Annotated in this window: 46 protein-coding genes (2 of these 46 cut by a window edge); 19 read left to right on the top strand and 27 right to left on the bottom strand. The window is 42.5% G+C overall.

The window, feature by feature from the left end:
* On the top strand, positions 1-434 hold the 3' portion of the coding sequence (locus ACLI08_RS15940) for a pyridoxamine 5'-phosphate oxidase family protein (protein ID WP_411429503.1). Its footprint begins 76 nt before the window's first position; the window shows 434 of its 510 coding nt (coding positions 77-510); its start codon lies off the left edge, out of view; it ends in the stop codon at positions 432-434.
* Positions 435-625: 191 nt separating this feature from the next.
* Here ACLI08_RS15940 and ACLI08_RS15935 read toward each other — a convergent pair whose 3' ends face one another.
* Positions 626-1,588, bottom strand: coding sequence for a YihY/virulence factor BrkB family protein (locus ACLI08_RS15935; protein WP_411429502.1), 963 nt, complete (start codon positions 1,586-1,588; stop codon positions 626-628).
* A 259-nt stretch (positions 1,589-1,847) separates the two neighbouring features.
* Between ACLI08_RS15935 and ACLI08_RS15930 the strand changes: the two genes are divergently transcribed.
* Positions 1,848-3,143, top strand: a complete 1,296-nt coding sequence (locus tag ACLI08_RS15930; protein ID WP_411429501.1) for an NAD(P)/FAD-dependent oxidoreductase — start codon at positions 1,848-1,850, stop codon at positions 3,141-3,143.
* Positions 3,144-3,180: 37 nt separating this feature from the next.
* Here the strand turns inward: ACLI08_RS15930 and ACLI08_RS15925 are convergent, their stop codons facing one another.
* From ACLI08_RS15925 to ACLI08_RS15905, 5 genes are all read right to left on the bottom strand, one after another.
* On the bottom strand, positions 3,181-4,752 hold the full coding sequence (locus ACLI08_RS15925) for a T9SS type A sorting domain-containing protein (RefSeq protein ID WP_411429500.1): 1,572 nt from the start codon (positions 4,750-4,752) through the stop codon (positions 3,181-3,183).
* A gap of 75 nt (positions 4,753-4,827) precedes the next feature.
* Positions 4,828-6,612 (bottom strand): ABC transporter ATP-binding protein, encoded by a 1,785-nt coding sequence (locus ACLI08_RS15920; protein ID WP_411429499.1) that lies wholly within the window; start codon positions 6,610-6,612, stop codon positions 4,828-4,830.
* Between the two features lie 8 nt (positions 6,613-6,620).
* Positions 6,621-7,355: a tRNA pseudouridine(38-40) synthase TruA gene (gene truA, locus ACLI08_RS15915; RefSeq protein WP_411429498.1), complete on the bottom strand. Its 735-nt coding sequence runs from the start codon at positions 7,353-7,355 to the stop codon at positions 6,621-6,623.
* 18 nt (positions 7,356-7,373) lie between these two features.
* Positions 7,374-7,784: a thiol-disulfide oxidoreductase DCC family protein gene (locus ACLI08_RS15910; RefSeq protein WP_411429497.1), complete on the bottom strand. Its 411-nt coding sequence runs from the start codon at positions 7,782-7,784 to the stop codon at positions 7,374-7,376.
* A 72-nt stretch (positions 7,785-7,856) separates the two neighbouring features.
* Positions 7,857-10,025 carry an endonuclease MutS2 gene (locus ACLI08_RS15905; RefSeq protein ID WP_411429496.1) on the bottom strand — a complete coding sequence of 723 codons (2,169 nt, stop codon included), beginning with the start codon at positions 10,023-10,025 and terminating at the stop codon, positions 7,857-7,859.
* A gap of 125 nt (positions 10,026-10,150) precedes the next feature.
* Here ACLI08_RS15905 and ACLI08_RS15900 point away from each other — a divergent pair, with 125 nt between their 5' ends.
* Positions 10,151-10,816, top strand: a complete 666-nt coding sequence (locus tag ACLI08_RS15900; protein ID WP_411429495.1) for a uracil-DNA glycosylase — start codon at positions 10,151-10,153, stop codon at positions 10,814-10,816.
* A 152-nt stretch (positions 10,817-10,968) separates the two neighbouring features.
* Here the strand turns inward: ACLI08_RS15900 and ACLI08_RS15895 are convergent, their stop codons facing one another.
* From ACLI08_RS15895 to ACLI08_RS15885, 3 genes are all read right to left on the bottom strand, one after another.
* Positions 10,969-11,901, bottom strand: coding sequence for a transglutaminase (locus tag ACLI08_RS15895; RefSeq protein WP_411429494.1), 933 nt, complete (start codon positions 11,899-11,901; stop codon positions 10,969-10,971).
* Between the two features lie 18 nt (positions 11,902-11,919).
* Positions 11,920-12,765 carry a substrate-binding domain-containing protein gene (locus tag ACLI08_RS15890; RefSeq protein ID WP_411429493.1) on the bottom strand — a complete coding sequence of 282 codons (846 nt, stop codon included), beginning with the start codon at positions 12,763-12,765 and terminating at the stop codon, positions 11,920-11,922.
* Between the two features lie 136 nt (positions 12,766-12,901).
* Positions 12,902-14,407, bottom strand: coding sequence for a succinate CoA transferase (locus ACLI08_RS15885; RefSeq protein ID WP_411429492.1), 1,506 nt, complete (start codon positions 14,405-14,407; stop codon positions 12,902-12,904).
* Positions 14,408-14,562: 155 nt separating this feature from the next.
* Here ACLI08_RS15885 and ACLI08_RS15880 point away from each other — a divergent pair, with 155 nt between their 5' ends.
* Entirely contained in the window at positions 14,563-15,363 is an 801-nt protein-coding gene (locus tag ACLI08_RS15880) for a helix-turn-helix domain-containing protein (RefSeq protein WP_411429491.1), read from the top strand.
* Between the two features lie 83 nt (positions 15,364-15,446).
* Here ACLI08_RS15880 and ACLI08_RS15875 read toward each other — a convergent pair whose 3' ends face one another.
* From ACLI08_RS15875 to ACLI08_RS15850, 6 genes are all read right to left on the bottom strand, one after another.
* Positions 15,447-16,316, bottom strand: a complete 870-nt coding sequence (locus ACLI08_RS15875) for a nucleoside phosphorylase (RefSeq protein WP_411429490.1) — start codon at positions 16,314-16,316, stop codon at positions 15,447-15,449.
* Positions 16,306-16,677, bottom strand: a complete 372-nt coding sequence (locus ACLI08_RS15870; protein WP_411429489.1) for a hypothetical protein — start codon at positions 16,675-16,677, stop codon at positions 16,306-16,308. Before ACLI08_RS15870 ends, ACLI08_RS15875 begins: the two co-directional genes overlap by 11 nt.
* A gap of 5 nt (positions 16,678-16,682) precedes the next feature.
* A complete protein-coding gene (locus ACLI08_RS15865; protein ID WP_411429488.1) occupies positions 16,683-17,033 on the bottom strand; it encodes a translation initiation factor in 351 nt (116 codons plus the stop codon).
* Between the two features lie 147 nt (positions 17,034-17,180).
* Positions 17,181-18,131: an isopenicillin N synthase family dioxygenase gene (locus ACLI08_RS15860; RefSeq protein WP_411429487.1), complete on the bottom strand. Its 951-nt coding sequence runs from the start codon at positions 18,129-18,131 to the stop codon at positions 17,181-17,183.
* 131 nt (positions 18,132-18,262) lie between these two features.
* On the bottom strand, positions 18,263-19,294 hold the full coding sequence (locus tag ACLI08_RS15855; protein WP_411429486.1) for an arabinogalactan endo-beta-1,4-galactanase: 1,032 nt from the start codon (positions 19,292-19,294) through the stop codon (positions 18,263-18,265).
* Between the two features lie 79 nt (positions 19,295-19,373).
* A complete protein-coding gene (locus tag ACLI08_RS15850; protein ID WP_411429485.1) occupies positions 19,374-20,204 on the bottom strand; it encodes a BRO family protein in 831 nt (276 codons plus the stop codon).
* A gap of 132 nt (positions 20,205-20,336) precedes the next feature.
* Here ACLI08_RS15850 and ACLI08_RS15845 point away from each other — a divergent pair, with 132 nt between their 5' ends.
* Positions 20,337-22,313 (top strand): thiamine pyrophosphate-dependent enzyme, encoded by a 1,977-nt coding sequence (locus tag ACLI08_RS15845; RefSeq protein ID WP_411429484.1) that lies wholly within the window; start codon positions 20,337-20,339, stop codon positions 22,311-22,313.
* A 413-nt stretch (positions 22,314-22,726) separates the two neighbouring features.
* Here ACLI08_RS15845 and ACLI08_RS15840 read toward each other — a convergent pair whose 3' ends face one another.
* Positions 22,727-23,137, bottom strand: a complete 411-nt coding sequence (locus ACLI08_RS15840; RefSeq protein ID WP_411429483.1) for a DUF4293 domain-containing protein — start codon at positions 23,135-23,137, stop codon at positions 22,727-22,729.
* Positions 23,138-23,326: 189 nt separating this feature from the next.
* On the opposite strand from ACLI08_RS15840, the gene rho reads away from it, so the two are divergent.
* From rho to ACLI08_RS15825, 3 genes are all read left to right on the top strand, one after another.
* Positions 23,327-25,261 carry a transcription termination factor Rho gene (gene rho, locus ACLI08_RS15835; RefSeq protein WP_411429482.1) on the top strand — a complete coding sequence of 645 codons (1,935 nt, stop codon included), beginning with the start codon at positions 23,327-23,329 and terminating at the stop codon, positions 25,259-25,261.
* 155 nt (positions 25,262-25,416) lie between these two features.
* The gene (gene bshA / locus ACLI08_RS15830; RefSeq protein ID WP_411429481.1) at positions 25,417-26,550 is read left to right on the top strand and encodes an N-acetyl-alpha-D-glucosaminyl L-malate synthase BshA; all 1,134 of its coding nucleotides are present in this window, start codon (positions 25,417-25,419) and stop codon (positions 26,548-26,550) included.
* A complete protein-coding gene (locus ACLI08_RS15825; RefSeq protein WP_411429480.1) occupies positions 26,547-26,963 on the top strand; it encodes a protease complex subunit PrcB family protein in 417 nt (138 codons plus the stop codon). Before bshA ends, ACLI08_RS15825 begins: the two co-directional genes overlap by 4 nt.
* Before the next feature lie 43 nt (positions 26,964-27,006).
* Here the strand turns inward: ACLI08_RS15825 and ACLI08_RS15820 are convergent, their stop codons facing one another.
* The 3 genes from ACLI08_RS15820 to ACLI08_RS15810 form a co-directional block, all read right to left on the bottom strand.
* Complete coding sequence (locus tag ACLI08_RS15820; protein ID WP_411429479.1) at positions 27,007-28,056, bottom strand: response regulator; 1,050 nt, start codon at positions 28,054-28,056, stop codon at positions 27,007-27,009.
* Complete coding sequence (locus tag ACLI08_RS15815; protein WP_411429478.1) at positions 28,053-29,240, bottom strand: PAS domain S-box protein; 1,188 nt, start codon at positions 29,238-29,240, stop codon at positions 28,053-28,055. Before ACLI08_RS15815 ends, ACLI08_RS15820 begins: the two co-directional genes overlap by 4 nt.
* 100 nt (positions 29,241-29,340) lie before the next feature.
* Complete coding sequence (locus ACLI08_RS15810) at positions 29,341-30,273, bottom strand: PEP/pyruvate-binding domain-containing protein (protein ID WP_411429477.1); 933 nt, start codon at positions 30,271-30,273, stop codon at positions 29,341-29,343.
* A gap of 212 nt (positions 30,274-30,485) precedes the next feature.
* On the opposite strand from ACLI08_RS15810, the gene ACLI08_RS15805 reads away from it, so the two are divergent.
* The 3 genes from ACLI08_RS15805 (at position 30,486) to ACLI08_RS15795 (ending at position 36,416) form a co-directional block, all read left to right on the top strand.
* Positions 30,486-30,875, top strand: coding sequence for a hypothetical protein (locus ACLI08_RS15805; RefSeq protein WP_411429476.1), 390 nt, complete (start codon positions 30,486-30,488; stop codon positions 30,873-30,875).
* A gap of 68 nt (positions 30,876-30,943) precedes the next feature.
* Positions 30,944-35,284, top strand: coding sequence for a CusA/CzcA family heavy metal efflux RND transporter (locus ACLI08_RS15800; protein WP_411429475.1), 4,341 nt, complete (start codon positions 30,944-30,946; stop codon positions 35,282-35,284).
* 1 nt (position 35,285) lies between these two features.
* Entirely contained in the window at positions 35,286-36,416 is a 1,131-nt protein-coding gene (locus ACLI08_RS15795; RefSeq protein ID WP_411429474.1) for an efflux RND transporter periplasmic adaptor subunit, read from the top strand.
* A gap of 66 nt (positions 36,417-36,482) precedes the next feature.
* On the opposite strand, the gene ACLI08_RS15790 is transcribed toward ACLI08_RS15795, so the two are convergent.
* Positions 36,483-37,064, bottom strand: coding sequence for a PhnA domain-containing protein (locus ACLI08_RS15790; RefSeq protein ID WP_411429473.1), 582 nt, complete (start codon positions 37,062-37,064; stop codon positions 36,483-36,485).
* 198 nt (positions 37,065-37,262) lie between these two features.
* On the opposite strand from ACLI08_RS15790, the gene folE reads away from it, so the two are divergent.
* Positions 37,263-37,961, top strand: coding sequence for a GTP cyclohydrolase I FolE (gene folE / locus ACLI08_RS15785; protein WP_411429472.1), 699 nt, complete (start codon positions 37,263-37,265; stop codon positions 37,959-37,961).
* A 168-nt stretch (positions 37,962-38,129) separates the two neighbouring features.
* On the opposite strand, the gene ACLI08_RS15780 is transcribed toward folE, so the two are convergent.
* The 7 genes from ACLI08_RS15780 to ACLI08_RS15750 form a co-directional block, all read right to left on the bottom strand.
* Positions 38,130-39,092 carry a glycoside hydrolase family 5 protein gene (locus tag ACLI08_RS15780; RefSeq protein WP_411429471.1) on the bottom strand — a complete coding sequence of 321 codons (963 nt, stop codon included), beginning with the start codon at positions 39,090-39,092 and terminating at the stop codon, positions 38,130-38,132.
* A gap of 4 nt (positions 39,093-39,096) precedes the next feature.
* Complete coding sequence (locus tag ACLI08_RS15775; protein WP_411429470.1) at positions 39,097-40,338, bottom strand: glycoside hydrolase family 27 protein; 1,242 nt, start codon at positions 40,336-40,338, stop codon at positions 39,097-39,099.
* 19 nt (positions 40,339-40,357) lie between these two features.
* Positions 40,358-41,353, bottom strand: a complete 996-nt coding sequence (gene mgrA, locus ACLI08_RS15770) for an L-glyceraldehyde 3-phosphate reductase (RefSeq protein ID WP_411429469.1) — start codon at positions 41,351-41,353, stop codon at positions 40,358-40,360.
* Positions 41,354-41,479: 126 nt separating this feature from the next.
* Positions 41,480-42,490, bottom strand: coding sequence for an IPT/TIG domain-containing protein (locus ACLI08_RS15765; protein ID WP_411429468.1), 1,011 nt, complete (start codon positions 42,488-42,490; stop codon positions 41,480-41,482).
* Between the two features lie 19 nt (positions 42,491-42,509).
* The gene (locus ACLI08_RS15760) at positions 42,510-44,105 is read right to left on the bottom strand and encodes a RagB/SusD family nutrient uptake outer membrane protein (RefSeq protein WP_411429467.1); all 1,596 of its coding nucleotides are present in this window, start codon (positions 44,103-44,105) and stop codon (positions 42,510-42,512) included.
* Between the two features lie 10 nt (positions 44,106-44,115).
* Positions 44,116-47,286, bottom strand: a complete 3,171-nt coding sequence (locus tag ACLI08_RS15755) for a SusC/RagA family TonB-linked outer membrane protein (RefSeq protein WP_411429466.1) — start codon at positions 47,284-47,286, stop codon at positions 44,116-44,118.
* 301 nt (positions 47,287-47,587) lie between these two features.
* On the bottom strand, positions 47,588-48,463 hold the full coding sequence (locus ACLI08_RS15750) for a helix-turn-helix domain-containing protein (RefSeq protein WP_411429465.1): 876 nt from the start codon (positions 48,461-48,463) through the stop codon (positions 47,588-47,590).
* Positions 48,464-48,653: 190 nt separating this feature from the next.
* Here ACLI08_RS15750 and ACLI08_RS15745 point away from each other — a divergent pair, with 190 nt between their 5' ends.
* The 7 genes from ACLI08_RS15745 to ACLI08_RS15715 form a co-directional block, all read left to right on the top strand.
* Positions 48,654-49,811, top strand: a complete 1,158-nt coding sequence (locus ACLI08_RS15745) for a glycoside hydrolase family 26 protein (RefSeq protein ID WP_411429464.1) — start codon at positions 48,654-48,656, stop codon at positions 49,809-49,811.
* Between the two features lie 30 nt (positions 49,812-49,841).
* Positions 49,842-51,767: a sodium:solute symporter family protein gene (locus ACLI08_RS15740; RefSeq protein ID WP_411429463.1), complete on the top strand. Its 1,926-nt coding sequence runs from the start codon at positions 49,842-49,844 to the stop codon at positions 51,765-51,767.
* 43 nt (positions 51,768-51,810) lie between these two features.
* A complete protein-coding gene (locus ACLI08_RS15735; RefSeq protein WP_411429462.1) occupies positions 51,811-52,998 on the top strand; it encodes a glycosidase in 1,188 nt (395 codons plus the stop codon).
* Positions 52,998-54,170, top strand: coding sequence for an AGE family epimerase/isomerase (locus ACLI08_RS15730; protein ID WP_411429461.1), 1,173 nt, complete (start codon positions 52,998-53,000; stop codon positions 54,168-54,170). Before ACLI08_RS15735 ends, ACLI08_RS15730 begins: the two co-directional genes overlap by 1 nt.
* A 232-nt stretch (positions 54,171-54,402) precedes the next feature.
* On the top strand, positions 54,403-55,614 hold the full coding sequence (locus ACLI08_RS15725; protein WP_411429460.1) for a glycoside hydrolase family 26 protein: 1,212 nt from the start codon (positions 54,403-54,405) through the stop codon (positions 55,612-55,614).
* Between the two features lie 87 nt (positions 55,615-55,701).
* Complete coding sequence (locus tag ACLI08_RS15720) at positions 55,702-57,006, top strand: glycoside hydrolase 5 family protein (RefSeq protein WP_411429459.1); 1,305 nt, start codon at positions 55,702-55,704, stop codon at positions 57,004-57,006.
* 174 nt (positions 57,007-57,180) lie between these two features.
* Positions 57,181-57,671: the 5' portion of an alpha/beta fold hydrolase gene (locus ACLI08_RS15715; RefSeq protein WP_411429458.1), read on the top strand. It continues 358 nt past the right edge of the window; 491 of the gene's 849 nt are visible here — the first part of the coding sequence; it begins with the start codon at positions 57,181-57,183; the stop codon falls past the right edge of the window.

Raw genomic sequence — 57,671 nt, 5'->3', positions numbered from 1 at the left:
GTATGTTTTGTACAGATCTTTCTTCAAAGCCGGTGTCTGTAAGGCCAATGAGTGTGCTTGATGTGGACGATGCGGGTAACCTTTGGTTCCTGAGTTCTGCACGCAGTAACAAAAATATAGAAATTAAACAGGCTGCCGAAGTACAGTTGCTTTTTGCAAACAACGGCAGTTCTGAATATCTTTCTGTGTATGGGAAAGCCGAAATATTTACAGATAGGGCTCATATCGACCGGGTTTGGACACCTATAGCAAAAACATGGTTTGAGGAAGGTAAAGAAGACCCCGATGCCAGCGTGATTAAAGTAGCTCCGGCTGACGCTTACTACTGGGATACCAAACACGGAAAAATGGTTTCTATGCTAAGTTACGCCCTGGGTGCCATTGCCGGCACTAAGGTAGACGATAACAGTATAGAAGGCAGGTTAAAAGTGTAACTTATATACTTGCGCTTATAAGAACAAAAAGCTCCCCAAATGGGGAGTTTTTTATTGCATTTCAGTTAGTTTAAATACATACTAATATATTTTTAAGCTAACTAAATAATATCTGTACTTACTGTTGTGTAACTAGTTATCGTGCGCAGTTGGTTAAATGAGAGAATGCTAAACGTATAGGTAATGCAAGCTTACTGGTGCTTTTCAGGAGATACACTCACGTTTACGGGTGTTTTTTCGCGCTCTACTTCACGTTGCTCCACATAAACGGCATATTCTGCCGGCTGAATGTTTCGGCCTTTAAACAGTGCATATGCACGGGTAAACTCTGCACCAAAATATAGTATTGCTGCAGTGTAGTATACCCATAATAATATAACGATTATAGATCCTGCTGCACCGTAAGGAGATCCTGCGCCCGTAGTGGTTATGTAAAGCCCAATAAGGTAGCGCCCCAGCAGGAACAAACACGCAGTGAAAAATGCACCTGCGCGAACGTCTCTCCACCGTATTTTGGCATCAGGTAGTACCTTAAATATAACCCCGAACAAAATGGTAATAACTAAAAAGCTTACCGCAATATTGGCTACGTTAAACAGTATTACCGTAAACCATGGAAAGTAGCCTTCCAGTATATCGTTAAGCGCTACAATGGCACCATTTACAATTAGTGATACAATAAGCAAAAATCCTAAACCAATTATTATAGAGCCACTCCTGAGCCTGTCTTTAACTAGTTTAAGCCAGCCTTTTTTTGGCTTTGCCTTTACTTTCCATATCATGTTAATGGAGTCCTGAATTTCGCCAAAAACGGTAGTGGCACCCAGTATAAGGGTAAAAACTCCTATAATTAGAGACAAATTAGTTTTCCCCGAAAGCTCCAGGTTTTTTATAACCTGCTGTATTTGCACTGCTGCCTGTGGGCCTATTAAATCCCTGATCTGGTAAAAAACCCTGCCTTCTATGGCATCTCGCCCAAAGAAAGTACTGGCAAGCGAAATAATAAGCAATAAAAGCGGTGCTAAAGAAAACATGGTGTAATAGGATAAGGATGCACTAAGCTTTAGCCCCTTATCGGCCATAAAACTGGTAAAGGTATCTTTTAATATGCACCAGCTGTCTTTAAAGGTTTTCTTTATCTTGGCAGTATCCATTGTATTGATTGATGTTTATAATTAGCCAAAAGTACTTTTTTTGGCACCGTGTTGCTACAATATTAACAAATCTATATAAGGGTAGTGTAATTTACACCTGCCTTTTTTTTCTCATTGGTAATCGGAGGGGTAGTACGCTAATTATTTCATAAAACTTGGTATTAGCTTTGGGGTTACATTGCACATTAACAGGCAAAATCTTAACTTTATACTGTTTTTACAACTATACAACGCTTTTAAATATAACACCCACAATTCCATGAAGATAGTAATAATAGGCGGTGGATTTGCCGGATTAAACCTGGTAAGTGAACTGGCCAATAACCCCGAATTTGATATTACGCTGGTGGATAAAAACAACTACAATTTTTTTCCACCCCTTATATATCAGGTAGCTACGGCTTACCTGGAACCCGCAAGTATCAGTTACCCATTTCGTAAATACCTTCGCGATATAAAAAACGTACATTTCCGTATGGGAGAAATGGTTGCGGTTAAACCAGACCAGAATATTGCGGTGCTACATAACGGCGAACTAGAATATGACGTACTTATTTTTGCTACCGGTGCCGAGACGAATTACTTCGGTATGGAGAATGTAAAGAAGAATGCCATACCTATGAAGACGCTTAATGATGCGCTTGAAATGCGTAACAAACTGCTACAACGTATGGAAAAGGCCACGCTGAATAAAAACAGCCGTGAACGCCGTAAGTACATGAATATTGTAGTAGCGGGCGGTGGGCCTACAGGGGTAGAAGTATCTGGTATGTTTGCCGAAATGCGCAGGGGTATTTTAAGGCGCGAATATCCTGAGCTTTCTACAAGTGTAAGTAATGTATACCTTGTAGATGGAGCCGATGCACTTTTGGCTCCTATGAGTAAAGAAAGCCAGCAAGACACTTACGATGCCCTTACTAAACTGGGGGTAGTGGTAAAACTAAACACCCGCGTTACTGATTATAAAGATGATGTGGTATATTTAAGCAACGGCGAAACCATACAAAGCAAAAACCTTATTTGGGCTGCCGGGGTAGGTTGCCGTGCTTTTGACGGAATACCCGCTGAGAGCTTTGGCCGTGCCAAACGTATGATTGTAGACGGTAATAACAAAGTAGTAAATACAAATAATATATATGCTATTGGCGATACGTGCTACATGGAAGCCGATGCGGCGTTTCCGCAGGGGCACCCGCAGGTAGCACAGGTAGCCATACAGCAGGGTAAACATCTTGCCAAGAACTTAAAAAGACAACTTAAAGGAGAAGCGTTAACGCCATTTAAGTATAAAGACAAAGGTTCTATGGCCATTATAGGTAAGAACAAGGCAGTAGTAGATTTACCAAGCCCTAAGCTGCACTTTAAAGGGTTCTTTGCATGGCTTATGTGGCTGTTTATCCACCTTATGTCGTTACTTACTTACAGGAACAGGTTAACTACGTTCTGGAACTGGATGGTTTCTTATTTCTCTTGGGACCAGCCACTGCGTATGATAATACGCCCTGAGAAAAAACAACGCGTGGCACCGGGTGCAACCGAGCCACCGAAGGTATAAAAACAAAGAGCGATGAAATTTCATCGCTCTTTGTTTTTTAATCCAGTTTTATAAACTTTATGGGGTTTGAGTTGTTTAATTTTAAAACATAGCTGCCTGTTTGCAGCGCGGAAATATTAAGGGGTTGACCCGGACTTATTGCTGCAACCACTACTTGTTGCCCCAGCATATTGTAAATTTCGGCAGATGTATTTTGCGTAATTCCTTTTAAATATAAAATATTGGTAGCAGGGTTAGGGTAGAGCACAGGCATCTTTGCCTTTGGATTGGTATTTCCGGCAATAGTCTGCTCCAGTTTGGTTACAAAAGGATATGCTGCACTTATCTGCCCTGGATCATACGAAATTGTATCGATAGACATAAACCCGAATCCCATCCCGGAACAATATACGTCATTACTGTTGGCTATAGCCACGCTGTCAAAACGGCTCATTATTTGAGACGGTGCTGTTTTTACCATTTGTGTATTTCCTTCCGGATCATATTTTACAAGAGTAGCATCGTAGGTGTAGGCGCCCGTACCCGATGTAAAACCGTTACCCCAGTTTATATCGAATCGGCTACGCCCGGACACATACACGTTACCAATGGGATCGACTGCTAAAAAGTTACGGTTTCCAAGTATAAAAGCCCCACCGCCATTTACTTCCCGTACCCATTGGTATTCGCCGTTATGGTTTAGTTTGGCAAGGAAAAAGTCGTCCATGCCATACAGCGGACCCTCTGTAGTAATGTTGTCAAAGCTTGTGGCGGCAAACTGTGTCCCGGCAAAGTAAATCTCGTCCTCTGACTTCGCAGCTACTTCGGGAGTAGAGCAGGTAATGTCTTCTATGTATTTAACCCACTGAAAAGAAAAGTCCGGTGCGTATTTAACGATGTAGTCATTGTATTGAAGTGATGTGCCGGCAGGTGTATTGTTATACCTTGCCGAATTACCCGCGCAAGATCCGGTTGCATAAAGGTTACCCTGGTTATCTGTTGCCAGTGAGGTTACTCTGCGTACATCACCCTGATTTATGGATCTGATTGTGGTACCATTTTCCGGATTAATTTCTTCTATAATGGACTGCATAAAGTCAGCATAGCCTAAATATAGTTTTCCGGTATTATCAATAGTCATGGCGCGGAGTTCTGTAATTTCATTGTAAAAACCATCTCCGTAGTCAAAAGGAGTAAAGTGTTTGTACCAAAGCGGGTTACCATTTTGGTCAAATTTTAGTAACAGGTATACTTCGGACTGAAAGTTGTTTTCAAAAACCAATTCTCCTACAGATAGTGTGTTTAAATAGCTAATTGCGGCGTACACATTTCCGTTTCCATCTGCACAGAGGCGGTGTACCTGAACTTTACCAATAAGGGTTTGGTTGTAGAATTCAAAGCCATCGGGTGCATATTTCGTTAAGGAAACATTTCCCATAATGGAATTATAAATATAGTGGTTGTCTTTATAACCCGATACGTAAACGTTTCCCTGTGGGTCTACCGTATTAGGATAGCCTACCAAATCTGAGTTGTAAGGCATACTGACTGCAGGTGTTTTAAGCCACTGAAACTGCTGTGCAAACCCTGCAAAAGGCACTAATAAAAGAGTGAGTAGTATTTTTTTCATAATTACCTTTTATGTTAAGATAAGGAAATTACAAAAAGGTTGCGTTAAAATTTTAAATTAATAATTTGTAAAATACTAATTCTGAGTATTATCCTCTGTTTCTGTGGCAAACTGGGAGTAGTAAAGATTTTTGTAATAACCTTCGTTTTTGTTTATTAACTGGTAATGCGATCCTTCTTCTACAATTTTCCCTTTGTCCATTACAATAATGGTATCGGCATTTACAATCGTAGCCAGCCTGTGTGCAATTACAATAGAAGTGCGTCCTTTTGTTATAGCTTCTGTAGCTACGCGAATCATTTCTTCAGAATGGGTGTCGATGCTCGATGTAGCCTCGTCCAATATCAATATAGACGGGTCGCTTACATACGCCCTAAGAAAAGCAATCAATTGCCTTTGCCCCGACGAAAGCATTACACCACGCTCCTTAACGTTATAATCATAGCCGCCCGGCAGGCTGCTGATAAAGTGGTGTACACCTATAGCTTTTGCCGCTGATATAACTTGTTCCCTGCTAATATCAGGATTGTTAAGGGTTATGTTATTTAATATTGTATCGGCAAACAAAAATACATCCTGTAGCACAATGGCTATTTGCCTGCGCAGGCTGGGTAGTGTAAACTCGTCTATATTGGTTCCATCTATGGTAATGGTACCGCTGTCTATTTCGTAAAAACGGTTCAGCAGGTTTATAATGGTACTTTTTCCCGCACCTGTAGCACCTACAATAGCTATTGTTTGGCCTGCTTTAGCGGTAAGGTTAATACCACGGATTACTTCTTCTCCTTCTATGTAGCTAAAACGTACATCTTTAAAGTCCAGTTCGCCTTTAAAATGCCAGGCTTCTGTAGTGCCTTCTTTCTGTGTTAATTCTTCTATTTCTAAAAGTTCAAAAACACGGTCTGAAGCTACAATACCCATTTGCATTTCGTTAAATTTATCAGCTATTTGCCTTAGCGGGTTAAACAGCATGGGTATATACATAATGTATGCAAAAAGGTCGCCCGGTGTGGTAAGATCTCCACCACCAATAATATCTATACCTCCATACCAAATTACAAATCCCAGGGTAAGCGACGAAATAATATCGGCAATAGGAAAGAAGATGGAGTTGTACAAAATATTCTTTTGCCAGGCATCATTATGTTTTTTGTTTATTACCTTAAATTTTTCGTACTCAATTTCTTCGCGGTTAAACAGCTGTACTATTTTCATACCGGTAACGCGCTCCTGCACAAAAGTGTTGAGGTTAGCCACCTGTGCACGTACCTCTTCAAACGCGCCCTTCATTTTCTTTTGAAAAATTCGTGTAGCAATTACCAGCACCGGCATGGCTATAAGTACTATGGTGGTAAGTTTCCAGTTTATCCAGTACATAAAGCCCAGTATTACAATCATTTTTAGCATATCGCTTATGATCATAAAAAGTCCCTGGCTAAATATTTTTGCAATAGATTCTATATCAAACACCGTACGTGTTACCAGTCGGCCTACCGCTTCGTTGTCAAAAAACTTCATACGGAAGTGCGTAATATGGTTATACAACCTTTCGCGTATGTCTTTTACAATATCTTGCCCAAGCCAGTTTGCCCAGTATACAAAGTAAAATTGCGACGCTACTTCTACCAGCAGCGTAACCCCCATTATAGATACAAACAGCATAAGTCCATCCATGTTTTTACCCATGAGGTAGCTGTTTACGGTATGCTTAAGCAAATAGGGGCGAAGCGCCGCAAATATAGACAGCGCTACAGAGAACACTATAACCCATACAAAGCGGCTGCGGTAAGGTTTGGCAAAGCGCATTACCTTTAGTAACGACGCGGTATTTTTATTTTTGGTATTTTTATTCTGATTCATAGGATGGTTCAAAGATACGGATAAATTACCTTAGTAAGGTACAGCCCGTGTGCGGGTACCGAAAAACCGGCCTTGTTCCTGTCCCGGCTTTCTATAATATTTCTTACGTCCTGCACGGTTGATTTACCCAGGCCTACTTCTACCAGTGTACCTACAATGGCGCGTACCATGTTACGCAAAAAGCGGTCGGCAGATATGTGGAACACCAGTTTATTACCGTGCTGTTCCCACCGCGCTTCGGTAATTTTACAATTAAACGTTTTTACGTCGGTATGTGTTTTACTAAAACATTTAAAATCAATATAGTCAAACAGCACCTGGGCGGCCTCGTTCATTTTATCTACATCTAACGGGTGGAAATTAAACCAGCTGCCCTCATTTATAAAGGCATCTTTAAACGTATGTATGTGGTATTCGTAGCTGCGGCTTGTGGCATCAAAACGGGCGTGCGCCTCATCATGGAGCGGTATAAAGCGGTATACTACAATGTCTTTTGGCAAAAAAGCATTCACGCGCTTAATTAACGCATCTGAGTCTATTTGCCCATCATAGTCAAAGTGGGCATACATTTGTGTAGCATGCACCCCGGTATCTGTACGCCCGGCACCTGTAGCATCTATGGGTGTGCGAAGGAGCGTAGAGAGTGCCTTATTAAGCGTTTCCTGTACCGACGGGCTGTGGGGCTGGTATTGCCAGCCGCAGTAGTTTTTTCCGTTATAGGCAAATGCTACAAAATATCTCAAAATTAACTTTGTTTAGTATTATAAAAATTTTGCTTTAATCTCCGGCGTTGGCAGCATACAGGCTTCTTTTTTGCCGTACCATTTGTAGCGGTTACGCGCTATGTAATCGTAAACAGCGTTACTAATGCTTTTTGGCACAGCTTTAAATACTGCTAAAAGTCCGTAAATGCCTCCAATAGCTGAAGCTATTTCCAGTGCTGCCTCAGCTTTGTAAAAATACGCTTTGCCGGGTTCATACACTATAATGGAATCTACTTTAGATGTATCTATACCAATGTAAGCCGTAATCTTTTGACCTAAATCAGATTGCAGTGCCACAAACCTGAACTCATCTTTTTTATCGTGCTTAATAAGGAATTGTACCGTGCTGTTGCATAGGTTACAAACCCCATCAAACAATATGATTTTTTTATCTCGCGGTAGTTCCATTTCAGGTTTGATATTTAAAGTTCTTAACGGTTCCCTTAAATTGATATATTAAAAAATTAATCTACTGCTTTATTATTTTTTCATAGCCTCTACAAGTTCCAGCATTTCAAAATCTACCTTACTCGTAAAGATGCCATAATTTACAGTAGCCTTATTTTTTTCTAAAGACTCCAGTGTACCCACGGCTTTACCATCAATCATACGCACGCGGTCGCCTATTTTAATAGGTAGTTTTGGCTTTGGCGCTTCGGCTTCCTTGCGTTTTTTCTCTTTTTTCTCTTCGCGTATTTCTTCTACTTTTACCTGAACCTCTGCAATGATTTTTTTCTGCTCTACTTCTTTTTTCTTTTTCTCCTTTGGTTCAAGTTTTCTGCGCTTGGAGTTTTCTATTTCTACCGTTTTCAGGAATTCGCCTATCATGTCCTTTTTGTTCCTGTTATTAAAGTACTTTTCGGCCATGTCATCTAGCTTTTGCCCCAGGTAAATAAGCCTTTGGTTTGCGTCGTACAATTCCTGGTAACTTTCCAGTTTTTGCTGGATACGAACATTAATAGTCTCCATTTTTTTACCTTCCTCACGGGCGCGCTCTTCTTCCTCTTTTAATATTTGAGAGGTCTTTTCCAGCTTAGAGCGTTCTTTTTGCAGGGTAGCAATGGTTTTGTCAAAACGCACCTTGCTTTTCTCAATCTTCTTTTTTGCCCGGTTTATAAGTCCGTACGGAATACCGTTTTTCTGTGCCACCTCAAATGTAAACGAACTGCCCGCCTGGCCAAGTATCAGCTTGTACATAGGCTCAAGTGATTTTTCGTCAAAAAGCATATTGGCGTTTGTAGCAAACGGAAGCTCATTAGCCAGTATTTTTAGGTTGGTGTAATGGGTGGTTATAATGCCAAATGCTTCACGGTGGTAAAACTCTTCCAGGAACGTTTCGGCAAGCGCACCGCCCAGTTCAGGGTCGGACCCGGTACCAAACTCATCTATCAGAAACAACGTTTTATCGTTACACTTACGTAAAAAGTAGTTCATGTTTTTAAGGCGGTAACTGTACGTACTAAGATGGTTTTCTATACTTTGGTTATCGCCAATGTCTGTAAGTATACGGTCAAACAAAAACGTTTCACTACGCTCATGTACCGGTATAAGCAGGCCGCATTGCAGCATAAGCTGTAGCAGTCCAATGGTTTTAAGCGTAATACTTTTACCCCCGGCATTAGGCCCAGATATTACAATAATACGGTTAGTATCTGTAAGCTCTATGGTTTGCGGGTATGTAGTTTCGTTTTTCGCTTTGTTGTTCAGGTACAAAATAGGGTGGTAGGCTTCCCTGAAGTACAGCCTTTTTTCCTCAACAATGGTAGGCAACAATCCGTTTATTTTACGGGCGTATTTTGCTTTTGCAGCTACCACGTCTATATCTGTAAGCAATTCCTGGAAACTCATTAGCATAGGCACAAAAGGCCTTACAATGTTGCTGAGTAGTTTTAATATGCGTTTAATTTCTTCGGCTGCTTCGTACTCGTAATTGTTAAGCTCGCGTGAATAGCGCATGGTAGTATCGGGCTCTATGTATGCAATGCTGCCCGTTTTAGAGCTGCCCAGTATAGATCCTTTTACCTTACGGCGATACATGGCCAGTACAGCCAGCACACGCCTGTTTTCTACTACGGTTTCCCTGATATCATCAAGATAGCCTAAACTGTTATAATGGGTTAAAGCCGAACCGAAACTCTGGTTTATACGTCCTTTTACTTCGTTAATAGACCGGCGTATGTTTCGCAAATCTGGTGATGCATCATCTTTAACTTCACCGTACTTGTCTACCACATCGTCTATGTACTTTACCAGTTCTTTGCTAAACTCCACTTCCTGTGCGCGTTTGTTTAGCGCCGGGTAATAGTCGTCAAACTTTGCAAGGAATTTTATCATAGTACCTACCGTATCGGTAAGTGTGGCTATTTTTCTAAACGCTGCTGCATCCAGGTAGCTGTCTTCAATAGCTAAAAACTTCAGTTCATTAGTTATGGGCTCAAAGCCGTGGTTAGGCAATGCATTGTTATTATCAAAGGAAGACCGGTATTCTGATGTTTGTTTCAGCGCGTCCATTAACTGCTCCCGGCTGGTAAACGGAGCTATGGTAAGCGCTTTATCGTGCCCGGGTTCGGTTACGCATCGTGCAGCTACTTCTTCCAGTACTGTACCGAACTCAAGGTCTTTTAATGTTTTTTCTGTGATGGATTTCATGTGTTTTGCTACGGCAAATTTTATGCAAAAATACTCATAAAACCGCTTATCTGCATTATTGTCAGTTAAGTTTAAGAACTGTTTGCTCCTTAATATCGCTATCTTTGCCTTAGAAACCTATTGTAATGAATGTAAACATACACCCGTCATGGAAAGCAGTACTGGCAGATGAGTTTGAAAAACCTTATTTCAGCCAGTTGACCGACTTTGTAAAACAGGAATATACCACCCATACCTGCTATCCTCCGGGCAAACATATTTTTTCGGCATTTGATCATTGCCCTTTTGATAAAGTAAAAGTTGTAATTATAGGGCAGGATCCTTACCATGGGCCGGGTCAGGCAAACGGGCTTTGTTTTTCAGTGTCCGACGGTATACCGCTGCCTCCGTCGTTAATCAATATTTTCAAAGAAATACAAGCCGATCTTAATAAACCGTTTCCACCAACCGGAAACCTGGAGCGCTGGGCAGACCAGGGAGTATTGTTGCTAAACGCCGTGCTAACGGTGCGTAAAGGCGAAGCTAACAGCCACCAGGGTAAAGGTTGGGAACAGTTCACTGATGCCGTAATACAAAAAGTTTCTGACGAAAAGCAGGATGTGGTGTTTTTGCTTTGGGGCGGCCCTGCCAAAAAGAAAGGTGCTCGTGTAAACCGTAACAAGCATTTTGTTTTAGAGAGCGGACACCCTTCTCCGCTTAGTGCTAACAGGGGATTGTGGTTTGGCAACAGGCATTTCAGCCGGGCTAATGCTTTTTTAGCTGAGAAAGGCAAACCGACTATTGAATGGTAAATCAGTCGTTAAGTCATAAAGTCGAAAGTCATAAGGTCGTAAAGTCTAAAGTTTTTAAAGTCATAAAGGCATGCTGACGGTTAAATATACCCTTATTTTAACGATTACAGCGCTTTACGACTTTCGACTTTATGACTTTAGAACTAATGAAGCTAATTAAAAGTAAGCTGGCCCAATATTTCTTCGCTCATAAACGGGCCTCCAGGGTAGGTAGCGGTATAGTCAAGGTTAAGCCACATCTGGCCGTATTCATCTTCGTGGTAGTGTACTTCGCGCCCGCGGCTTTCTTCCACAAACAGGAATTGTTTTATCAGATAATTGGCCAATTCCAGGTCGGCCTTTTTACCAATCAGCATTTCAGGGTACAAGTGCCCCCCGGTGTGTATAATCCGTGGTGTTCCTCCCACAGCCCTTATGCAGGCCGCCATAAGTATGGCATGGTCATCACAATCTCCCGCAAAGTGTAGTATAGACTCATCTGCGCTGGCTATATACTCCGCGTTTCTAGGATCGCTAACATACGTCCATCGGTTTCTGATATCTTTAAAAACCGAAAAACACTGTACCATAAGCCGCTGGTTATGAAATCCCTTTAAGTCTTTAAAATATTTTGTTGCGGCGCCTACGGCGTAGTTACGCACCTTTGGGTTATTATAATCTACGGCGTCTATAATCTGGCTTTTATTAGGGAAAGGCAGTAATCGAGATACAATAACATCTTGGGGGTTAGGATCATACGCCATAGTATACACCATAGCCTCGTAATCTTCATACACAGACCGGAAACCGTAATTGCCAAGAAATGAGCCGTACAGCAGCGCCATGAGGTATAAAAAAATGCACACAAAGAGTACTTTTTTCATGTAATGCAGCACAAACTGTATGGCGGCAACCATAAGTATAAATAATAAAACCCGGTCTATATGTAGCGGCCATTCCGGGTCTATAAGGTTTTGGTGCAGTATTATAAACAGCGGTACTGCTATAAGCACATTCAGTACAAAAATGATAATGGAATCCCAGGGCTTCTTAATGGTGAGCCTTTCTCTAAGTTGTTTTATTTTAGAAAAATCGGGTAGTTTCATTAACCATGGTGGCGCCTTTTACGGCGCCAGGTTTTCAAATGGTATTTTTTTATCGGTAATGCCAAGTTCAAGTAACTGATCCTGTATGTTGTCAAACGTAATTTTATCGGGTTTCGTTTGCGACCAGCGGGTTAATTTTAACCATTCGTTTATATCGTCTATTTTTTGCCCGTATCGTTCTGCAAGCGTTTGGTCTATGTTAGGTATTTGTTTAAAATTCAGTGTTTTGTTGTTTATAACTTCAAGTACTTTAGCAATAGCTTCACCTTTGTTTTGCAGCACCTCATTACGTACGGCAATTACAAAGCTGGGCCAGGGAGTAGGGCAGTCGCCCACGCGACGAAATATGCCTTTATCTACAATAGGTTTTGTCATAAAGCGCTCCCACATAAAATAATCTGCGCGGCCTTCGGTTAAGGCCGCTATAGCGCCATCAAGAGTATTAACTACTTCAAAACGTAAGTTTGCCGTATTCCATTTCTCATCCTGGGCGTGTACATACGCCATAAGGTGCGAACCCGAACCATAACGGCTTATGGCTACTATTTTGTTTTCAAGGTCGTCTGTTTTTTGGTACGGTGAATTGGCCGCTACGTGAATGCCCCATATAAGCGGAGATTGTACATAAATCTGTACTATTTTACTGGGATTGCCCGCAGTAATGTCTTTTACTATGCCTTCTGTAAGTATCACTGCAATGTCTGTTTCACCATCGCGCAGCATTTGGCATAGTTTTCCGGTGCCTTCGGGTACATCTGTCCATGTAAGATTTATACCCTGTGCGTTAAATTCGCCGTTATCTATACTCAGGTGCCAGGGCAGGTTAAAGTGTTCCGGTACCCCTGCTATCGAAATATTATCCATCAGATTTATCTGCTAAAAAAAGGTTACAGACAAATTTAGTATGTTCGGGCAAATTAATACCATAAAAAATCCCTAAACCGTACCGCAGTTTAGGGACAAAAACAAATAAACGCAAAAAATGATTCTAGTAAACAAATCATACGGTGCAGGGCTGCCTCATGGATCCGTTCTTTTGAAGGTTAATATGCCAAGAAAAAGCCTCTTCCAGTATATGAGGGGTGTGTCCGCCACGAAGGCATGCCCGTTCATAATAACTACGCAGCGCCTCTTTATAATCGGGGTGAACACAATTTTCTATTATTACTTTAGCACGTTCGCGCGGGGCAAGCCCACGCAGGTCGGCAAGGCCTTGCTCTGTTACCAGTATGTCTACGTCGTGCTCGCAGTGGTCTACGTGAGATACCATGGGTACAACGTGGCTTATGCTGTTGCCTTCTTTAGACGCAGCCTGTGTTACAAAGATGCTCAGGTAGGCATTACGGGCAAAATCGCCCGAGCCACCAATTCCATTCATCATTTTAGTGCCCGAAAGGTGTGTGGAATTAACATTACCGTAAATATCAAACTCTATGGCTGTGTTTATGCCTATAACGCCCAGCCTGCGTATTACTTCGGCGGCATTGCTTACGTTTTGCGGGCGTAGTACAATTTTATCTTTATACCGGTCAAAGTTTTCAATCAGATGGTCGTACATTGGTTTAGATACCGTTATAGAGGATGCCGATGCGAAATCCATTTTTCCGCTGTCTATAAGGTGGAAAGTGCTGTCCTGCAATACTTCGCTGTACATAGTTAGGTGTTCAAAGTTACCGCGTTCAAACCCCATCATTACCGCATTAGCCACCTTACCAATCCCTGCCTGTAGTGGTAATAATGATGGTGTAAGCCTGCCGGCCTTTACCTCATTTTCAAAAAACGATACCAAGTGGTTGGCAATGGCTATTGTTTTTTCGTCAGGTTCGGCGGTTGAAGCCGGGCTGTCGGGTAGCTCTGTAAAAACAATGCCTACTACTTTTTCAGGGTCTATGGGTATGTGAGTAATGCCTATCCTTGTATCTGGAGCCGTAACAGCAAGCACATTACGGTGCGGATAAGCATCCGGAATTATAACATCGTGAATACCTTTAAAAGATAATGGAATAGAAGTGTTTATTTCAATAATTACTTTATTAGCCAGTTTAGCAAAGGTCGCCGAATTTCCTATCGAAGTAGTTGGTATAATATTGCCATTTTCGTCTACCCCAAGGGCTTCAATCACGGCGAAATCAAGTGGTGGCAGGTGTTTATTTGTAAGCAATTCGGCAGTTTCGCTTAGGTGCTGGTCTATAAACAGTACATCGCCTGAGTTTATTTTTTTCCGGAGGGAAGCATCTACCTGAAACGGCATACGTTTGTAAAGGGCGTTGGCTTCGGCCAGGTCAGTATCGGTAGTGTGCCCTAAAGATGCTCCCGTAATTAGTGTAATGCCTATATGCTCATTAGCTGCCCTTGCGGCAAATGCAGGTAACACGGCTTTGCTGTCTCCGGCCTTTGTAAAACCGCTGCTGCCTACTACCATTTTGTCTTTAAAAAGGCCTGCAGCTTCAGTTGCAGTAATTATCTTTTTTTGATAGTCTTCAAAAAGTATTCTGTTTGGGTGCATAGTAAAATCTTTACGTTTTTTACTAAAAAACAAATAACATGTATCTTTGCGGAGCCAATTGTCATTGTACTGTTAATTAGGTAATACAATATTACGAAAACGTTTAATTGGCAGATTATTGGTTTTTGCCAAAGAATTATTCAAAACAGACAGCTGTGAGTTCTAAATATTACCTTACCGATGTAGATACTGAGGAGAAAAGCATATACTGCCACCATGATCTTATGGGGGAGCTTTTAATACCGGAACACAGCCATAAAAAAGCACAGTTTTTATATACAGAAGGCGGAGTAGTGTACGTGCGTACCGATTCTCATACGTACTTTTTGCCTGCCAGGCATTTTATCTGGATTCCCGCCGGTGTGCGCCATAGCATACACCCAAGCAGCGAAAACGTAATGATGAGGAATCTTTATTTTCCCGTAGAACAAAACGAGGATGCCTTTTATGAACGTGAGGGGATTTATCCTGTAAACGACCTGATATTAAATTTGTTGTTGTATACTAACCGATGGAATGGTAATTTGCAGAAAGAAACTAAAAATTACATTGTGGCAAGTGCGCTTAAAGTGCTACTTGCAGATACGGCTCAGGAAAGCCTTTCGTTGTCTTTGCCCATGCCAAAAGACAAGCGCCTGGGTAAGGTTGTAGATTATATTACAAAAAACCTTGATAAGAACTTGTTGTTTGCAGAAGTAGCTGCAAAATTTGGTTTCAGTACCCGCACGTTGCACAGGTTATTTACAAAAGACCTGGGGATGCCCTTCATCAGGTTTTTTACCATTTGCCGGATGCTCAGGGCTATAGAGTTACTGGCTGAAAAGCAAATGCCGGTAAGTGAAATTGCGCTTGCAGTAGGATATAGCAGCTTGCCCACGTTTAGTAATACCTTTTACAAATTACTGGGAAGCAGGCCCACAGAATATATTAACGGTAAAAATATATTAGGGGCTTAAAAAGTGGTTGTATAAAGTAAAAAAATCGGGGTAGTGTACTAACATTGTGCACTACCCCGATTTTTGATATTAAAAAGCTGTAATTAAACAGACAGTTTATTTAGTACGTAGCTTATCAGGTTATTTACCGCCGCATACGGATCTTCACTAAACGTACCCGAAGCCCTGTTGGCTATAATTGCATTCATAGATAATGCATTGTGGCCTAATAGTGCTGCAAGCCCATAAATGGCAGCCGTTTCCATTTCTAAGTTGGTTATACGGTTGTTGTTAAAGTTAAAGGTATCCATTTTATGGTTCAGTTCTTTATCTTGTATATCAAGCCTTAGCACACGCCCCTGAGGGCCGTAAAAACCACCTGCGGTAGCTGTAATACCGGTATGTATATCTTCAGAATATATAAGCTGCTGTAGCTTTTCGCTTCCTTTAATAGCATAAGGCTTCCCTTTTTTCATATCCCACTGGGTGTGGTTTATAAAAGCTTCTTCAAGCGCGTGGTCGCTTACCCGGTCTATGATATACGAGCGTAGCATATTGTCCATGCCTAAACCGTATGCCGACATTACTATGCTATCTACAGGTATGTCTGCATGCAATGAGCCCGATGTGCCCACACGTATGATGTTTAAGCTAGTAAGTGTTTCTTTCGGCTGTCGTGTTTCAAGGTCTATGTTAACCAGAGCATCAAGCTCGTTCATAACAATATCTATATTATCAGGACCAATTCCTGTAGACATTACCGTAAGGCGTTTGCCCTTGTAAATACCTGTCTGCGTTTTAAACTCCCTTTTTTGGGTAGTAAACTCTATAGAATCAAAATAGGCTGTAATTTTAGATACCCTGTCCTGATCTCCTACAAAAATAATATCGTGTGCTATGTTTTCCGGCTTTAGGTTAAGGTGATAAACACTGCCGTCCGGGTTAAGTATAAGTTCTGATTGTTTAATTTCCATTTTTGCTTGCTATTAATGCTTTTTTGCGTTCCTGCATAATTTTTCCGTATCCCGCCAGCGTTACTGCGCCTGCAGCCAGGTAATAGTCCATAGGTGTTTCTGCCATCGTAAGCCCTGCGATAATTAGTGAGAACACAGGTATTAAGAATAACAATTTTTTAGCTGTGGTATTCGAAATAAATTGTTGTCCCAAAACCTGAACCAGCCCGTATATTCCTGACGCTATAATAGCTAGTGGTAATACCTGTATGATTTTATCGCTATTCAGCTGCTTTGTAATGCTAAAAAACATACCACCCATCCAGCTGAATGCCAGTAGTACTGCTAACGCGTTCCCGAAAAAAATCTTTACTTTATGCATATTGGTTATCCTCCTACACGTTTTACTTTATATCCTTCCTTAAAAAGGAAATCCATTATTTTATCCCGAAAGTTACCCTGAATTATTATTTCCCCGTCTTTAGCAGAACCCCCTACACCGCATAGCGTTTTTAATTGCTTTGCCAGCGTTTTAAGGTCTTCTTCATTTCCTTCAAATCCCTTAATAACTGTGGCTATTTTACCTCCACGATTCTTTTTATCAAGATGCGCTTCCAGCTTTTGCTGAGATGGGGCAGGTGTTTCCTGTGTTTCTTCTTCGTTATTAAACTCAAAGTCTTTATTGGTAGAAAATACAAAACCACCAAGATCGTCAAGGCTGCTTAATTTCTTTGCCATTTTATCATAAATCTAAAATTCAAATGTAAATAAAACAATTAAATCCCACACTTAACGGGCATAAATAGTTTTTTTAAAACAAAAATATCTGCCGGGGGGTGCTATCCCTCCGGCAGATATTGGTATTTCTAAGCCTTAAGCTTTGTATTATTTTTTTATAAGACCAAGGTCTACCAGCCGCTCATAAAGGAAATCACCGGCAGTAATATCGTCATATAATTTAGGGTGTTCTGCATCTATACAGTTTTCCAGGCAGTCCAGTTTCATTTCGCTCACCGGGTGCATAAAGAACGGTATAGAATAGCGCGATGTACCCCACAACTCGCGCGGTGGGTTTACCACCTGGTGTATAGTGCTTTTCAGCCTGTTGTTAGTATGGCGGCTAAGCATATCGCCCACGTTTATAACCAGTTCGTCCGGTTCGGCTATGGCATCTATCCATTCGCCATTGTGGTTTTGCACCTGTAGCCCTTTACCTTGCGCACCCATAAGCAGTGTTATCAGGTTAATATCGCCGTGTGCAGCAGCACGCACCGCATTTTCTGGCTCGTGTGTAATAGGTGGGTAGTGTATAGGGCGCAGGATACTGTTTCCTTCTGCCACATACTTGTCGAAATAAAACTCATCTAACCCTAGGAACAGAGCCAAAGCGCGCAGTACATACACACCTGTTTTTTCCAGCATCTGGTAGGCTTCTTTGCCCACGGTGTTAAATTCAGGGAGTTCTTTTACTTCAACATTAGCCGGATACTCTGCTTCATACTTAGACCCCGGCTCTAAATACTGCCCGAAATGCCAAAACTCCTTAAGGTCGCCCTCTTTACGGCCTTTGGCATGTTCTTTACCAAACGATACGTAGCCACGCTGGCCACCTATGCCCGGTATTTCATATTGTTGCTTAACTTCAAGCGGCAGGTTAAAGAAGTTTTTTACCTCGTTGTACAGGCCGTCTACCAGCCGGTCATCAAGGAAATGACCTTTAAGTGCCACAAAACCTATTTCTTCATAGGCCTTACCGATTTCATTTACAAATTTTTGCTTGCGTTCCGGGTTACCCGAAAGGAAATCACGCAGATCCACACTAGGGATGTTTTGCATAATAATCGTTTATTGTTAATAACTTTATAAAGCGTAAAGCCTTATAAATGCAAAGCTAAGCATAATTTATGTGAACATTGGGCGGAAGTTATTAACAATGGTATAAAGCTGAGCCCGTAAATATTTCGTGACTATTCTTTAAACGCATCAAGAGCCGACGATGGTTTACCATCTTGCATCCAGGCGCTAAGTTCATAATGGCTCCAGCTTCTGGCACCTTCAGGTTCCCAGTATATAACGCCAATACCTTTATTGTTTGGCACATTGCGTACAGCCTTAATCACGGCTTTAAGCATATTAGCAGTGTTTTCTACTTTTGTATCTTCGCCGCCTACTTCTACAACCATTACCTCTTTGTTGTAGCGTACTGCCATGTCGTTAAGGTTGTTTTGTAAATCGGCTATATTTTCGGTATAATCACTTTTAAGCCAAAATGGGTAGTATGAAAGACCTATAACATCATACTTTACTTTTTGAGTTGTAGCATTATCAAAAAACGTCCTGAAACGCTGGCTGTTGTTGCCTTGGTCAAGGTGTACAATTACCTTTATATTTTTATCTACTGCTTTTGTAGCTTCATAACCTTTGTTTAGCAATTGGCCAAGTTGTACCCAGTTATCTGTGCTGCCATCAGGCCATAACATGCCACCCGGAATTTCGTTGCCCACCTGAACCCATTCTGGGGTAACATTTGCTTTTTTAAGCATTGTAAGCACCGAATGCGTGTGCTGATAAACATCTTCCAATAATTGCGGGAACGAATGGTTTGCCCAGGCAGCAGGTTTTGCCTGTTTGCCGGGATCTGCCCACGTATCGCTGTAATGAAAGTCGATCATAATGCGCATGCCCATTTTTTGTGCCCGTACCGCCATGGCTACAGTTTCCTCGGGGCTGCAGTGTCCGCTTGCCCTGTCGTCAGAAGGGTTAACCCATACCCTAAGACGTATAGTATTTATGCCGCGGTCTTTAAGGAGTTGCAGGCAGTCTTTCTGTGAGCCGTCTGCATCATAAAATTTATAGCCGGTAGCTTCCATTTGCGGTAGCCAACCCACATCGGCACCCTTGGCAAAAGATCCTTTAGGGCTGCTTAGTTCTATTGATGCGCACGATGTTAGGGCCAGTATTACTGCCAGCAGGCTTGTTTTTAGTATTTGATTTCTCATAGAATCAAAGCTAAGCATATTTTCGTGTTGGTGGGAGTGAAGTTGTTAACAACACATTCTTATCTTGATTAAAAATAGGCTATTTTTTTTTAGGCTTATTTTTATCTTCCAAGCTCATGTTTTTGTAACCTTTTTTAAGCTCTTTTTTTACTTCAGGGAGTTGTTTTTCTTGAGGAAGATTTTCTGGATTTTTACCTACGTTTTTGACTATTATGTTTCTTACTTCTCTTCCAACTGCAAAATGTGCACTTTCTAAATTATCTTGACCTTTTATATTTTTATTTTTAATCCTTTCTTCTGTCTGCGTAATTCTAAAAAGATTTGCAGCTAATTCTGTCCTCCCCATGTTATCCATCAATTTACCTTTTGCTAAGCCTCTCTTTTGTTCTAATTTGTAAGACATCATATTATACATACCTAAGTAACCAGCATTTTGAAATTTAGCAAAATCTGTAACACCAGCTTGTTTTGCTGTAGATGCTAGAGATCTATTGCCATCAGTAATTTCATCACGAATAATTATTCTGTCAAATTGATTTGGATTCTCTATTGAAAGTTCAAATTTTCTTGTTTGAGTTGCAAAATATACTTGTGCTTTTGCAACTTCAACTTTTTTGGGGTCACCATTCATTACTGCTATATAACAGGCAAATCTCGTTAACTTGAAATCTTGAACTTGCTCTCCATCAACTTCATGTGTCTGTGCTATTATATTCTCATAGTGGGGAATTCCCAATGATACAAAAGTTTTTGTTGCTTTATCTAAGACTTTTTGAAACGCTTTTACATTTGGATACCCTAATAGTTTGGCTATGTCAGAGGTCCACCAGTAAATAATTTCATCTTCATTTTTCAAATCTTCAAAAGTGAAACTTTCTCTTTCTTCTATATTCTTTATTTGGTCTGACATATTTGTTGTAATTTAAATCTGCTATAAAAATACTAAATAAGTTGTCGTACTCAAAATAATTTTTCCTAACAGCCTTGCCCGCTATTGTTATTTTATTACTTTTGAAAAAATAAAGATATTTCAAAAAAACTCATGAATTTCGATAGAAAACAATTAGGTAACCAAGAATTACTTGATTTATATAAGAAATTATTAAAACCTCGCCTTATAGAGGAGAAAATGCTCATCCTTATCAGGCAGGGTAAAGTATCAAAATGGTTTAGCGGTATAGGCCAGGAGGCCATCTCTGTAGGGGTAACGGCTGTGTTACAGCCCGACGAGTATATACTACCCATGCACCGTAACCTTGGTGTATTTACCGGCCGGAATATTCCGCTGTACAGGCTATTTAGCCAGTGGCAGGGTAAGGCAAACGGTTTTACTAAAGGGCGCGACAGGTCGTTTCACTTTGGTACACAGGAGTTTAAAATCATAGGTATGATTTCGCACTTGGGGCCGCAGCTTGGCGTAGCCGATGGTATTGCACTGGCACACAAACTACGTAACGAGGGTAAGGTTACCGCTGTATTTACTGGTGAAGGTGCTACCAGCGAAGGCGATTTTCATGAGGCGCTAAACATAGCTGCCGTATGGGAGCTGCCGGTGTTGTTTATTGTAGAAAACAACGGCTACGGATTAAGTACACCTACTAACGAGCAATACCGCTGCGAGCATATAGCCGACAAAGGCATAGGTTACGGTATGGAGGCGCACATTATAGACGGCAATAATATACTTGAGGTATATACGAAGCTTACCGATATAGTGGCTTCTTTACGGGAAAATCCGCGCCCGGTGTTACTGGAGTTTAAAACCTTCAGGATGCGTGGGCACGAGGAAGCCAGTGGTACTAAATATGTGCCACAGGAACTTATGGATGCATGGGCCGTAAAAGACCCGGTAGAAAACTACCGCAAATATCTGAAGGCTGAAGGGGTGCTTACTGATGAAGCTGACGACCAAATCCGTGCGGAACTAAAGCAGGAAATAGACGAAAATTATCAACACGCTTCGGCAGAGCCTGCTATTGAGGCAAATCTGGACGAAGAGCTTAACGATGTATATAAACCATACACGTTTGAAGAAGTAGCCCCGGCGGGCGAAACGGCAAACATACGTATGATTGATGCCATACAACAGGGGCTTGCCCAAAGTATGGAACGCCATGAAAACCTGGTTATCATGGGGCAGGATATTGCCGAATATGGTGGTGCCTTTAAAATAACCGAAGGTTTTGTAAATCAATTTGGCAAAGAGCGTGTGCGTAATACGCCTATATGCGAGTCGGCTATTGTGTCGGCAGGTATGGGATTATCTATAAACGGACATAAGTCGGTTATAGAAATGCAGTTTGCCGACTTTGTTTCTACCGGTTTTAACCCTATTGTAAACTACCTGGCAAAGGTACACTACCGTTGGCAGGAAAATGCCGATGTGGTAGTGCGTATGCCTTGCGGGGCTGGGGTACAGGCGGGGCCGTTCCATAGCCAGACTAACGAAGCCTGGTTTACTAAAACACCCGGCTTAAAAGTGGTGTACCCTGCGTTCCCGTATGATGCAAAGGGGCTTTTGGCTACAGCTATAAACGACCCTAACCCGGTAATGTTCTTTGAGCACAAAGCACTATACCGCAGTGCTTACCAGGATGTACCAAAAGAATACTATACACTGCCGTTTGGTAAGGCGGGCTTGCTGCGCGAAGGATCAGACGTTACAGTGATTTCGTTTGGTGCAGGCGTGCATTGGGCTATTGAAACACTGGATAAAAACCCTGATATAAAAGCTGATTTAATAGATCTGCGAACACTGCAGCCACTAGATACGGCTACAATATTTGCTTCGGTAAAAAAGACCGGTAAAGCAATTATTTTACAGGAAGATACACTTTTTGGCGGTGTTGCCGGAGATATTTCCGCTCTTATAATGGAAAATTGCTTTGAGTACCTTGATGGGCCTGTAAAACGGGTGGGTAGCCTTGAAAGTGCCATACCGTTTACCAAAGCACTGGAAGACCAGTTTTTACCTAAGGCACGTTTTGAAACGGCCCTAAAAGAACTGGTTGCTTACTAAGCTACTTAACTAACTCCTTTTAACTACACCATGCAGCCGTAACTATTTGTTACGGCTGTTTTTTTGTTTGTAAGAATATACTTTTCAAAAGATAATCTGTTGGATAGTAGTGTATTGCGATTCGTGGTTATAAGGTTTCGTTTCGTCGAAACAACGGCTACCATTCGTCTAAAATTTTGCCTAAGTCGGTTATACTGAGGTATCTTTGTACTGTAATCCTGAAACAATAAGGGTTGCTAAGTAAAGTATTTTTTCTTTCATATTGATATTTGGTTTGGTTAGTTTAAAAGTAAGCCCGGGGACAAATGAAGTGTTTGAACGTCTCCGGGTTCTTTTTTTTGCTATGGGGCAAAAAAAAATCCGGAACTTGTGGTTCCGGATTCATTACGCACTAATAAACTAAGTTAAAAGGCTTACCTTAATCGGTCTACAGATTTTACGAGATCTTCGTCCTTTTTGATGGCCCTGTTAGCAAGGCTTATACAAACGATAGAAACTAAAGGAAGAATCATCCCAATACCCTTCTCAGACACTTCTGCGTCTCCGGATAAATTTTGTGACTTAAATATTAATAAACCTAGCAAAATAAAATTCAGAATAATGTTTAGCCTCCCCAGTATAAACTGCTTTTTGCGTTTCTTATAACTGTATAGGCTGATTACCGAAAGCACTACGCTAAATACAAAAAGAAATATGTAAGCCAGGTTGTTTATAAAAAAAACGTCCTCGCCGGTTTTAAGTACATAAAGCTTTGCGAAAAACGGTGCTATACCGCTTGCAATAATAGCTGTAATAAGGTACAAACTTTGTATGCGTTGTATCATGCTTTTGTGTAAATGCAGTACAAAAATATATTTTTCTTTTATAAAATACTATTGTCTGATGAAAATTAATTTGTATTATTGCATCAAGAAACCGCAAGTACTTCATACTGCGTAAGTATGGTTACCCAGAAAAAATCCACTTACCACATACTTCAAATTTTTTAATAGCCTAATAACTATAAAGTATACATGTTTGATATTTCTGAATTAAAAGAAATGAAGCTTCCTGAACTTCAGGATATTGCCAAAAAAGCCAATATCAGTAAATTCAGGGGACTAAAAAAGGAAGAGCTGATATACAAGATTCTCGACCATCAGGCAGCAAATCCTACCCAGGTTCAGCCCGTTTTTGAAGAAGTTTCTCCGAAAGCGGAAGAAGTTACGCCACCTGCAAAGCAAAAAAGGGCGCGTATTGCTAAACCTGCAGACGATGCGGCAGCAGACAATGCCATAAATGAGCCTGAAGCTCCCCGTGCTGAGGAGGCAGAAGAGCAAAAAAGTGTTAAAGCGCCTAAAACAACAAAGAAACGTTCTGGCGAAGAAGGGCAGTTAAGCCTTATATCGTCTGAAGAACAGGCTGGGCAAGTTGCTGCACAAACCGATGCAGAGAAGAAGCCTGATGCCGAAACTCATGAAGAAAAAACGGATACTGCTGTAACTCCACAACAGCGTGCAGAAAAACCTTCGTTTAGTAAAGACAGAAACGCGGGCACAAATAAAAAGAATACTGTTGCTAATAATAACCCGGCAGGGCCGCGCCCAGTGCGCCCGCCAATGACAGAAGAAGAACGCCGTGCTCAGATAGAAAGGGCTAATTCTAATAACCCTAATCATCCTAGCTACAAAAAACGTATGGCCGAACTCGCCGCACAGCAAGCTGCTCAAGGCGGTGCCCCGGCACCGGTAGCAGAAGCTGTTTCTTCTCCTGCACCCGCACCGGTACAGGCTACGCCTCAGCCGCAACCGGCTGTAGAAAAACAAAATTACAGGGAGCCTGACTATGAATTTGACGGAATAATAGAGAGCGAAGGTGTACTTGAAATGATGCCTGATGGCTACGGTTTCCTGCGCTCATCAGATTACAATTATCTTGCTTCTCCAGACGATATTTATCTTTCTAACTCCCAGATAAGGCTTTTTGGTCTTAAAACAGGAGATACTGTTAAAGGTGTGGTACGCCCTCCAAAAGAAGGTGAAAAGTATTTCCCTTTAGTGCGCGTGCTTAAAATCAACGGGCATGACCCTCAGGTAGTGCGCGACAGGGTTTCTTTTGAACACCTTACGCCGCTTTTCCCTAACGAAAAGTTTAACCTTGCCGATAGGCAAAGTACCATTTCTACACGTGTTATCGATTTGTTTTCGCCAATAGGAAAAGGACAAAGGGGTATGATTGTGGCCCAGCCAAAAACGGGTAAAACAATGCTTCTTAAAGATATTGCCAACTCTATTGCGGCAAACCACCCGGAAGTTTACCTTATTGTACTGCTTATAGACGAGCGCCCTGAAGAGGTTACCGATATGCAGCGTAGTGTAAGGGCAGAGGTGATTTCATCTACCTTTGACGAGCCTGCAGAGCGTCACGTAAAAGTGGCTAACATAGTTCTTGAAAAGGCAAAACGCCTTGTAGAGTGTGGGCACGATGTAGTAATACTACTGGATTCTATTACCCGCCTGGCACGTGCCTATAATACGGTACAGCCTGCATCGGGTAAGGTACTAAGTGGTGGTGTAGATGCTAATGCGCTACAAAAACCGAAACGATTCTTTGGTGCTGCGCGTAACATAGAAGGCGGTGGATCTTTAAGTATTATTGCCACAGCACTTACCGATACGGGTTCTAAAATGGACGAGGTTATCTTTGAAGAATTTAAAGGTACCGGTAACATGGAACTTCAGCTGGATCGTAAGATTGCCAACAGGCGTATATTCCCGGCTATAGACCTTACTTCGTCGAGCACGCGCCGTGATGACCTTCTCCTTGATGAGAAAACCATACAGCGTATGTGGATTATGCGTAAGTACCTGGCAGATATGAACCCGGTTGAAGCTATGGACTTTATAAACGACAGGTTTAAAAAGACCCGCAACAACGCTGAGTTCCTGCTAAGCATGATGAATGAATAACAGGGCATAACCTGTATATAATATTAAGAGCCATAACCCTGTGTTGTGGCTTTTTCTTTTCCTCGCAGTGCCGTTGGGCTATATATTAATATAGTTATAACTTGTGCCGCCGTTTTTTTTGCTACCTTCGTTATACATTTTTTCTGATAAAATATATGAAAATCGCTATAGTATGTTACCCCACCTTTGGCGGTAGCGGAGTAGTGGCCACTGAGCTGGGACTGGAACTGGCACGCAGGGGACACGAAATACATTTTATAACCTATAGGCAACCGGTAAGGCTTGCACTTATGAATCCTAACCTGCACTACCATGAGGTGCACGTACCAGAATATCCGCTGTTTCATTACCAGCCGTATGAGCTTGCCCTGAGCAGTAAACTGGTAGATATGGTAAAGCTTCACGGTATAGAACTGTTACACGTACACTACGCCATACCCCATGCTTATGCAGGCTATATGGCTAAGAAAATGCTAAAAGAGCAGGGTATACGTATACCTATGGTTACTACGCTGCACGGTACAGATATTACGCTGGTGGGTAACCACCCGTTTTATAAACCGGCAGTAAGTTTTAGTATAAACCACAGCGATGTAGTTACTTCGGTTTCCCAAAGCCTTAAAGATGACACATACCGCCTGTTTGATATAGACAGGGAAATCTACGTTATACCAAACTTTATTGAGGTTAATGATAACAAAAATCCTGAATTGCCTTGCAAGCGTTCGGCACTGGCAGGAGAGGGGCAGAGCATTATTACCCACATCAGTAACTTTAGGGAAGTAAAGCGCATACCCGATGTAGTGAGGATTTTTAACGAAATACAGAAAAAGATTCCGGCTAAGCTGCTTATGGTAGGCGATGGCCCTGAGCGGGAACCGGCCGAGAAACTGGCTGAGGAACTCGGCATTTCTAATAAGGTAGTGTTTTTTGGTAACAGTAATGAAATCAATGAGATACTTTGCCTTACTGATTTGTTCCTGTTACCATCTCAAACTGAGAGTTTTGGTTTAGCTGCACTTGAAGCCATGGCGGCGGGCGTACCGGTAATAAGCAGCAACGCAGGTGGGCTACCTGAAGTTAACCGCGATGGTATTTCGGGCTTCTTAGGGAATGTGGGCGATGTAAATTACATGGCCGAGAAAGCTATTTACATATTAGAGGATGAGCAGCGTTTAGAAACCTTTAAGTGCAGTGCGCTGGAAAATGCCAGGGAGTTTGATATACAAAAAATCATGCCTATGTACGAAAATATTTATCGAAGGGCACTAAAGCAGCAATTTGTATGAAAAGTATAAAAGTGTTATTAGCCTTGCTAACTGTAGTAGTCGTAGTGGCTTGCGGTAGTACAAAAAACGCATCTGGATTTACTATTCTTAAACAGGAAGCTACTGGTGGAGCTACTACCGAATCAACTGTTTTGGTTAATACAAAAAGTGAACTTACTGCTTTATACAAACAACTTAATGTAGCTACGCTGCCCAAAGTAGATTTTAAAAAGCAAAGTGTGGCAGTTCTTTTTATGGGTCAAAAACCTACCGGAGGCTATGCAATCACTGTTACTGAGGTGGCTATTGATAAAGAGAAAAAAGCGATGCTCACCGTGGCACGCTCTAAGCCCGATGGTATGGCAGTAACTATGATTACCCAGCCGTACTGCGTAGTGCTTATACCAAAAGCAAACACACTGGAAATAAAATAAAGGACGAAAAATCCCGCTGGTAACTGCCAGCGGGATTTTTTGTTTAGTTTTTCATCTTAGCCAGTCTTTCCGGCTTTACAAGCGTAATGGTACTGGCTTGTTTATCTATAATTCCTTCGTCTTTAAAGTCGGTTAAGGTACGGCTTACCGTTTCCGGTGATGTGCCCGAAAGTGCCGCAAGGTCGTCCCGGCTTATTTTAATGCTTTTACCGTCGGTGCTGTGGTTTGTTACTAGCTTTACAAGGGTTTCGGCTATACGCTTACGTACCGATGAGTACGCTATCTGCATAAGGCGATCTTCTTTTTCACGAATGTTTTGTGCAAGCAGGGTTATAAACCGTGCACCTACATCCGGGTACAGGTACAGTAGCTTATCCAGTTGGTCTGTGGGTAAAAAGCTCAGTTCCGTTTCCTCCAGTGCTACGGCTGTATCGGTATACTTATCTTCAGAAAGAATAATATTAATATCCAGGTAATCGTCTGTTTTGTACATTCCGGTTATAAGCTCCCGGCCATCCTCGGTCATCTTTACAGTTTTTACCTTTCCGCTGATTACAAAGTAAATACCGGTAACGCGGTCGCCCTCGTAGTGTATGTGTTGGTTTTTCTTATAGGTTTTGGAGCTGCGTTCAAGCATTAATTTTTTCAATTCGGCCAGCCCGTCTTTTTTCGTAATAACCTCATTAAGCTGCTGTGCTGATTTACCATAAAATAGTTGTTGTACCTGTTTACGTTTTAAGCGGCTTTCTATGGCGCGTAGTAGTTCGGTATCGTCAAAAGGTTTCGTAAGGTAATCATCGGCTCCCAGTTCCATTCCGCGCCTTACATCAGTACGTTCAGCCTTTGCGGTAAGGAATATGAATGGCGTTGCCTGCATATCAGGGTGGGTGTTAAGCGCCTGCAGTACATCGTACCCATCCATTTCGGGCATCATAATATCGCACAGCACTATGTCGGGTTTGTGTTTTAACGCAGCTTCCACGCCTTTTTTGCCATTTTCGGCAGCGGATACATCATAGCCAGACAGTTCTAGGATTTCTACAACATTCTCCCGGATGTCATCGTTATCTTCAATGATAAGTACTTTTGTCATAATAATGGAAATGTGATGGTAAAGATGGTTCCTTCATTTTCTGCGCTATGGCAGGTTACGGTGCCCCGCATAAGGGATACATAGCGCGCTACAATATTTAATCCCAAGCCGGTGCCCGGTATGTTTCCCGTGTTCTGTGCCCTGAAAAACGCCTCAAACAAGTGTTTTTGTTCACTTTGTGGTATGCCTATGCCGTTGTCTTGTATGGCTATGGTTATGGCATCTGCCGATATTTGTGTACTAAAGTTAATTAGTGTTTCTTCGCCAGAATACTTTATAGCATTACTTAGCAAGTTAATGCAGCAGTTTTTAAGCAGGTTTTTATCCAGCCGTACCATGGTTTCGTTCCCCGTATGGCAATACGATATCTTTTGTTTTTTCTTAGCCAGCAGCTGCATTTCTTCCACGGTTTCCTTCCCAAAAATAGTAAGGTCAAACGTAGCGTAGCTAACCTCTATTTTACCGGCTTCGGCCTTTTCCACATGCAGAAAATCGTCTAGTATAGTGGTAAGATTACTCACCGCATTTTTTATTTTTTGCAGGTGGCGTTCTATTTTATTGTCTTCAAGTTTTTCGGTGTAGCGTTCCAGTAGGGAATTAGACAACTGTATGGACGCAAGTGGGGTTCTAAACTCATGCGAAGCCATAGACAACAGCCTGCTTTTTAATTGCCCCAGTTCCTTTTCTTTTTCCAGCGACTGGCTTACTTCTTCTTTGGCAAGGGTAAGTTCTTCTATAGTTTCGTTTAATGACACGGTGCGGTCTTTAACCAGTTCTTCAAGGTGTTGCGTATACTGCATAAGCCTGGTTTCGGCCTCCTTTTGCTGGCTTAAGTCGTGTATAAAACCAGCAAAAATACGCACTTCGCCAAATGTTACCTCGCTAACACCCAGCCTGAACGGAAAAATACTACCGTTTTTTTTACGGCCCAGTACGTCACGTCCGTAGCCTATTATATGGCCTACTCCTGTGCGCAGGTAGTTGCTTATATATCCGTCATGGTTTTCCCTGTCGGGCGATGGCATAAGTACAGCAATGTTTTTACCGATAACCTCCTCAGGATCGTACTGAAACAACCTGCAAGCCGACGGGTTAATAGATTCTATTAATCCGCGGTCGCTTATAATTACAATACCGTCAATGGCATTTTGAATAATAGCCCTTAATAGCGCTTCGTTTTTCATGGTCTGTAGGTATGCTTTACAAATATCGTAAAATTATCTGCAAAAAGCAGATAATTATGTAGCATACTATTAGTGTTTAAGCGTTTTTAAAAGCGAGATGTTATTGCTTATAAATATTTATAAGATGATAGGTGTTTGTAAGTCCGTCTTTTGCCCACTCAATTCCTGTGGTACTCTCAACCTTAGGGAGCCAATCTAAAAGTTTTTCGGCCTCTACTTCCGGAACAGAAAATTCATCCCTTATTTCAGCCGGGGTTATTTTTAATTGGGTAGAATTGGTTCCAGCAGCAAATTCTACATAGGTACTCATGTGTCCTTTTTTACCTTTAACTTTTTGTAATAGTTTTTGGTCGTTGTAAATAAGCACATCCGGCTGGGCTTCATCTGTCCAAAGGATTTCTCCGAGTCCCCAAGTACCTTTTATAACGCTGTTTTTTCCTTCATACCTTAACGTACCCGAAATACCGATGTCTGACCGTACCATTTTTTGAACAATTACCGCCATTAATACATGGGAGAATTTTATGTTTTGGGTTACATAGTATTTTATGGCCCTGTCTGTAAATAACGATGCAAAGCAACATTTTACGGCGTATGTAAGTGCCAGCACACCACGTATGTTAAGGTAAGAATCGGCAAGGCCGGCGGGCAGGTTAGTACCTGTGGGGCTGTTTCTAACCGCTACAGACTGGTCATTAGGGAAATAAGTGGCATAGGCTTTTGTAAGAGCAGCTTCAGCCTCACGCGGAAATTTACCATTGCACACGAGCCTGCGGCATTGCGCGGCAACGTCTGGCAGGTTTTCGTAGGTAACTGTATCTATGGTTTGAAGCAGCGCATCCAGCTTGTCGGCCAGTTTATTATGATTAATAAAGCGGCTGTAGTTATCCGCAGTAACTATGAAACCATCGGGAATGGGTATACCGGTAGCGGGCTGTTGCTGTTTCAGCAAAGCCAGCGTTAGTGCTTTTTCTCCGGTTTTAGCAATGTCTTCTGGGGTAACATTGCCAAAATATTTTATTAGCTCCTCCATGGGTGTATAGGCTTATCTCTATAAAAGGCCCGGCAAATTTTGCAGGTTTCCTCTCAGTGTACAAATATATTTTCGGTAGCATTTCTATAAAATGATATGTATCACATCGGCAGGAAATGCAAAACTTAATGTTTGCTTATAAAAACGGTTTATTGGCGTACCGTTAAAAATATTAACATCGATTTTAACACATATATATTACCTTTGCTTTTGTGAGAAAACTACTGGCCATATTAGTGTTATTCGGATACCTCGGAGGTAACACACTCTTGTGCGAGCTTGTTAAGGTACCGCTATTAGTACAACACTATATGGATCATACTTCAAACGATCCCGGGCTTAGTTTTTCAGATTTCCTGCACATGCACTACACAGGTAAGGACATTAAAGACGGGGATTATGATACTGACATGAAACTGCCATACAAATCCCATGACCATTCTGTAAACAGTTACGTATTTTATGCGCCGCTGCATCAGGTGTACAGGGGGCTTAGTGTAGCACCACGCATTGTTTTTACAAAAGAAACTCCAGAATATTCGTATATATATTCTTCGCTTTTAGGGCAATCCATTTGGCAGCCGCCAAAAATAGCACAATAGTTACTAACTTTAGAGAGTCTGCACACAGATTCGGAGCCGTTTAACTATTATTGCTATTTAGTACAATTATGCTAAACAAAATCATTGAGTTTTCCGTACGGAATAAACTCATCATAGGGTTATTTATACTGGCCCTTGTAGGGTATGGCGCATACGAAACAACACGCCTGCCCATAGATGCCGTACCCGATATTACTAATAATCAGGTACAGGTTATAACCGTAGCACCGTCTTTTGGCGCTACAGATATAGAACGATTAGTAACATTTCCTATAGAACAGGCTAACAGTAATATTGCCGGAATGAAAGAGATACGCAGTTTTTCGCGTTTCGGGCTTTCGCTGGTAACCATTGTTTTTGATGATAATGTAGATGTATACTGGGCACGCCAGCAGGTAGCCGAAAGATTGCAGCAGGTGCAAAGCCAAATTCCGCAGGGCATAGGTACACCCGAACTGGGGCCTATTTCTACAGGCCTTGGCGAAATTTACCAGTATGTTGTACGCGCCAAAAAAGGATACGAAAAACGGTATGATATTACCCGCCTGCGCACCATACAGGACTGGATTGTACGCCGTCAGCTGCTGGGCGTTAAGGGTGTTGCCGAAGTGAGTAGTTTTGGCGGTAAGCTAAAACAATATGAGGTTGCCATAAACCCGGATAAGCTTAATGCGTATGGCATTACCATAAACGATGTATTTAAAGCACTTGAAGACAACAACCAAAACACCGGTGGAGCCTATATAGAAAAAGGCCCTACCGTGTTGTACATACGCTCAGAAGGGTTAGTAGGCAGCATAGAAGACATAGGCAATGTAGCACTGGAGAATAAACAGGGAATGCCGGTATTCCTGCGCGATATTGCCGACATTAAAACAGGTTATGCTACCCGCTATGGGGCACTTACCTATAATGATGAAGGCGAGGTAGCCGGTGCTATTGTTATGATGCTTAAAGGCGCAAACAGCAGCGAGGTGATAAAGAATGTAAAAGATCGCATAACCCAGATAGAAAAAACATTACCCGAAGGTGTTGAGATAGAACCGTTCCTGGACCGTACTAAAATGGTAAACAATGCTATAGGCACCGTAGAACATAACCTTATGGAAGGGGCGCTTATAGTAGTGTTTGTACTGGTAGTGTTTTTAGGTAACTTCAGGGCGGGACTTTTAGTGGCGTCTGTAATACCACTGGCCATGCTTTTTGCCATTTGCATGATGAACCTCTTTGGGGTAAGCGGTAACCTTATGAGCCTGGGCGCACTGGATTTCGGACTCATTGTAGATGGTGCCGTGATTATTGTAGAAGCGGTAATGCACAAACTGCACCACAGCAAAAAACTGGCTAAGGCTGGTAAGTTAAGCCAAAATAAAATGGACAGCGTGGTTACATCATCTGCCGAGAAAATGATGAATAGTGCTGTTTTCGGGCAAATTATTATCCTGATTGTATACTTGCCGATTTTTACCCTTGAAGGTATTGAAGGGAAAATGTTTAAGCCGATGGCGCAAACGGTGGCATTTGCCTTACTTGGTGCCTTTATACTGTCGCTTACCTACATACCTATGATGAGCGCGTTGTTCCTGAGCAGAAAAACAGCCCATAGCGAAAACCTATCCGACAAGGTTATGGCAAAAATTGAGGCAGCATATCAGGGTGCACTTTTAAGATTATTACACCATCAAAAGAAAATACTGGCTACTGTGGCCCTCTTGTTTGTGGCAGCCGTAGGTGTAATGCTATCGTTAGGTGGGGAGTTTATCCCTTCGCTTGAAGAGGGTGACTTTGCCGTAGAAAGCCGTGTACTTACCGGCAGTAACCTGCAAACCACTATAGAAACTACCAGTAAAGCAGCAGGTATACTAAAGCAACGATTTCCCGAGGTTATTAAGGTGGTAACAAAGATAGGCAGTGGAGAAGTACCTACAGATCCTATGCCTATGGAAGCCGCGGATATGATGATTATCCTGAAAGATAAAAGCGAATGGACTACCGCAAAAACCACTGCGGAGCTTACCGGGAAAATGAGTAAAGAGCTGGAAGATGTGCCTGGGCTTACAGCAGGATTTCAGTTCCCGGTGCAGATGCGTTTTAACGAGCTTATGACCGGCGCGCGCCAAGATGTGGTTTTAAAGGTATTTGGAGAAAATCTGGACAGCCTGGCTAATACCGCGGCCAAGCTGGGTAAAATTATAAATACCGTAGACGGTGCTACAGCATTGTATATAGAACCGGTAACCGGTATGCAGCAAGTGGTCATTAATTATAACCGTGCGCTTATGGCGCAATATCATTTGTCTGTAGCCGATGTAAACCGCGTTGTAAATACAGCCTTTGCAGGGCAGAGTGCAGGATTGGTATTTGAGGAAGAAAAACGTTTTGACCTTGTGGTGCGCCTCGATGCCGATAAGCGTAAAAACCTGGACGACATTCGTAATGTACTGGTGCCTACACAAAATGGTGTGCAAGTACCGCTATCATTACTGGCCGATGTGAAGCTGGTACAGGGACCAAACCAAATTCAGCGGGAGGATGCGAAACGCCGTATTGTAGTTGGCTTTAATGTTAGTGGCCGTGACGTACAGAGTATTGTCGAAGAACTTCAGACTAAAGTGGATAAGCAGTTAAAACTGCCTACAGGTTATTATGTAACCTACGGCGGGGCGTTTGAAAACCTAAACCAGGCCAAAGCCCGTTTGTCTATAGCGGTACCTATATCGCTTGCGCTAATATTTGTGTTGCTTTTCTTTGCATTCCGTTCTGTAAAGCAGGGGCTTATCATATACACAGCTATACCGCTTTCGGCTATAGGAGGTGTATTTTTCCTTGCGTTACGCGGTATGCCGTTTAGCATCAGCGCCGGGGTAGGTTTCATTGCGTTATTTGGGGTAGCAGTACTAAATGGTATTGTATTGATTTCAGAATTTAACCGGCTTAAGCAATCGGGTTTAACTAATATTGTACAAATTATTAAAACAGGTACACGATCGCGTTTACGCCCTGTATTAATGACTGCTTTTGTGGCCTCATTAGGTTTTTTACCTATGGCCATTAGTAACGGCGCCGGTGCCGAGGTACAGCGCCCGCTGGCTACGGTAGTTATTGGCGGCCTTATGGTGGCTACTTTCCTTACACTTTTTGTTTTACCTATGTTATATATTCTTTCAGAAAAAGGTTTTCGTGTGCGCCACAAAGGCACGGGCGTGGCAACATTGATTGCACTGATTTTACTCACTGGTTTTAGTGCTTCGGCTCAGGAAAAAATTTCCCTTAGTGATGCTATTACACGTGCGGTCGCCAATAATAACCAGGTTAAAAGCGAACGCCTTAAGGCACAATACAGGGAAGCCCTTACGGCAACCGGTACTGATATTCAAAAGACAGCGCTAACAGGCGAGTACGGACAAATAAACAGCATCTACAACGATACTAAATTCGGAGTGAGCCAAACAATATCATTTCCTACGGTATACAACAGGCAAAAAAAACTGCTTGGGGAAGAGTATAAGGCAGCACTGCTTTCGGCTTCGTTAAAGGAGTTTGAAATAAAAAAGGCAGTTACCCAAGTGTTTTACACCTATACTTACCTGTACGAAAAAGAACAGTTGCTGCTACGCGCCGATTCGTTATATTCCGGCTTTGCCCAAAAGGCAAAACTTCGCCTGAAAAGCGGTGAAACCAATGTACTGGAGGAAGCTACTGCCGAAAACCAGCGCGCTATGGTAGCCATGCAATTGCTGCAATTACGCAGGCAACTGCAAACTACAGCGCTTGAGTTTCAGTTATTACTAAATTCAGATGCGCCTGTAATACCCTTAATATCTGACAAAAAAACAACTGCATCGTTTTTAGGTAAAAGCGTAGATAACAGCCCTTACTTAAAGTATCTTGGTTATCAAAAAAACATTGCTGCAGCACAAACAGGGCTAGAGCGCGCTAAGCTATTACCCGATATTACCTTTGGTTATGCTAATATGAGTATTAAGGGCACCGGTGCAAATGATGTTGTTTACGGCTCTGGCACGCGGTTTAGCGCAGTACAATTTGGGTTACAGGTTCCTATATTCCTGGGGCATCAGCGCGCACGTATAAAAGCGGCAAAGTTGTCGGAAAGCATTGCGCAGGCAGATTATGTTACTGAGCAGCAAAAGCTCCAATCAAAACAGGCGCAGCTTATGGCCGCGTATAACAGCGGTACTGACGCTACAAGATATTACGAAGAAAAAGGGCTTAAAAATGCGGGCGTTATGCGCCGTGCAGCAGTGAGGCAATTTGAATCAGGCGAAATAAATTTCCTTGATTTTGTACTGCTGGCTAATCAGAGCATAACCATAGAAAATGATTATGTAGAGGCTCTTAAGTCGTTAAACGACATTATAATTGAGTTAAACTTTATAGCGGAAAACTAACATGAAAAATATACTGTGGCTTGCCGCTGTCGCTATAATGGCAGCGTCGTGCAAACAAAAAGAAACTACCCCCGAAACCACGGCTCCGACAAATGAAAATGAAGTGGTGCTTACCGATGCGCAATATAAAAATGCGGGTATAGAAACGGTAAAATTTACGGAGAAAAATATAAGCACCATCCTTAAAGTGAACGGGAAAATAGATGTACCTCCGCAAAACATGGTATCGGTAAGCGCACCGATGGGCGGCTACGTAAGAAAACTAAACCTTTTACCCGGAGAACCTGTACATAAAGGGCAGGTTATTGCTGTGCTTGAGGATCAGCAATACGTAAAGCTTCAGCAGGATTACCTGGTAACAAAATCTAAACTGCAGGTTGCGGAGCAGGAATATTCGCGCCAGCGTACGCTTAACGAAAGCAAAGCCTCGAGCGATAAGATTACCGAGCAAGCTGGCGCCGAGGCTACAGGGCTTAAGGTAACGCTAAAGGCACTGGAAGAGCAGCTTAAACTTATCAGTATTAACCCTGCCAGGTTAACGGCAGGGAGTATTTCCAGGTCGGTTAACCTGCTAAGCCCCATTAATGGCTTTGTTACTAACGTCTTGGTTAATACCGGTAAATATGCTAATCCGTCTGATGTGTTGCTGGAGCTTATAGACCCATCGGACATTCACCTGAACCTGAATATTTTTGAAAAAGATGCCGCGCATATAAAAATGGGACAGAATGTTATTGCTTATACTAACAGCAACCCATCTGAAAAACACATGGCAAATATTGTGGTTATCAGTAAAGATGTAAACGCCAGCGGTATAGTTGAGGTACATTGCCATTTTAAAAAGTACGATGCAAAACTGCTTCCCGGTACTTATATGAATGCCGAGATTGAAACCACATCGAGCCTTTCTTCGTCGTTACCAGAGGACAGTATTGTTACCTTTGAAGGAAAAGACTACGTTTTTGTAAAAACAGGTGCCAGGCAGTTTACCATACAGCCTGTTATTGCCGGAAAAACAGAAAACGGCTTTACAGAAATTAAAGATGCTGCATCGCTCTCGGGTAAAGAGATAGTAGGGAAGGGGGCGTATACGCTGCTCATGAAAATGAAAAATACTGCAGAAGAAGAATAGTATTTTCTGCATAAAACAAAAACGACCATCTGTAATGGGTGGTCGTTTTTGTTTTATGCAGTTCCGTTACTGTTTTTTAACGTACTTGGTAAGTATTACTATGGTTTGCCCTTCTACTTTACCTTCTATTTGTTCGTGGTTATCGTGCACTAGCCTTATGTTTCTTACGGCTGTACCTATTTTAGCGTTTAACGACGAACCTTTAACATCAAGGTCTTTTATAAGTGTTACCGTATCGCCTCCCTGTAGTATGTTACCGTTGCTGTCCATATGCAATTGTACGTTTCCATCACCCAGGTGGTCGCCGCTGGCCTGTGCCCATTCCATGTTATCATCGTCCAGATATATCATGTCCAGCGCGTCTGAAGCCCAACTTTCGTTACGGAACCTGTTTAGCATACGATACGCTACTACTTGCACCGCAGGAACTTCACTCCACATAGCTGTAGGTAATATGCCTTCCCAAAATTTACTGTCTGGCAGTTCTTTTTTTTCTATTTGGTTCAGGCATTTTTCGCTGATAAGAATACTGCTGTCTGCACCTTTATTTTTTGCAAAAGGCACTTCGTAAATTACAAGGTTATCGGCAGTGCCGCTCAGTTCGCATACGTTTCCGCTTCTTTGCTTCAGTACGTCTTCTATTTTCATGATGTAGATTTATAACGGCCGTAAAGATAAAAATTTACACCCTTTAGTCCTCTAAATCACCCGCGGTTATTGTAAAAAGTGACGACGATCACATTTTTCTTATTTTGTTTAATGTTTTTGCGAAAAAGTTAAACAAATTTGTTTTACCTTTGTAAAGGAGATGAGCTAACAACCATAAAGCTCACAGAGTAATTAGGTATGGAAAAGAATGGAGTTTTAAATTACGTGCACACAAAAAACGGTATCAATGGTTTTTCGCACGAAGAAATAGGAGATGAGCATCTTAGTACAGGGCCTGAAACGCCAATGAAGCCCGATGCGTTTTTACTTTCTGATGAAGAAAAGAAAGACAAGATAGCAGCGCTTTTTGCTGAAATTATGGATGTAATGGGGCTGGATCTTACAGACGATTCTTTAAGCGGCACACCACAGCGGGTAGCAAAAATGTACATAGATGAAATATTTTCAGGGCTTAACCCTGCAAATAAGCCTAAGATAGCGCTGTTTGATAACAAGTACCGCTATAACCAAATGCTGGTAGAGAAAAACATAAGTTTTTACTCTAACTGCGAGCACCACTTTGTGCCTATTATGGGTAAAGCGCACGTTGCCTACATTTCGTCTGGCAAGGTTATAGGTTTGTCTAAGTTAAACAGGGTAGTGCAGTATTTTGCCAAAAGGCCTCAGGTCCAGGAAAGGCTTACCAACCAGATAGGGATGGAGCTGCAACAAATATTGGGTACCGAAGACGTGGCTGTAATTATAGATGCCAAGCATTTGTGCGTATCATCTCGCGGCATTAAAGATGAAACCTCGGCAACAGTTACTGTTTTTTACGGTGGTGCTTTTAACAGCCCTGAAAAAATTGCAGAACTACATAATTATATAAACAATTAAGCCTGAAGTACTATTAATTTTTCTCATATAGTTTTGGTTTTCTTAAAGTTACTTGTATCTAAATCCTGCCGCTGTTAAGGCAGGATTTTTTTATAAAAAGAAATTCCATCCTTTGAGGGATGGAATTTACAGAACTAACTAATTAAACTCACGGTGTTATTTAAAGCACTAAAGTTTTTCGTTCAATTTTTTTAAGTATGCACGTGCCATTCGGCCGCTTTCTTTAAGGTCTTTATCTTTCCACTTTCCTTCAGAGCCGGCAGAAGGGTACAGTACGCTACACGTTTCGTCTTTATCTGAAACGGACCATGTAATCCAGCTCAGTTTTCGGGCTTCCATCCAGTCTATCCAGTTTTGCCACTCTGCTTTATCCAGCGGGCCATCTCCGGTAGCTTCCATTCCGGCACTTTCAGATATAAATACCGGTAGCCCCGCCTTGAGTGCTGCATCGGCACGGTCTCTAAGATACTGCTTATGTGTAGCGGCATAAAAGTGCACGGTGTACATTAGGTTGCTGTAACCCTTTATAGGATCTGCGGCAGGCAGGTTAATGTCCTGGTCCCAGTGAGGGCAGCCTACCAGTATAATGTTATCAGGGTCGTTTTTACGTATCACCTTTATCACCTCTTCTGCGTAGGCTTTTACTTCCGGCCATGTTTCTTCATCGGGTTCATTAAATACCTCATAAATAATGTTTGGGTATTTGGCGTACTTTTTACTCATCTCATCAAAAAACGCCTTTGCATCTTCCAAGTTTATGTTATGGCTGTGCCAGTCTATTATAACATAAATATTGTTCTTTATGGCACCGTCTACCACATTTGTAACGCATTTTTTTACAAACTCGGGGTTGTCTTTATAGGTTTTGCCTTTGTCGCCCACCTCAATACCGGCAGCAGCGCGCAGTACGTTTACGTTCCAGTCGTCTTTTAGCCATTTTACGGTTTTAGCGTTATAGAATCTTGGCCAAAAACTGCTCCAACCGAAGCTCATTCCCCTTAATACTACAGGTTTGCCATGGCTATCTGTAAGTTGTGTACCCTGTACGCTTAGTTTGCCGTGCTCTTTTACCTGCGCGGTAGCAGCCGAAGCCATGAGTATTGACAGCGCCAGGATTTTTATTTTTTTCATATACTTATTTCTTTTTGGTTAAACGCAGCACCACTACATCATGTGCAGGCACCATTGTTTTAAATACTTTTTTGGTAGTGGCTGTACCTTTGTCTTTTTTATCCCAAAGATTTTTAAGGTTATACGTAGTAGTAGCGAAGTTAGTACTGAAGCCAAAATCAGTATCTTTAATTTCGTTTTTACTCCAGTCAAAATCCACTGTTTTATTTACGGTACCACGGTTTAAGAATGCAATGGCCCAGTCGCCACCCTGTAGTGGTTTTGCCCAAACTTCAAGCCCATCTGTTGCAGATACCTTAAACCCCTGTGTACCCTGCTTATCCTGGTTAAGGGCAATGACATCCTTATTTGTAAGCACTTCAAGCGTTTCGGCATCCATAGTCCTTAGGTCGTTACCGGCAATAAGTGGTGCCGCTAGCATGGCCCATAATGTAAAGTGCGCCCTGTTTTCGCCGGGAGTAAGTTTTCCATTGCCTATTTCCAGCATGTCCGGGTCGTTCCAGTGGCCTGGCCCGGCGTACTTTCTTAGGTCTTTTTGCATGTCTACAATTTGCATAACACCCCAGGATTTCCAGGTACCGTGGTCTTCAATACAGTCAAAACAGTTGTATATGTCGCCTGTAGTCCTCCACAGGTGGCCTACGTTTTGCCCCCATTCCCATGGTTTATCGGTACCCCATTCGCAAATACTCAGTACTATAGGTCGACCTGCTTTTTTAAGTGCTGCTGTTATGGTTTTGTAAGCACCTTCGGCCTTAAGGCCTTCGGTATTGCACCAGTCGTACTTAAGGTAATCTATACCCCACGCGGCGTATTGCTGTGCATCCTGAAATTCGAATCCACGGCTGCCCGGCCTACCGCCACAGGTTTGGCTGCCGGCATCACTGTAAATACCCAGTTTTAGTCCCTTGCTGTGCACATAATCTGCCAGTGCCTTCATCCCTGAAGGGAAACGTTTAGCATCCGGGTGAATAAAACCCTGTGCATCTCTATCGCCGTGCCAGCAGTCGTCTATATTTATGTAGGTGTAACCGGCATCGCGCATTCCGGTAGCTACCATGGCGTCTGCCATTTGCATAATCATTTTTTCGTCTACGTTACAGGCAAATTTATTCCAGCTGTTCCATCCCATAGGTGGGGTAAGAGCCAGGTTTTGGTATTTTGTATAATCCTGCACGTAGTTGTTGCCCTGAGCAAATCCGGTAAGGCCGGTGGCAAGGCACAGTGCTGTAATCAGTTTCTTCATTAATTGGTGTATTTTCAGTTTATTGATTGAGTATATTATCTATAGCATTCAGTTCCTCCTCGCTAAAGCTTGTATTTTTAAGGCACTGTATACTATCGGTTACCTGTTCCGGCTTACTGGCGCCTATAAGTACCGATGTTACTCTGTTCTCTTTTAATATCCACGACAGCGCCATGTGAGCCAACTTTTGTCCACGTTGTTGTGCAATGGCATTAAGCTGTTTTATTTTCTCTATTTTTTCGGGTGTAATGTGGCTTTGGTTTAAAAACTGCCCGCTTGTAGCTACCGGGCTATCTGCAGGGATGCCATTAAGATACTTATCGGTAAGTAAGCCCTGTGCCAGTGGCGAAAAAGGGATACAACCCACACCGTTGCTACCCAGCACGTCGAGCAATCCGTTTTCCGGGTCGCGTACAAGCATGCTGTATTTCGGTTGGTGGATAACGCATGGTGTACCCATTTCCTTTAATAACGTTATGGCCTTTTGTGCGTGTTCTGCATTGTAATTGCTTATACCTGCATATAATGCTTTTCCCTGCCTTACAATAAGGTCCAGGGCTGCCATGGTTTCTTCCAATGGCGTTTCAGGGTCTGGGCGATGATGGTAAAAAATATCTACATAATCAAGCCTCATCCGTTTTAAACTTTGGTCAAGGCTCGAAACCAAATATTTTTTACTGCCCCAGTCGCCATAAGGCCCGTCCCACATGGTATAGCCGGCTTTGGTAGAAATGATAAGCTCATCCCTGTAAGATGTAAAATCCTGATGAAGTATTTTACCAAAATTTTCTTCTGCCGAGCCCGGCGGGGGACCATAGTTATTGGCAAGGTCAAAATGAGTTATACCACTATCAAAAGCAGTGTGCAGTATTTTGCGGCTGTTTTCAAAATCGTTAACGTGGCCAAAGTTGTGCCATAGACCGAGGGATAATGCGGATAGTTTAAGTCCGCTTTTTCCGCAGCGGCGGTATTGCATATCAGTGTATCTGTTTGCAGCGGGAGTATATTGTAGCATAAATTAGAGGTGTTTGATTAACACGTACAATGTACAAATGTTTACTACATAAAAACATTCCCCGTAAATAATTACGGGGAATGCTTATTGTTTATGTGGTTTTTAATCGTTTCAAACCAAAACCAATTAATCTACAGTGTAACCTATGTTATCAAAGTAATAGTTATGTGCTTTGCCTGTAAACTCCTGGAAAGAAATGTTTTGCAGGGCAGCAGGCCTTCCACCAAGCTGTTCCCATGTAAATTTATAGTCTTTCCATTCTGTACCTGTGGTTACAGCCCTTGTCTCATCGCCCCATCCTGTACCGTTAAAGATAAGTACTAATTTGCCTGCATCGTCTGAACGGATAGCGAAATGGATACCGGTGTACTGAGATACGCTTTCATCATAGCCCCAGTTGCCCTGAATGTTATCCCATCCGGCTATGTTCTTTTTAATGAAGGTAGTACCCTGGTAAGCATCGGTAAGGCTTGTAAGATAAGAGTGGTTGTTCCAAGCCTCAATAGTCCATGGTGAGTAAAACACATCGTCATAAATTGCCGTTCCTACCGCAGTATTCCATGTAGATGCACCAGATGGCGTAGTAACCGTAATGTACTTGTGGTTAGAACCTACCGGCATTACCGCTTTAATTTCGGTAAGGGTGCTCGATACAATTTCTGCCTGTACACCGCCCACTGTTACAACCGGATCCAGGAAGTAGCTACCGTAAATGGTAAACTGCTCTCCATCGGCTACGTTAACCGGGTTAAAACTCTTTACCGTTGGCGCCGGTGGAAGTATCCTGAAACTATAGGTTGCTGTACCACCGTCGGTAACTACTTTAAGCTCGCTGGGAGCGTTTTCGTACGGCGTATTTTTATCTATCGTTACAAATATTACGTTATCTGTAACAAGGGTGCTGTTAAAGTACGTATCTACGTTATTAAAGTAGATTTTTTTAGTACTGTTAAAGCCTTTACCCCTAACAATGTACATGTTGTTTGCAAAACCATCTGTTACCAGAGAGTCATTTGTTGCAAGGCTTACGCTTTCTATGGCTGGAGCTCCGGCAGCGTCATCGTTGTCACACGATACCGTTAGGCCAAGGGCAACCACAAAAAGCAAGCTGAAGAATTTGATAAAATTAGCTTTCATGTGTGATGCAATTTTTTAATTATTCAAAGTTATACGGAACCGGAGCTTCCAGTAGCTTAGGGTTTTTAGCCAGGTCGTTATCCGGATACGGTAAATAAAAGTCGTTAGCCGCCGGGGTAAAATATTCTGCGCCAAACATATTTCCCCTGTTTTGAGCAGCCATGATAGCAGTTGCCTGTTCTCTTGGCAGCCTGCCCAGGTCAAACCAGTAGTCACCTTCAAACATAAGTTCTTTACGGCGCTCCTGGAAAATATCGTCAAACGTAATGCTTGTTTTAGCTGTTAAGCCTGCACGTGTCCTTACAGCGTTAAATGATGAAAGTGCATTAGCATTGCTTGTGCTGGCACCACCGGCAAGGGTAGCTTCAGCATGGATTAGCAATAACTCTGCATACCTCATGATGTAGGTATTGTTTTCCATCATTTTCCAGTTGTCTATAGGGCCTGTCTGGTCGCCATTCTCTATACCTATTACATACTTTTTAATAGCAGCACCGGCACCCTGTCCGCCTATGTCTGCAGCAGATGGTACAGTAAAGCCCATTTGGTCAGTAAGGCCTGAGTTTGTACGTACTTTAATGTCAGAGTACACATCGCCCGGTAGCATAATGGTTTCTTTCCTGCGAAGGTCGCCGGCTTCCCAAATGTTAAGCACATCCTGAGATGGGCCAAATACACCACCGTAAGAAGCGTTAGATGTAGTAAGGCCAGGGGTACTGATACCAAACTGTGTGTTAGCATTGTTTGCAGAACCGTAACGGCCGTCTACCACCCACTGTATAGCGAAGATAGATTCCTCGTTATTGTTGTTAGGGAATGTAAACAGGTCATGGAACGACTTGTTTGGCAACGAACTGCCTCCAAGTAGTTTAAACTCACCGCTGTTTATTACATCTTCGGCCATAGCCTTACTTTCAGCATACTTTTTAAGGTATAGGTATACTTTAGCAAGCATAGCTTTTGCCGAACCTTTAGATACCCTGCCGTTAGCAGTGTAGTTAGAACCGCGTGTTTTTTCTTTTAGCAGTTCTATAGCTTTCAGGTAGTCCTTTTCTATAAGGGTATAGATGTCCTCAATTCTGTTGGTGTTCATTTGAGGCGTGTCTATATAGTCAAGATTGTTCTCAATGATAGGCACCGGACCCCATAAGCGTACCAGGTAAAAATAGGCTGTAGCACGCATAAAGTATGCTTCGCCTACTGCGTTGTTTAATACATCTGCACTTACCGCAGGCGATACCCTTGAAGGCAGGAAGTTAATAACATTGTTTGCCTGGGCCACATTAGACCACAGGGATTTCCAACCCGAGAAAAGCTCATTGTCGCTACCGTTTAGCGAAAAGTTTCGCATGGCGCTAACGTCGCTTGACCCTGAGTACATGTTACCAGAACCTACTTCGGCAATGGCGTAGAAAAACTTGTTACCAAAGTTAAACCACGTGCGCGAATACATACCGTTTGTGGCTGATTCTACCTGCGCGTCGTTTTGGTAATAGTTATCAAGTGTGATAGCATCTTCGGCAGGTCGGTCGGTAAATTCCTGCGTACATGAAGACAGCAACCCCGTAAGGGCTAAAGCAGCTAAGAAAGCGTAACCTTTAGATATCTTTTTCATTGTCATTTTATTAGAATTCAACATTTACACCTACAGAATACGTACGCGGAGTAGGATACCTACCGTTGTCTATACCGGTAAGAAGCTGGTTTTGGTTGTAAGAACCAACCTCAGGGTCGTAACCGCGGTAGTTAGTAAGTGTGTACAGGTTCTGAACACTTCCGTAAATCCTCATCCTTGACAGTTTGATCTTAGAAATTAGAGAAGCAGGTAGTGAGTAGCCTAGTGTTACGTTTTGTAGCCTTGCATACGAACCATCTTCAATCCAGCGGGTAGAAATCAGGTTGTTTTGTGCAGATATACTACCTACAGGCCTAGGCAGCGCTGCATTAGGGTTTGTAGGGCTCCAGTAATTAGCGGCATCTGTAAGGTAATTTGTGTATAATGATGAGTTACTTACACCGTTACGGTAGGTAAGGTTCATAATATCATTGCCGTAGCTACCTTGTATAAAGATAGAAGCATCCCAGTTTTTGTAGTGGAAATTGTTAGTGAAACCAAATGTAAACTTAGGGTGAGGGTTACCTATAAGGGTTTTATCAAGCTCATTTACAACACCATCTCCGTTTACGTCTTTGTATTTAATATCACCTGCTTCTATTGCCTGGCCAAACTGCTGTGGTGCAGCGGCAGCATCTGCAGCGTTTCTTACAATACCTTCAGAAACATATCCGTAGAACATACCTATAGGCTGGCCTACAACGGTGTTTGTAACATCGTAAGACATAAAGCCGTTAAGGTTTACCGGCTGTGTAAGTACAAGGCCGTTTTGTATAGAAGTCAGCTGGTTTTTGTAGTGAGAAAACACTAAAGTAGAATTCCACTGCAGTTCACCTTTGCTGTTGTAAGTAAGGGTAATATCATAACCGTTGTTCTTCATAGAGCCAAGGTTAGAGTATGGCGCGTCCATACCACCGTAAAAACCTTCTCCACCGGTTAGGAAAGCAGGCAGCGGCACCTGGAATAAGAAGTCTTTTGATTTTTTGCTGTACACGTCTATGCTTGCAGAAAGGCGTGAACTAAACAATGAAAAATCAAGACCGAAGTTAGTTTGCTGCATAGACTCCCACGTAAGGTTAGGGTTAGGGAAGTTAGACGGCAGGAAGCCGGCGCCTAAGCCTGAGTTCTGCTGGGTAAGTGTAGCACTATACCTGGCCTGAGGGATTTGCTGGTTACCGGTTTCACCATAACCAATCCTGAATTTAATGTTGTCTACATATTTTTTAGTAGCTTCCATAAATGGCTCGTTACTTAATTTCCAAGAACCTGCCACTGAAGGGAAATAACCGGTTTGTTTGTCTTTTACGCTTGGGTCAAAACGAGATGAACGGTCGCTCCTTATAGAAGCAGAAACACCATATTTGTTTCCAAAGTCGTAAATCACCCTTCCGAATAACGACGCAATAGAGCCGCTACCTTTGTAACCTGTTACTTTAAAGCTGTTAGCATCGGCAAGGTTTACCGTGTGTGGGTCGTTAGCAAGGAAACCGGTAGAGAAGATTTCATTACCCTCCCAGTGGCTGTCGTTTGCTTCCTGACCTGCAAGTAGGGTTACATGGTGTTTGCCAAATGTATTGTCGTACGTAAGTAAGTTTTTAATGTTTACAGAGTACCAGTTTTGGTTACGCTCTGTAGAAAAAGCAATAGGGTTGTTTTGTATACCAAAGCTGTACGTAGGTACAAAGTAATGGTTTTCGCTAAACTCAGTGTTGGCACTGGCTTCAATCCTATACTTAAGGCCTTTAATGATTTCGGCTTCTGCGTAAGCATTACCCATAAAGTTTTTACGGATAAGTTTGTTTTGCTTAGTAAGTGCTTCTGCTACAGGGTTAAAGTAGTATACACCCGATGAATTTTGCGCAGAACCTGCAAACGATCCGTCTGGGTTTCTTACCGGTACATCTGGCGTTTGCTGAAGCATGTTGCTTATAATACCTGAGTAACTCTGGTTTATAGTAATGTTTTCGTTAGTAACGCCGGCGTTAGTATTAACACCTACACGAAGCCAGTCTTTTACTTTAGTATCAAGGTTTATTTTTGCCGTGTAACGCTTAAATCCAGAACCTATCTGTGTACCTTCCTGATCAAGAAGTCCTCCTGAGATGTAGTACGATGTATTTTCAGATCCGCCAGAGAATGATAACTGGTGGCTTTTTCCTATCGCTGTCTGGAAAACCGCATCCTGCCAGTCTGTACCTTTACCAAGTAGTTCAGGGTGAGCAAACTCCGGCCTTAGCTGGCTGTCTGCAAATCCAAATATTGGTGAAAGCTCATTTTGGTGACGGGCATATTGCCTAAGATCCATCATATCCAGCTTTTTGTAAATGGTAGCTGCGGTAGTGTAGCCTTCGTAAGAAAGTTTACCGCTTCCTTTTTTACCTGATTTGGTTGTAATGATGATTACACCATTTGCACCCCTTGATCCGTAGATTGCTGTAGCTGAAGCATCTTTAAGGATATCTATGCTAAGGATGTCGTTAGGGTTAATCATAGATAGCGGGCTTACTGCGTTGTTACCAGAATCGCCAGAGCTGCCAAAGTCGTTAGCTGCCATAGGGCGGCCGCTCATAGACTTACCGGTAGCATCTCCTGAAACCGGAACACCATCTATAATGTAAAGCGGTTCGTTAGTACCGCTAATAGAGGTTGTACCACGTACCCTGATAGATACTGCGCTACCCGGTGCTCCTGAGTTGTTAGATACAGATACACCCGCAGCCTTACCCTGTATCATTTGATCTACAGAGGTTTGCTTAAGGTTTTCAATATCTTTTGTACGTATAGATGAAACTGAACTGTTAAGGTCTTCTTTCTTTTGAGTACCGTAACCTATAACCACCACTTCATCAAGGGTTTTAGAGGCTTCGGCCAGTTTCACATTAATTTTGGTTTTGCCTTTTACGGCTACTTCTTCGGTTGTAAAACCTATGAAGCTGAAAACAAGTGTACCGTTTTCCGGTACTTCAATGATGTAGTCGCCATCCAGGCCTGTGGCTACCCCGTTCGGGGTGCCTTTTACGGTTACATTTACCCCCGGAATGGTCATTCCTTTTTCGTCCGATACCACGCCGCTTACCTTGTGCTGTGCATGCAAACTCCCTGCAAAACAGAGCGACAGCAAGCAGAAAAGGGCTCGTCCTTTAGTACACCATTTAATAACTTTGTGTAGTGTATTACCCATAGTAAAATTTGTGTTTGGTTAGCTACTAATTCGCAATTAATAAGGTTAGAAATTTAGCTATCAATAATTTTAGGGTTCTTTTATTGATGAAAACAAATTTAGACTTAACCCCTGCAGCAGGTTAATATTATTTTATCATTTCATTATAATATTTCCTCTAACGTTTGCGTAGCGTTTATACTTTAATATATATACTACAAACAAAAACAGGGTTAAATTGTTTAAAAACAATAAATTAACCCTGTAATTTGTATTTGTGAAGCAATGAGTGTATTGTACTTTTTTGTCAAAATCAGAGCAATTACAAGAAGCGTTTCATCCCCTGGAACTCATCGCGGTACTGGCTTGGCGTTGTTTTTTTTATGCTTTTAAAAATCCGGTTGAAGTTGGCTATATTGTTAAAACCGCTTTTATAAGCAATCTCACTTATGCTAAGGTCTTTTTCAATTAGCCAGCGTGCGGCATACCCTACACGGATGTCGTTAAGGTAGTTTACAAACGTTTTATTAGTACGCTTTTTTATAAAACGGTTAAACGATACGGGGCTCATACTGGCTACAGAGCTTACATCGTCCAACGTGATTTTTTCGCTAAAGTTGCGTTGAATGTACTCGTACACCAGCTTCATTTTATCGTCATCTTCAAAAACATCGCTGTCTACCGTGTAATTGCTCAGCAGGCGTTGGTTACGTGAGTTGGCCATATCGTGCAGTATAGACATAATCTCCAGGAAGTAGTCCATACCATCGAGCTTGCTTATGCGCCTAAATCGTTCTGCCAGCTCATTAGACGTTTTTTTAGAAAACAATATGCCGTGGTTGCTGCGGTTAAACATATCTTTAATCGGGCGCATTATGCGGCGCTCCAGCAATGAGTCGTCAAACAGGTCGTTGTGAAACTGTATGGTAATCTCGTTGATGTCTTTGTTTTTGCATTTAAACAGTTCCCATCCGTGGGGCAGGTTAGGCCCTACGAGTACAAGTTCTATATCGTCTATTTCTTCAATGTGGTCGCCTACAATGCGTTTTACGCCCTTTCCGCCCAAAATAAAGTTAATTTCGTATTCGGGATGGTAGTGTATAGGGAACTCAAAGGTGTCTTTGTGCCGGTCAAAAACCAGGAAGCTGTCATCTTTAGATAAAGGCGGTATTTCGCGATGAAATTTTTGGTTGTCCATAGCTACTACAACGTTTGTAAAATTTTGTTACAATAATGATAAAATAGTATTAACTGATATTAAATGCCCGTTATATCTTTGGCATTATCAAAAATGGGCTGATAAATTTATACTGTTGGGAATTATCAATCTAATTAATTAAGAATTTTACAATGAAGTAAAATTTTTTTTGAAGCACATGCAAATATAGATGAAAAATAACATTACCATACTTTTAGCCGGAATTTTTCTTGTATCATGCAAAAGCACTTCGCAAACTGCAGGGGTACAGGTGCTTCCTGCCGATAAGAATGCCACACCGGAAACCGTAACCTTATACAAAAATTTGTTTAAATCACGAGAAAAAGGATATTTTTTTGGTCATCAGGATGCATTGGCTTACGGTGTTAACTGGCGCTATGAAGAAGGTCGCAGCGACGTGAAAGATGTTATCGGCGATTACCCTGCGGTATACGGCTGGGATCTTGGCCGTATAGAGGATAAGGCAGATAAAGACCTCGATGGTGTGCCGTTTAGTAACCAAAAACGTTACGTGCAGCAAGTGTATAAATGGGGTGGCATTAACACCTTTAGCTGGCATATGAACAACCCGCTAACGGGTAAAGACGCCTGGAATAACGAGCCGGGTACTGTGGCTTCGGTGTTGCCGGGCGGTGCTAAGCATGAGCTGTTTAAGAGTTGGTTAGATAATGCTGCCGCATACTTTCTTACGCTTAAAGGTAAAGATGGCAAGCTTGTTCCTATATTGTTCCGTCCGTACCATGAGTTTACCGGAAACTGGTTTTGGTGGTGTAAAAATACTACCACCCCTGAGCAGTTTAAGGAGCTTTGGAAGTTTACGGTTGAGTATTTTGAAGCCAAAGGTGTACACAACTTGTTGTATGTGTACAACACATCAGACTCTGGGGTAGAAACCAAGGCTGATTTTATGGAATACTATCCGGGCGATGCTTATGTAGATATGGTTAGCTTTGATATTTACCAAGGAGGAGAGGAAGCTGCCAAACGCGATAAATTTGCGGCAGACACACATCGCCTCGTAGGTATAATAGACGAGGTGGCACGCGAACACAACAAACTTTCGGCTATTGCCGAAACGGGTTTCGAGCAAATACCTTATGCTACCTGGTGGACAGAAACGCTTACTAATGCTATAGCCAACAGAAAAATATCTTATGTGTTGGTATGGCGTAACCATGGGTGGAATGAGTACATGGCCCCACCGCGCATGCACTACTATGCGCCGTACAAAGGGCATAAGTATGAGGCGGACTTTGTAAAATACTACAACCAGCCGGAAACCCTTTTTCAAAAAGAAGCAACAAAACTAAACCTTTATAAAAAATAAGCGTTTTACATACGCTTGCCTTGTTATATAATGAGACTTACAGCTATAGACCTCTCTATTATTGCCGCGTACTTTTTACTTATGGTGGCAATAGGTATTATAATGAAAAACCGCGCCAAGCGCAGTAAAGACAGCTACCTTATGGGGGGCAAAGTGCTTCCGTGGTATATGCTGGGCCTTAGCGATGCCAGCGATATGTTTGATATAAGCGGTACCATGCTGCTGGTTAGTATGGCGTTTTTATACGGATTTAAAAGTGTATGGATTCCGTGGATGTGGCCTGTGTTTAACCAGGTGTTCCTTATGGTGTTCCTTAGTAAATGGCTTAGGCGAAGCAATGCTACTACCGGTGCCGAGTGGCTGGGTACGCGTTTTGGCTTAACCGATAAAGGGGTGCGCAGCAGCCATGCCGTAGTAGTGGTGTTTGCGCTTATGCTTTGCGTGGGCTATATGGCCTATGCATTTGTGGGTGTGGGCGAATTCCTTGAAATATTTATACCGTACGATACTATAAAAGGTGTAGTACCATTTTTAGATCAGCATATAGAGCAGTTTGCTGCGGGCTCTGCCGAATATAAAGCAGCGTTGCTTGATGCTAAACATTTTACGGCACAGTTTTACGGCGTAAGCATTTGCATTGTAGCTACATTTTATAGTATAGTAGGCGGTATGCACGGTATTGTGCTGGCCGACTTTATTAAGTACATGATTATGATTGTGTGTTCGCTCTTTGTGGGTACCATAGCCATGATGGCGCTTGCAGACAGCGGTATTGTATTTACAGATAAAATGCCACTGGGGTGGGATAGCCCGCTGTTTGGTGCAGAACTTGGGCTTGACTGGCAAACCATATTACCTGAAGCACAGCACAAGCTGGAGCAGGATGGGTATAAGCTGTTTTCTGCTGTGGTAGCCATGATGTTTTTTAGCGGCGTGCTAAAAAGCCTTGCCGGCCCTGCACCTAACTACGATTGCCAAAAAATATTAAGTACCAAGTCGCCGGAGGAAGCCAGTAAAATGAGCGGTTTCATTTCTATCATACTGCTGCCTATCCGTTATTTTATGACAATGGGCTTATGTATACTGGGCGTGCTTTACTTTAAAGACCTTGAAATAAACCATACGGCAGACGGTATTAACTTTGAAAGTATAATGCCTGCTGTAATAAATAAATATCTGCCTGTAGGGCTTGTGGGGCTGGTACTTGCCGGATTCCTTGGGGCTTTTATGAGTAACTTTAGCGGTACGCTAAATGCTGGGCAGGCGTATATAGTAAACGACATTTACCTGAAATATTTTAAGCCGGATGCGGGCAGGAAGCAAATCATCCGTATGGGGTATCTTTCAGGAACGCTTATGGTAATCTTGGGTGTAGGCCTTGGCTTGCTTATAAAAGATGTAAACATGATATTCAACATTATCACCGCAGGGCTGTATGGGGGCTTTGTGTGTGCTAATGTACTCAAATGGTACTGGTGGCGCTTTAATGCTACCGGTTTCTTCTGGGGAATGCTTGCTGGTATCATAGCCAGCGCCATACCACCGTTTTTATCGGTTACGGGCCTCAGCCATTTCTTTGATGGTACCCGTATGTTGTACTTTTTCCCGGTGTTTTTTGTAATCCAGTTGGCAGCCTGTATTTTGGGTTCTTACGCGGCGCCTCCAACGAATACTGAAACGCTGGTTAATTTCTACAAAACCGTAAGGCCGTGGGGTATGTGGAAACCCATACACGAGCTTGCACAACAACAAGACCCGGCTCTGCAAAAGAACAAGAACTTTGGCATAAACATGGCGAACGTGGCTATGGGCATGGCAGGACAAATTTTGCTTACGCTATTGCCTATGTACTTTATCTTAAGTAAATGGACCGGGTTTTTTACTGTGTTGATTTTACTCGCGGTAATATTTGCCGTAATGAAAAAAACATGGTGGAACAGGCTTACCGATTTTTAAAAAACAAAACGATTACACCAATTATTACAAAAGGAAATTGGATATGATTACTGAAAACACGGTTGTAATACCAAACTACGACGCGTTGGTAAAAGCCCACCGCGAACTGATAGAAAAAAAGAACGAGCCAGCAGCAGCCGGTAATGGTGTGTACATGCGTTATAAAAACCCTGTGGTTACAGCGGCGCACATTCCGCTGCACTGGAGGTATGACCTTAATGCCGAAACTAATCCGCATGGTATGGAACGCATAGGCTTTAACGCCGCGTTTAATGCCGGTGCCACCAAATGGAACGGCAAGCACATTATGTGCGTTCGTGTAGAAGGTGTAGATCGTAAATCGTTCTTCGCCATTGCCGAAAGCCCTAATGGTATAGATAACTTTGAGTTTTGGGACAAACCGGTGGTTATCCCACAGATTGAAGGTAATCCTGATACCAATGTGTACGACATGAGGCTTATTCAGCACGAAGACGGTTATGTGTACGGTATTTTTTGTACCGAACGCAAAGACCCTAATGCCCCTAAAGGCGATACGAGTTCGGCTATAGCCAATGCAGGTATTGTGCGTACTAAAGACCTTATAAACTGGGAGCGCCTGCCCGACCTGATTAGTAATACAGGCCAGCAGCGTAATGTGGTACTGCATCCGGAGTTTGTAAACGGAAAGTATGCGGTATACACACGTCCTCAGGATGGTTTTATAGACGTGGGTAGCGGAGGCGGTATTGGCCTGGGCTTTATCGATAAAATGGAAAATCCTGAAGTTCAGGATGAGAAAATCATTTGCGGTAAAGTGTACCATACCATTTACGAACTTAAAAACGGCCTTGGCCCGGCACCTATAAAAACTGAAAAAGGTTGGCTTCACTTGGCGCATGGCGTGCGTAACACTGCGGCGGGGCTGCGCTATACGTTGTATATGTTTATGACCGATCTTAACGAGATAGATAAGGTTACACACCACCCTGCAGGCCATTTTATGGCTCCTGAAGGTATTGAACGTGTGGGCGATGTAAGCAATGTATTGTTTTCAAACGGCTGGATAGCCGATGAAGATGGCACGGTTTACATTTACTACGCATCGTCTGATACGCGTATGCACGTAGCGGTTTCTACCGTAGACAAACTGGTAGACTATGTAATCAATTCGCCTGCAGATACCTTTACGTCAGCAGGTTCGGTACAAACCATAATAGATCTTGTAGACAGCAACAAGAAGTTTTTGTAATGATGCCACTTAAAGAAGCCATGCGCCACGAGCTGCAAAGCATACTGGAGTATTGGGAAAAAAATACAGTAGATACCGTTAACGGTGGCTTTATAGGCACCATAGACTGTAACGAACAAAAAGACTATTCAGCCGAAAAAGGCTCCGTAATGAATGCCCGCATTTTGTGGGCATTTGCTGCGGCATATCCTGTTACAAAAAATGAGGTGCACTTGCAGCTGGCACACCGCGCATACAATTACCTGTCTACTTATTTTTATGATAAGGAGTACGGCGGTTTGTTTTGGAGTGTTAATGCCGATGGTTCGCCTAAGGATACAAAAAACCAGATTTACGCGCTGGCATTTGCCATTTATGGGTTAGCGGAATACTATTCCGTTACCCAAAATGATGATGCCCTTGATCTTGCCATCAATCTTTATCATAAGATAGAAGAGCATAGTTTTGATAAAGAGTATTCGGGTTATCTTGAGGCTTTTACGCGAGAATGGCAACCGATTGACGATCTTCGCCTGAGCGAAAAAGATGCTAACGAAAAGAAAACCATGAATACCCACCTGCATATTGTAGAAGGGTATGCTAACCTGTACAGGGTTTGGCCCGACGCAGGTTTAAAGAGCGTTATAAAACAACTGCTCATTACCATAAATAACCATTTTATGGATATAGAAACCGGTCACCTTCACCTGTTTTTTAATGAAGAATGGGTAGAGAAGCCAGACGTAATTTCTTACGGGCATGATATTGAGGCGGCTTGGTTGCTGTTGTGGTGTGCAGAGGTAATAAACGATGCACAGCTTATAGAAATCTATAAGAAGCACGCCGTTATTATGGCCGATGCTACCTTTGAGGGGGTAGATACTGATGGCGGGCTTTGGTACGAATACGACCCGCACGAAGACCATCTTATTGCCGAAAAGCACTGGTGGCCCCAAAGCGAATTTATAATAGGCATGGTTAATGCATGGCAGCTTACGGGAGATGAAAAATATCTCGTTGCTGCAAACCAAAATTGGGAGTTTACAAAAAAATATATACTGGACACCGTAAATGGTGAGTGGGTATGGGGCGTTAATGCCGATTACTCACTGATTTTAAAAGATAAGGCCGGTTTTTGGAAATGCCCTTACCATAACAGCAGGGCATGCCTGGAGCTTATAAAGCGCCTGTAACCATATAAAGGTAGTAAGACGCCTTTGTAAATACTCATTTAAAACTATTTATTGGGTTAAAGCCTGCAAGATGTTGTTTTGCAGGCTTTTATTTTTCGTGTTATATATAGTGGCGTATGAAAATATAATATGTTTTTTTGACAAAATAGCAGTATCCCGAAAACGATTGATACGCTAATTTGCAATAACCAAAATGAAGGGTATTTTGATCCTTTTTTGGAACGCACAAGCTATGAAGAAGATTTTAATTGTTGTGCTTGCCATTGGGTTGGCATCGTGCAGCGGAGACGATAATAAGGCCGCTGCTACAACTACGCCACCCGCGCAGACCGACGTGCTTACGGCGCAAAATGTACGTTCTTACCTGGCCGATCCTAATGCCACAGCCGAAACGGTAGCCCTGTTTTACAATCTGCACAATACACAGAAATCAAAATTCCTGATAGGGCAGCAAGACGCGTTTAACGCTTTTTACCAGGATGCTGTCGGCAATTCAGATATAAAAAAAGCTACGGGCAGCGACCCTGCGCTTCTGGGCTCAGACTTTATGTTTATTACCGATAATCAGAATGATGGGACAGCACAAAACTGGTTCTACCAGCAGGAAGTTATCATAACCAATCACGTTAAGGAGGCTTATAATAAGGGTATGGTAAATACCTTTAGCTGGCACCTGCGAGAGCCTTACAGAGGCATATCGTTTTACACCAGCGACATGACCGCTCAGGAAAAAGCAAATGCGTTTGCAAGTATATTGCCCGGAGGAGAAAACCACGAATATTTTAAGCAAAAGCTAGACAAAGTGGCGAGTGTGCTAAACAACCTTAAAGGAGCCGATGGCAAGCTGATACCGGTTATTTTCCGCCCGTTCCATGAGTTTGACGGCAACTGGTTTTGGTGGGGCGCTGCGTACTGTACACCAGACCAGTACAAACAGGCCTGGCAGTTTTTAGTAACCTATCTGCGCGATACTAAGGGCGTACACAATGTACTGTATGCTTACTCGCCAGATAACAGTTACACTACTTCCGCTAAGTACCTGGAGCGCTATCCGGGAGATGCTTACGTAGATGTGCTTGGTATGGATAATTACGGTGATTTTAGCAACGGCAGTACACAAGGTGTTACAAATGCCGGCAATAAAATGAAAATGGTATCGGCATTGGCACAGGAAAGAGTTAAAATCTGCGCCATGACCGAAACAGGTTACCGGGTAACTGCTACTACGGCACCTTTAACTGGTTTTTTTAGTACAAATATGTACAACGCCCTTACGGCAAATGATAGTAAGGTAGCGTATGTAATGTTTTGGTACAACGACGCTACCGGGTATTATGTACCACCATCGGGACAGAGCAATACCCAGGATTTTAAAGACTTTGCTTCTAAATCAAAATCGGTATTACAGCACAATATACCTGCTATGTATACCATTACACAATAGGTTAAAATTTGGGTTAATGTTTTTCGTAGGGCGCGGCTCTTGAGGAGGGGCTGCGCCCTCTTTTTACCCCTAAAAAAGATATATTTTATGATGCACGTATTAAAAACTACCCTTGCACTTACGGCAATGGGGTTAAGTATTTCCTGCGCAGCCCAAAAAAACACTGCGGCGCCTGAGCATATTACCGTAAAGGGGACAGCGTTTTATAAAGGCAATAAACCCTACCATTACATTGGGGCTAATTACTGGTACGGCAGCCTGCTGGCCAGTAAAAGCGTGGGTGATCGTACCCGCCTTGCTAAGGAGCTGGACGAGCTAAAAGCAAACGCTATAGACAACCTCCGTATACTGGTTGGTGCCGAAGGGGGCACGCAGGACTTTACCGTAAAGCCAGCGCTGCAGCCACAGCAGGGCGTGTATAACGATGATCTGCTCGATGGACTGGATTATTTGCTTAATGAGCTACGAAAGCGTAATATGTATGCTGTGCTGTATCTGGGGAATAACTGGGAGTGGAGTGGCGGTATGGCGCAGTACCTGGAATGGAACGGCAAGGGCACATTGCCTAACCCTAACATTCCGCCCAATACCTGGCCGCAGTTTATGGACTACGTAAAGCAGTTCCATCAGTGTATGCCATGCCAGGAGGCCATGAAAAAGCACATTGCCAAAATTATAACCCGTACTAACGCTTACAGTAAGGTAAAGTATACGGAAGACAATACCATTATGGCGTGGCAAATAGCCAATGAGCCACGCGTATTTACTGCTGATAACGAAGGCCATTTTACCACATGGTTAAATGATGTGGTAAATACCATAGACCAGCTGGATGGTTATCATTTGATTTGTACCGGAAGCGAAGGCAAGGCAGGTTCGGCAGATGATATAGCCATTTATGAGCGTGCCCACAACAACCCTAAGATAGACTATCTTACCATGCACATTTGGCCTAAGAACTGGGGTTGGTACAAACACGAAACGCCCGCCGAAACGCTTCCTGTTGCTATTAATAAAACCATGGAATACATAGACCAGCACATAGCGGTAGCCGAAAAGCTGCACAAACCATTGGTGCTGGAGGAATTCGGTTTACCTCGTACCCACGAAAGCCTGGACAGGAAAGTGCCTGCCACAGACCGCGAGGTGTATTACAAAGCTATTTTTGATAAGCTGCAACGCAGCATTAAACAGCATAAGGCATTTACCGCACTTAATTTTTGGGGCTATGGTGGTACCGGTAAAAACAATCCGTCACAGGGCCATTGGCACGAAGGCGATGCATTTACCGCAGATCCGCCACAGGAACCACAGGGGCTTAATACGGTTTTTAGTACCGATACGGGTATGCTAAAAATGATTAAAAAGTATAATATAACAATTCGAAAATAACAAAATATTTTATCGAATACCGGCCAGTGCAAGGCAAACGTTTTGTGGAGGTTACGTAAAAGAGCCTTTTGGGTTAATTAGCTTTTAATTAACTCAAAAGGCTTTCTTAATTAAGGAATTATCTTAAAATAGAGTGGGTACTTTTGGGTGATAACAATTCAAAACCTATACATTATGCCATTTATCTTAAACACCAACACCGGGCTTACCGGCACACCCGAAGAAGTACAAATCTATTATCAGGAAGTAGGCGAGGGGGACCCCGTAGTACTTATACATGGATGGCCCCTAAATCTGGAAATGTGGGAGTACCAGTTTAACGAACTCCCTAAGCATAACATACGTGTAATAGCCTATGACCGCCGTGGCTTTGGTAAGTCGTCTAAACCGTGGGAGCCGTATACGTACGATGCCTTTGCGCAAGACTTAAAGGCGCTGCTTGAAACACTGGACCTTTATAATGTTACCCTCGTAGGGTTTAGTATGGGTGGGGGCGAAGTAGCCCGTTTCCTTTCTAAATACAACAATGAAGGCAGGGTTACAAAAGCGGCTTTTGTAAGTTCGGTAACGCCGTTTTTGCTTAAAACCGACAGTAATCCGGATGGTGTTCCGCAAGAGCAGTTTGACGGCATACAACAACAGCTTGAAGCTGACCGTGCGCACTT

This window comes from Flavobacterium sp. RNTU_13 (assembly GCF_046614455.1).
Classification (GTDB): Bacteria; Bacteroidota; Bacteroidia; order Flavobacteriales; family Flavobacteriaceae; genus Flavobacterium.
This window is presented reverse-complemented; position numbering and strand designations above follow the sequence as displayed.

Excerpts from the sequence above, each read along its gene's own strand:
- ACLI08_RS15935 (WP_411429502.1), bottom strand. The coding sequence starts at position 1,588 with ATGGATACTGCCAAGATAAAGAAAACCTTTAAAGACAGCTGGTGCATA.
- ACLI08_RS15930 (WP_411429501.1), top strand. The coding sequence starts at position 1,848 with ATGAAGATAGTAATAATAGGCGGTGGATTTGCCGGATTAAACCTGGTA.
- ACLI08_RS15925 (WP_411429500.1), bottom strand. The coding sequence starts at position 4,752 with ATGAAAAAAATACTACTCACTCTTTTATTAGTGCCTTTTGCAGGGTTT.
- ACLI08_RS15920 (WP_411429499.1), bottom strand. The coding sequence starts at position 6,612 with ATGAATCAGAATAAAAATACCAAAAATAAAAATACCGCGTCGTTACTA.
- ACLI08_RS15910 (WP_411429497.1), bottom strand. The coding sequence starts at position 7,784 with ATGGAACTACCGCGAGATAAAAAAATCATATTGTTTGATGGGGTTTGT.
- ACLI08_RS15905 (WP_411429496.1), bottom strand. The coding sequence starts at position 10,025 with ATGAAATCCATCACAGAAAAAACATTAAAAGACCTTGAGTTCGGTACA.
- ACLI08_RS15900 (WP_411429495.1), top strand. The coding sequence starts at position 10,151 with ATGAATGTAAACATACACCCGTCATGGAAAGCAGTACTGGCAGATGAG.
- ACLI08_RS15895 (WP_411429494.1), bottom strand. The coding sequence starts at position 11,901 with ATGAAACTACCCGATTTTTCTAAAATAAAACAACTTAGAGAAAGGCTC.
- ACLI08_RS15890 (WP_411429493.1), bottom strand. The coding sequence starts at position 12,765 with ATGGATAATATTTCGATAGCAGGGGTACCGGAACACTTTAACCTGCCC.
- ACLI08_RS15885 (WP_411429492.1), bottom strand. The coding sequence starts at position 14,407 with ATGCACCCAAACAGAATACTTTTTGAAGACTATCAAAAAAAGATAATT.
- ACLI08_RS15875 (WP_411429490.1), bottom strand. The coding sequence starts at position 16,316 with ATGGAAATTAAACAATCAGAACTTATACTTAACCCGGACGGCAGTGTT.
- ACLI08_RS15870 (WP_411429489.1), bottom strand. The coding sequence starts at position 16,677 with ATGCATAAAGTAAAGATTTTTTTCGGGAACGCGTTAGCAGTACTACTG.
- ACLI08_RS15865 (WP_411429488.1), bottom strand. The coding sequence starts at position 17,033 with ATGGCAAAGAAATTAAGCAGCCTTGACGATCTTGGTGGTTTTGTATTT.
- ACLI08_RS15860 (WP_411429487.1), bottom strand. The coding sequence starts at position 18,131 with ATGCAAAACATCCCTAGTGTGGATCTGCGTGATTTCCTTTCGGGTAAC.
- ACLI08_RS15855 (WP_411429486.1), bottom strand. The coding sequence starts at position 19,294 with ATGAGAAATCAAATACTAAAAACAAGCCTGCTGGCAGTAATACTGGCC.
- ACLI08_RS15850 (WP_411429485.1), bottom strand. The coding sequence starts at position 20,204 with ATGTCAGACCAAATAAAGAATATAGAAGAAAGAGAAAGTTTCACTTTT.
- ACLI08_RS15845 (WP_411429484.1), top strand. The coding sequence starts at position 20,337 with ATGAATTTCGATAGAAAACAATTAGGTAACCAAGAATTACTTGATTTA.
- ACLI08_RS15840 (WP_411429483.1), bottom strand. The coding sequence starts at position 23,137 with ATGATACAACGCATACAAAGTTTGTACCTTATTACAGCTATTATTGCA.
- rho (WP_411429482.1), top strand. The coding sequence starts at position 23,327 with ATGTTTGATATTTCTGAATTAAAAGAAATGAAGCTTCCTGAACTTCAG.
- bshA (WP_411429481.1), top strand. The coding sequence starts at position 25,417 with ATGAAAATCGCTATAGTATGTTACCCCACCTTTGGCGGTAGCGGAGTA.
- ACLI08_RS15825 (WP_411429480.1), top strand. The coding sequence starts at position 26,547 with ATGAAAAGTATAAAAGTGTTATTAGCCTTGCTAACTGTAGTAGTCGTA.
- ACLI08_RS15820 (WP_411429479.1), bottom strand. The coding sequence starts at position 28,056 with ATGACAAAAGTACTTATCATTGAAGATAACGATGACATCCGGGAGAAT.
- ACLI08_RS15815 (WP_411429478.1), bottom strand. The coding sequence starts at position 29,240 with ATGAAAAACGAAGCGCTATTAAGGGCTATTATTCAAAATGCCATTGAC.
- ACLI08_RS15810 (WP_411429477.1), bottom strand. The coding sequence starts at position 30,273 with ATGGAGGAGCTAATAAAATATTTTGGCAATGTTACCCCAGAAGACATT.
- ACLI08_RS15800 (WP_411429475.1), top strand. The coding sequence starts at position 30,944 with ATGCTAAACAAAATCATTGAGTTTTCCGTACGGAATAAACTCATCATA.
- ACLI08_RS15795 (WP_411429474.1), top strand. The coding sequence starts at position 35,286 with ATGAAAAATATACTGTGGCTTGCCGCTGTCGCTATAATGGCAGCGTCG.
- ACLI08_RS15790 (WP_411429473.1), bottom strand. The coding sequence starts at position 37,064 with ATGAAAATAGAAGACGTACTGAAGCAAAGAAGCGGAAACGTATGCGAA.
- folE (WP_411429472.1), top strand. The coding sequence starts at position 37,263 with ATGGAAAAGAATGGAGTTTTAAATTACGTGCACACAAAAAACGGTATC.
- ACLI08_RS15780 (WP_411429471.1), bottom strand. The coding sequence starts at position 39,092 with ATGAAAAAAATAAAAATCCTGGCGCTGTCAATACTCATGGCTTCGGCT.
- ACLI08_RS15775 (WP_411429470.1), bottom strand. The coding sequence starts at position 40,338 with ATGAAGAAACTGATTACAGCACTGTGCCTTGCCACCGGCCTTACCGGA.
- mgrA (WP_411429469.1), bottom strand. The coding sequence starts at position 41,353 with ATGCTACAATATACTCCCGCTGCAAACAGATACACTGATATGCAATAC.
- ACLI08_RS15765 (WP_411429468.1), bottom strand. The coding sequence starts at position 42,490 with ATGAAAGCTAATTTTATCAAATTCTTCAGCTTGCTTTTTGTGGTTGCC.
- ACLI08_RS15760 (WP_411429467.1), bottom strand. The coding sequence starts at position 44,105 with ATGAAAAAGATATCTAAAGGTTACGCTTTCTTAGCTGCTTTAGCCCTT.
- ACLI08_RS15755 (WP_411429466.1), bottom strand. The coding sequence starts at position 47,286 with ATGGGTAATACACTACACAAAGTTATTAAATGGTGTACTAAAGGACGA.
- ACLI08_RS15750 (WP_411429465.1), bottom strand. The coding sequence starts at position 48,463 with ATGGACAACCAAAAATTTCATCGCGAAATACCGCCTTTATCTAAAGAT.
- ACLI08_RS15745 (WP_411429464.1), top strand. The coding sequence starts at position 48,654 with ATGAAAAATAACATTACCATACTTTTAGCCGGAATTTTTCTTGTATCA.
- ACLI08_RS15740 (WP_411429463.1), top strand. The coding sequence starts at position 49,842 with ATGAGACTTACAGCTATAGACCTCTCTATTATTGCCGCGTACTTTTTA.
- ACLI08_RS15735 (WP_411429462.1), top strand. The coding sequence starts at position 51,811 with ATGATTACTGAAAACACGGTTGTAATACCAAACTACGACGCGTTGGTA.
- ACLI08_RS15730 (WP_411429461.1), top strand. The coding sequence starts at position 52,998 with ATGATGCCACTTAAAGAAGCCATGCGCCACGAGCTGCAAAGCATACTG.
- ACLI08_RS15725 (WP_411429460.1), top strand. The coding sequence starts at position 54,403 with ATGAAGAAGATTTTAATTGTTGTGCTTGCCATTGGGTTGGCATCGTGC.
- ACLI08_RS15720 (WP_411429459.1), top strand. The coding sequence starts at position 55,702 with ATGATGCACGTATTAAAAACTACCCTTGCACTTACGGCAATGGGGTTA.